Source organism: Roseateles koreensis (assembly GCF_028595305.1).
In the GTDB taxonomy this organism is placed as follows: domain Bacteria; phylum Pseudomonadota; class Gammaproteobacteria; order Burkholderiales; family Burkholderiaceae_C; genus Paucibacter_A; species Paucibacter_A koreensis.
Genome location: NZ_JAQQXS010000005.1, coordinates 225,747 through 282,515, shown reverse-complemented (window position 1 = coordinate 282,515; position 56,769 = coordinate 225,747). Strand labels below are relative to the sequence as shown.

The window sequence follows — 56,769 nt, the reverse complement described above, 5'->3', positions numbered from 1 at the left end:
CGAAACCGGCTCGCCATGAATGGCCGCAATGCGTCCGCCGCTGATGTCAAGACGGCCGCGCACAAAGCCTTGCGGCGTCAGCACATAGCCTTCAACTTGTTGAAAATCCCCCATCCCTGCCCCTATCCCCGCCTAAGCCTCGCGCCGCATTTCGGCCACAAAATCGTAGTAATCGCTGCGGCAATAGGAATGGGTCAGCTCAACGGCATGCCCCGATTCCAGATAGCCCACACGCGTGATGAACAACACCGCCTGCCCCACAGGCACCTCCAGCAAGCCCGCCAATTTCGAATCGGCATTGATGGCGCGGATGTGCTGCAGTGCGCGCACCGGCGCCCCGCCCAGGGCCTGCAAATGTTCGTACAGCGAGGCCTCAACGGCCTCCGGATCGGGCAACACCGCCTCGGGCAACACACTCACCTCGTAAGCCATCACCACGGTGTCGGCCAGGCGCAAACGCTCCAGCCGCGCCACCCGCGAGCCGGTGCTCAAGCCCAGGCTGAGTTGCTCATCCGGCGCGGCCGGCGTGAACGAGCGCGTCAACCACCGCGAGCCCGGCTTGAAGCCGCGCTGCTGCAATTCTTCTGAAAAGCTGGTCAGGCGCGACAGCGGCTGCTCCAGCTTGGGGGCGATGTAATTGCCCGAACCGCGCTTGCGCACGATCATGCCCTGCTCGACCAGCCGGTCGATGGCTTTGCGCGCGGTGACGCGGGAGATTTCCAGCGAATCGGAGAGCACGCGCTCGGAAGGCAAGGCCTCATCGGCCAGAAACTGGCCCTCGCGGATCGCCTGCGCCAGCTTTTGGGCCAGCTGCATGTACAGCGGAGACGCCGCGTCGGGGTCGGGTTTGAATTTGAAAGGCATGGCGTCAAGTTCTCAAACGTTGAAGAGCGCTGCGCACAAGATGCAGCGCACCGTCGGCAGAATCACCCTGGGGCGAAACGCAACGGCCGGCAATGGTGCCTGAGAAATCCGGCGCCAGCCGCAAGGCCACGCTGCCGCACAAAGCCAGGGGCAGATCACCCGCCGGGTCCAAGGCCATGGCCAGCCGCTCCAACTCGATGACCGCCTCCTGCACCAAGGCCGCCGCCATCCCGTCGCCGCCCCGATGCTCAAACACCACCGGCGCCAGGCTGGCATAACCCGCTTGGCCCGCCTGTGCGCACCAGGCCAAAACGGCCTCCCGGTCATGGCCGGCAACAGCCCACACCGCGCGTGCCAGGGTGCCGACCACTGCACGGCCGTCCATGGCCTGCTGCGCATGCCGCATGGCCTTGAGGCCAAGCCATGCGCCGCTGCCTTCGTCGCCGCAAATCCAGCCCCAGCCGCTGATGCAGGCCCGCGAGCCATCGCGCCGCAAGGCCTCGCCGATCGATCCGGTGCCAGCCGCCACGACCGCACCCGCTTGCCCGCCGTGGGCGCCAAGCACCGTGGTGAAGCCGTCACTGTCCAAAGCCAGCAGCGCACAGCCCGGTTGCTGCGCCATGAACGCCTCCACCAGATGCGTGACACTGGAGCCCGACATGCCCAAGCCCACCGCCATCTGCGACCAATCCAGCGCCGGCAACCCGGCATTCAGCGCCGCTTGCTGTGCCGCTTGCTGGATATGCCGCCAAGCTTGCTCGGCGCCTTGGCCCAGCGCTGATGGGCCCGCCTCGCCTTGACCCAGGCATTGGCCTTGCAGATCGCTCAAGCGCACCCGGGTGCCCGTGCCGCCACCATCCACACCGAGCAAAAAGCGCGTCGAGGCCAGGGCAGAGTCAGCACCAAGCGGGCAAAGAGTGGTCGTATTCATATTAATACCAGTCTAGTACCAAAATAGAGCCGCCGTCAACCGGTGTTCTACCCGTATTGAGCATTCAGTTCTCCGACTTGTGATTCAATCGACCCGCGCCTCGAGCCATACCAGTTAAGCACCAAGTGAACTCGCCCGGAATGCGTCCCAGGGCGCGACATCCGGCTATCCTTGCAGCCCTATCCCATGGAGTGCGTTTGACGTGAACTTTCTTGCTGCCGCTGACCCCGGCGCCGATCTGCTGCAACGCCTGGCCCGCATCGCCGAGCGCCACCCACAAAGCGCGCTCTATCGCCTCGAAGCGCTGGAACAACGGTACCGCGCCGCCCATGAGTTGGGTGCCGCGCTGGACGCGCTGTACGCGCGCTTTTATCTGCTGGAACACCGTGGCCGGGCGCTGGAGTTGCAACGGCAATTGGTCCATGCCCGCCGCGATGCCGCCGGCCTGCCCTTGCAAGAGGCGCGCATCAGCGAGGCACTGGGGCGCCTGGCCTACCAGCAAGGCGAGTACGCCGAAGCGGCCGCGCAATGGAACCACGCCATCCACCTGAGCCGCCAAACGGGTGATGTATGGCTGGGCGTGGCGGCGCGCATTGGCCTAGGGCAAATCCATTACGCCATGGCGGCCTGGGATGAGGGGCGCCATGTTCATCGCGAAGCAGCTGAGCTGCTGGGGCCGCAACAAGACACCTATCTGCGCAGCAAATTGGCGCTGAACATCGGCGTCGGTTATTTCGAATGTGCGCGCCTGGACGACGCCGAGCGCCACTTCAGCCACGGCCTGGCCGCCGCCCGCAACGGCCATCACCGCGAGTACGAGGCCGAAGCCCATTGGCATCTCGCCCGCGCAGCGCTGGCACGTGGGCGCCTCGACTGGGCCACCACCGACTGCCGCAACGCCCTCAACATCGCCGGCAAGCTGGGCCACAGCTGGCTGGAGAGCGTGGCCAGCCAGACCTGGACCGACATCGCCCTGGCACGCGGCGACTTTACCGGTGCCGTGCGCAGTGCCGAGCATGGCCTGAACCTCGCCCGGCGCATCCACTCACGCCCGCAAGAAAGCCAGGCCCATCTGCGCCTGGCGCGCCTGCTGGAGCAACAAGGGGACCTCGCAGGTGCCCTGAACCACCTCTGGCAGCACCTGGCCTTGCGCAACGAATTGGAGCGGCTGACCGTGCAGGGCCTCAGTGCGCAAAGCCCAAGCCAGCGGGCCTGAGCTTGAACCTGCTGACGCTTATCCGGTGATGGCCGGATAGCTGCCCGTACCGTCCGGCCAGGGCGTCAGCACCTCGAAGCCTGAGGGCGTCACCGCCACCATATGCTCCCACTGGGCGGAGAGGGAATGGTCGCGGGTCACCACCGTCCAGCCATCGGCCATGTCCTTGATGTCGCGCTTGCCCGCGTTGATCATGGGCTCAATGGTAAAGATCATGCCCTCCTCCAGCCGCACACCTTCGCCGCGCTTGCCGTAATGCAGCACGTGCGGCTCGTCGTGATAGATCGTGCCAATGCCGTGGCCACCGTACTCGCGCACCACACTGAAACCATCGCGGTGGGCCACGCTCTGGATCGCGTGCCCCACATCGCCCAGCGTGGCACCGGGCTTGACCACGCGGATGCCAGCCACCATGGCCTCGTAGCAGGTGTTGACCAAACGCCGCGCCATGGGACTCGGCTCGCCCACCAGGTACATGCGGCTGGTGTCGCCAAACCAGCCATCCTTGATGAGCGCCACGTCCAGATTGACGATGTCGCCCTTCTTCAAGATCTTGGTCGGCGAGGGAATACCGTGGCACACCACATGGTTGACCGAGGTGCACAAAGTCTTGGTGTAGCCGTGATAGCCGATATTGGCCGGCGTCACGCCCAACTCGTTGACGATGTATTCGCGGCAGAGGTCGTCCAGCGCCTCGGTGCTCACGCCCGGCTTGACGAAGGGCGTGATCATGTTCAGCACCTGCGCGGCCAAGTGACCAGCCTCGCGCGCTTTGGCGATTTCTTCGGGGCTGCGGATGGGAATTTTGCGTTGGCTGTTGTTCATTAATTTTTACGCTTGCGCGGCTACCGTCCAGACACGGCGTTTGGAGGAATATAGAAGAATCGGGCGGTCGCTGCCTACGTGCCCAAAGATGGGCCCGCCGGTGCATCCAAAGACGCGCTCAACTCCCAATCCAGCGCCAAGCCCCGCTCCCGCAGCCAAGCTTGCGCTTGCGAGAAATGCCCGCAGCCAATGAAGGGCAGCGGCGGGCGCAAGGCCGAGAGAGGCGAAGGGTGATTGGCTTGCAAAATCAAGTGCGCGCCCTGCCCTGCTGACTGGATCAAGGGCGCTTTGGCCTGGGCATGGGCGCCCCAGAGCATGAAGACCTTGGGCGCGGGGTTCTGCGCCACTGCCTGGATCAAGGCATCGGTGAATGACTCCCAGCCCCCGCCCTTTTGATAAGCGGCGTGGCTGGCGGGCGCGCCGTCTTCCACCGTCAGCACCGTGTTGAGCAAAAGCACGCCGCGCGCAGCCCAGGCCTTGAGCGACCCTTCCATGGGCGGCTGCTGGCCCAGATCGCGCTGCAGCTCCTTGAAGATATTGCGCAAGCTGGGCGGAAACTTCTGCCCCGGTCCGACTGAAAACGCCAGGCCCTCGGCTTGGCCCGCGCCGTGGTACGGGTCTTGCCCCAAGATCACCACCCGGCATTGCGCAAGCGGCGTGAGCCGCAGGGCGAGCAAAGGGTCGGGCGGATAAATCACCGCACCAGCGCGGTAGCGCTCGTCCAAATAACGCGTTAGCGAGACGCCCGCGGGGCTGCTGCGCCAAGCCGCCAACAGCGGCTGCCAGCCGGCGTCCAGCGGTGCGCCCCAGTTCATGACCGACTCATGCATCGAACAAGGCCGCCAAGGCCTCGCCGGGCTCAGGCGCCCGCATAAAGGCCTCGCCGACCAGAAAGGCATGCACCTGGGCGGCGCGCATTTTCTGCACATCGGCGGGGCCGAGAATGCCGCTTTCGGTCACCAGCAGTTTGTCCGGCGGTACGCGGTTCAGCAGGCCCAGCGTGGTGTCCAGCGTCACTTCAAAGGTGCGCAGATTGCGGTTGTTGATGCCCACCAGCGGCGTCTTCAAGCGCAGGGCGCGCTCCAACTCGACACCGTCGTGAACCTCCACCAGCACGTCCATCTTGAGGCCATGGGCAATGGCCTCAAGATCGGCCATCTGCGCGTCGTCCAGGCAGGCGGCGATCAGCAGGATGCAGTCCGCGCCCATGGCCCGCGCTTCGAACACTTGGTACTCGTCAACCATGAAGTCTTTGCGCAGCACCGGCAAGGCGCAGGCGGCACGGGCCTGCTCCAGATAGGCTTGCGCGCCCTGGAAGAACTGTGCATCCGTCAACACGCTCAGGCAGGCAGCACCGTGCGCGGCATAACTGCGAGCGATATCGGCAGGCCGAAAATCTTCCCGTAGCACGCCTTTGCTGGGGCTGGCCTTCTTGATTTCAGCGATGACCGCACTGCGGCCCGCCGCAATCTTGGCGCGCAAGGCCGCTTCAAAGCCCCGCGTATCCAGGCGGGCCTCTGCCTCTTCGCGCTGGCTGGCGAGTGAGCGTGCCTGGCGAGCCGCCTTCATTTCTTCATGTTTGACCGCGACGATGCGGCGGAGGATGTCAGACATCTTGCTTGGCTTCCAGGGTCAGGGTCAGGTTCAGGCGGTGCCGCCCAGCCGCTGCGTGGCGGCCACGAATTCATCCAGCTTGGCGCGTGCAGCGCCATTGGCCACCACAATGCGCGCCATGCTGATGCCGTCGGCGATCGAGTCGGCCACATTGGCGGCGTACAGCGTGGCGCCGGCGTTCAACAGCACGATGTCGCGCGCGGCGCCGGCTTCATTGTTCAGAGCACCAATCAACATGGTGCGGGACTCTTCCGGGCCCGCCACTTTGAGCGAGCGGTTGGACACCATCGCCAAGCCAAAATCTTCTGGATGAATCTCGTACTCGCGCACGGCTCCGTCCTTCAACTCCCCCACCAGGGTCGAGGCGCCCAGCGAGATTTCATCCATACCGTCTTTGCCGTACACCACCACTGCGTGCTCGGCGCCCAGGCGCTGCATCACCCGCACCTGAATGCCCACCAGATCAGGGTGGAACACCCCCATCAAGATGTTGGGCGCACCCGCCGGATTGGTCAGCGGCCCCAGGATGTTAAAGATCGTGCGCACGCCCAACTCCTTGCGCACCGGGGCGATGTTCTTCATCGCCGGGTGGTGATTGGGCGCGAACATGAAACCGATGCCGGTCTCCAGCACGCTTTGCGCCACCTGCGCGGGGCTCAGCATGATGTTGGCGCCCAGGGCTTCCAGCACATCGGCGCTGCCGGTCTTGCTGGAAACGCTGCGGTTGCCGTGCTTGGCGACTTGTGCGCCAGCGGCCGCAGCCACAAACATCGAGCACGTCGAGATATTGAAGGTGTGAGCGCCATCGCCGCCTGTGCCCACCACATCGACCAGATGCTTTGAGGCCGGCACCGGCACCTTGTTCGACAGCTCGCGCATCACCTGCGCAGCGGCCGCGATTTCGCCAATGGTTTCCTTCTTGACGCGCAGGCCAATCAACAAGGCCGAGGCCATCACGGGCGACATCTCGCCCGCCATGATGCGTCGCATCAGCGCCAGCATTTCGTCGTGAAAAATTTCGCGATGTTCGATGACGCGGGTCAGTGCTTCTGCATTGGTGATGGGCATGGGGTTCACTCCAGATTTCCTGCCAAGAATCAGATCAGTAAGGGCCAGCCGCAGCAGCAGGCGCCGCTGCACGACCCGGCTCGGCGAAGAATTCGCGCACGGCGGCCAGGGTACGGGAAATGCCTTCGCGGTCCACGCCCAGGTGGGTCACAAAGCGCAGGCCAATCAAGCCCGTGGCCCAGATACCGCGCGCCTTCAAGTGCGCCAGCAAATCGGCGCCCCGCCCATCCGCCACATCCACAAAAACAATGTTGGTGGCGGCCGAGCGCACGCGCAAGCCCGGGATTTCGCGCAAGCCCTCGGCCAGCTGCGCGGCCAGCGCATGGTCGTCGTGCAAGCGCATCACATGGTGGTCCAGGGCATGGTCGGCTGCGGCAGCCAGCAGGCCCACTTGGCGCATGCCGCCGCCCACCATCTTGCGCACCCGCTGGGCACGCGAAATCAGGTCTTTGGAGCCACACAGCATCGAACCCACCGGCGCGCCCAGCCCCTTGCTGAAGCAGACCGACACGCTGTCGAAATAAGCCGTGATGCGTTGGAGCGCAGCAAATACGTCGCCGCCAGGCCCCGCATCGGCAGCCGCTGCGTTGAACACGCGCGCACCGTCCAGATGGCAGGCTAGGCCGTGCTGGCGCGCCAAGGCCGTGGCTTCGGCCAGATAGGGGTGGGGCATCACCTGGCCGTTCCAGGTGTTTTCCAGGCACAGCAAGCGGGTGCGGGCAAAGTGCGGGTCGTCGGGCTTGATGGCGGCCGCAATATCAGCCAAAGCCATCTGGCCTTGCGCATCCTGCGTCAGCGGTTGGGGCTGGATGCTGCCCAGCACGGCCGCACCGCCCCCTTCGTAGCGATAGGTGTGGGCGAGCTGGCCGACGATGTATTCATCCCCACGCTGGCAATGCGCCAGCATGCCGCACAAATTGCTCTGCGTGCCGGAGGCCATGAAGAGCGCGGCCTCCATGCCCGTCAGCGCTGCAACCCGGGCCTGCAGCGCCAGCACGGTCGGATCGTCGCCAAACACATCGTCACCCACCTCAGCGCGGGCAATCGCCGCGCGCATGACCTCCGTGGGTCGGGTGACAGTGTCGCTGCGGAGATCAACAATCATGCCAGCCCCTCGCTCGCTGGGTACACCGAGCAGTCCCCCGAGGGGATGCGGGCTTGCTTGGGGCGGCCCGGCATAGCGCCCACCTGTGCATTCAAATCGAAGCTCATAGCGCCCCGATGAGGAAGTTCTTCAGCATGGCATGCCCATGCTCTGACAAGATGGACTCGGGGTGAAACTGCACCCCTTCCATTGGGGTTGCCGTGCCCGCCAGCTCACGGTGGCGCACGCCCATGATTTCGCCGTCTTCGCTGCGCGCTGTGATCTCGAATTCCTTCGGGCAAGAGGCTTCCTCAATCACCAGCGAGTGATAGCGGATGACGCTGAATTCACGCGGCAGGCCCTTGAACACCCCCTTCTGGTCGGTCGTGATGGTGCTGGCCTTGCCGTGCATCTGGGTCTTGGCCCGGATGATCTTGCCGCCCAACGCTGCGCCCATGCTTTGATGCCCAAGGCAAACGCCCAGAATCGGCAGCTTGCCCATGAAATGCTGGATCGCCGGCACGCAAATGCCCGCCTCAGCCGGTGAGCAAGGGCCCGGTGAAAGCACCAGCTGGTCGGGCTTGAGCGCCGCAATCTCTTCCAGCGTGATTTCGTCATTGCGGGCCACCTTAACCTCCGCGCCGAGTTCGCCAAAGTACTGCACCAGATTGAAGGTGAAGCTGTCGTAGTTGTCGATCATCAGCAGCATTTAGAAGCCCTCCTCAACGAGTTCAGCGGCACGGATCAAGGCACGCGCCTTGTGCTCGGTTTCGGCCCATTCCATCTCAGGCACTGAATCAGCCACCACGCCGGCAGCGGCTTGCACATACAGCGTCTGATCCTTGACCACGCCGGTGCGGATGGCGATGGCCAGGTCCATATCGCCGGCAAAGCTAAGGTAACCGCAGGCACCGCCATAGATGCCACGCTTGACGGGCTCCAACTCGTCGATGATTTCCATGGCGCGAATTTTGGGGGCGCCGCTGAGCGTGCCAGCCGGGAACGCGGCACGGAACACATCCATGCTCGACAGCCCCTCACGCAGATCACCCTCGACGTTGGAGACGATGTGCATGACGTGCGAGTAACGCTCGACTGCAAAGGCATCACTGAGCTTGACGGAACCCGTCTTAGCGATGCGGCCAATGTCGTTGCGCGCCAAGTCGATGAGCATCAAATGCTCGGCCAACTCCTTGGGATCGGCCTTGAGCTCGGCCTCCAGCGCCACATCCTTCTCGTGCGTGCCGCCGCGTGGCCGCGTACCCGCCAGCGGACGTATCGTCACCTGCGTCCCTTCCGCCGTGCGCTCCTGACGCACCAGAATCTCCGGCGAGGCGCCCACAATCTGGAAGTCCCCCATGTCATAGAAATACATATAGGGGCTGGGATTGAGCGAGCGCAACGCGCGGTACAGGCTCAGTGGCGATTCGGTATAACGCTTGCGCAAGCGCTGGCCAAACACGATCTGCATGGCATCACCCGCAGCAATGTATTCCTTGGCCTTCAACACGCCCTCAAGAAAGTCTGCCTTGGCGAACTCGCGCTCCACAGGATGCGCCTGGCCGCGTTTGACCTGCGGGGCGCTAACGCTATAGGTCAACTGATCCCGGAGGCCGGTCAGCCGCTTTTGCGCGCGGAAGTAACTCTCTGGCTGCGCGGGGTCGGCGTAGACGATGAGATACAGGCGGCCCGAAAGGTTGTCGATCACCGCCAACTCTTCACACTGCAAAAGCATGACATCCGGGGTACCGATATCACCGGGCTTCTCGGTCTTGGCCAGCTTGGGCTCGATATAGCGGACCGCGTCGTAACCGAAGTAGCCCGCCAGCCCGCCGCAAAAACGTGGCATGCCAGGGCGCAACGCCACCTTGAAGCGCTTTTGATACGCCTCGATGAAGGCCAGCGGATCTCCCTCATGACGCTCCACCACCTGCCCCTCATGCAGCACCTCTGTCACACGGCCGGTGCTCTTCAACACAGTGCGGGCCGGCAGGCCGATGAAGGAGTAACGCCCAAACCGCTCGCCCCCCACCACCGACTCCAGCAAAAAGCTGTTTTTGCTGCCTCCGATGCCGCCGACACACAGCTTGAGGTAAAGGGAAAGGGGCGTTTCGAGGTCAGCAAACGCTTCGCTGATCAACGGAATGCGGTTATAGCCCTGAGCGGCCAGGCTTTTGAATTCAATTTCAGTCATCACGAAACCCTTGTACGAGTTACGCGGCCGCCCTGTGAAGGTTTGAAGGGCGCGCCGCTGGATTCAGGGCGCTTGGCTGACAAATTTCTCACGAACCCAACCCCTTTCGACGGGGCCATCAGCTCGGATTTGGCGTCAGGGGCGGCACAGTCTGACCGGCCCCGGACATGCAGCATCAAGCGGCTTCAGCGAATGAAGTCGAGCAGGTGACGACGCCAGGGCCAGGCTCCCCGGTCATGCGACCCTTTGATGTGCTTGCGCGTGATGAACATGTTGCGAGTGTAGCAGCGGCAAATGCCGACGCAGCTTGGCGATATTGCAAGGTTTGCATGACGTTTTGACGAAGGTACGCTGGCTGTTCGCGGCGCCCTTCTTGGCCGATACTGCCAGCCCGAAGCTGGCCAAAAACCCGCCCGCTCGCGAGGAGTTGGCTCTTTGATGAGTTGGAGGATTTGCAATGCGCGTGAACTTGATCGCAGTAGCACTGGCTTTACTGGCACCATGGAGCCCGCTCCTGACACCGGCGGCAGTTGCCCAAACACCGACAAATTCGGCAACACCAGCCAGCATCGAAGTGTCAGGGGTCAAGCTCGATACCCAAGTCGACATCGGCGGCCAGATGGTGCCGCTCAACGGCGCGGGCGTGCGCTACAAGGCCATCTTCAAGGTTTATGTGGCGGCCCTCTACTTGGGCAAGAAAACTGATAACGCTGAAACAGCGTTGACCAGCAACAGTCCCAAGCGCCTGCACATCACCATGCTGCGCGAGGTAGACGCCACCGAGTTGGGCAAGTTGTTCACCAAAGGCATCGAACAAAATGCCACGCGCGAGGAATTCGCCCGGGCGATCAACGGCGTACTGCGTGTGGGTGAGGTTTTCTCCAGCCGCAAAAGCCTCAGCGCTGGCGAACACTTCTGGGTGGACTACATCCCCGGCACCGGTTCGGTGATCTCGCTCAACGGCAAGGTCCAGGGCGCCCCGATCAAGGAGCCCGAGTTCTATGCCGCTTTTCTACGCGTGTGGCTGGGCAAAGCGCCCGCCGACGACTTCCTGAAAGACGCCTTGCTGGGCATCAAACGCTCCAGCCGAGGCGCAGAGCGCTGACGACCTCAGGAATAGTGGATCTGGTCCAGTCGATCCACATATTGCAAGGCCGGTACCGTGCGAATCGGCTCGCCGTGGTTGTAGCCATAACTCACCAAAACCACGGGGCAACCGGCCCCGTTCGCAGCCCGCGCGTCGTTGCTTGAATCGCCCACCATCCAGGTCTGGGCAGGTGCCGACCCCAAGGCCTCGCAGCTTTTCAGCAGCGGCAAGGGGTCGGGCTTGCGCCGCTCAAAGCTGTCTCCGCCGAACACATGTTCAAAGTACCCGGCCAAGCCCTTGCGTTGCAACAAATCCTTGGCAAACGCCACCGGCTTATTGGTCACGCAGGCCATGGGCAGACCCAGAGCGCGGGCATTTTCCAGGCCCTCAACGACGCCCGGAAACACGTCTGAATACTCACCATTGAGCGCCTGGTAGTGCGCCTGGTAACGCGCCCAAGCGTCCGGGTATAGCGCGGGGTCACCCCCCACAGCAGCCAAGGTGCTGCGAATCAGATGCTCGCTGCCCTGCCCCACGGTCAACTCGACAAACGGGCGATCAACCACCGGCAGTCCCAACTCGGTCAACACCTGGCCCAGCACCGCAACAAAGTCGCCCAGGGTGTCGATCAAGGTACCGTCCAAATCGAAGATCAGGGCGCGGGGGGGGAAGGCGGGCAAAGAAATAGGGTCAGTCGTCATGCCAGAAAGTCCGTCACGGTGGGTCATGTTGCAGCACGACAGTCTGCCAGACTGGCGTCATTGAAATCTTGGGCAGCTGCGGCCGCCATTGCGGCCCTGGCGGGTACCGCGGCCACGCTCCGCCGTTAGGATGGCAGTCCACACCCGCTTCGGTCATGACACATGTCTTTCGCCACCCCCTCATTGTTGATCGTGCTCGGCGCTGCTGCTGCGGCTCCCGTCATCGGCATGCGCCTGCGCAAACTGCGCTTGCCGGCCGTCGTGCTGGAGCTGGCCCTGGGGGTGGCGTTGGGCCCGCAGGGGCTGGCTTGGGTCAGCCTGGATGCATCAATCAACGCGCTGGCCGGCATGGGCATGGCGATGCTGTTTTTCCTGGCGGGTTGCGAAATCGATCTGCCGGCCATTCACGGTCAACCCCTGCGCTCGGCGCTGGCCGGGTGGCTGCTGAGCCTTGGCGCCGGGCTGGGACTGGCCTGGCTGGGACTGCAGCAAGGCTGGCTGAGCGGGCGCACGCCGGCCTTGGTGGCGGGTATCGCGTTTTCCACCACCGCGCTGGGGATCCTGGTGCCCATGCTGCGCGACGCCGAGGCGCTGGACACACTTTTTGGCCGGCGGGTGATGGCAGCCGGCGTCGTGGGCGAGCTTGGGCCGATCTTGCTGATGTCAGTGCTGCTGTCAGAGCGGGCAAGCGCCGGCCAGCAAAGCCTTTTAGTGCTGGCCTTTTTGCTGATCGTGTTTCTACTGGCCTGGGCTTTGGCCCGGCGCGTTGCCATACCGCGTTACCTCCACGCACTCCAGCGCACACTCACCCAGGCCAGCCAATTGCCGGTGAGGATCACGATGTTTTTGGTCTGCCTGCTGGCCTGGCTGGCTGAAGAATTTGGCCTTGACCTGGCCCTGGGTACCCTGGCAGCCGGCATGATCATCCGCTTGCTCACGCACGACGCCAAGACCCACCTGTTGCAGGAAAAGCTCGACAGCATCGGCTTCGGTTTTCTGGTGCCGGTGTTCTTCGTTTGCAGCGGCCTCAAACTGGACGTGGCAGCGGTTTTCGGCAGCGCACAGGGGCTGCGTCTGACTGGCCTCTACCTGCTCGGCCTGATGCTCGCGCATCTGCCGATACTGCTGCTGGCACTCTGGCAAATGCGGGGCCGGGAGGCGCTTGGCCTGAGCCTGCTCAGTGCCACCACTCTGTCGCTGATCGTCGCCATGACGGAAATCGCCGATCGCAGCGGGCACATGAAGGCGAGTGAATCCGGTCCGCTGGTGATGGCTGGTGTGCTGTCGGTCGTCTTGCTGCCCCAACTGGCCAAAGTTGCCCTGGCCCCTTGGTTGAAACGGCCGGCCAACTCCGCGCCGAACGCTGCACCCCACGCCTCACCCTACACCGATCAAGACGGGCTCTGAGCACGGCCTTCGCAAGTTCTTGCCGGCTTCACCCACGAGGGGGGGATGCGGTCAGTCGTGGTTCTTCTTGCCGCCTTTTTTCTTGCCTTGGCGCAAATCAGCCTTCGCCTTGCGGACCATGCTGTAGCAGTCCATGTCCGGCAGCGGATTGAGGTCGACCAGATTGGCCTCGGCCTTCAGCAAATGGGCCTGCGCTTTGTTGCGGGCCTCCAGCGTGTAGTTTTCCTTGTGATCCTTGATGGTTTGGCGAGTTTCCTCGATCTCATCTTTGCAGCTCTTGGCCGCGGCGGGCAAGGCGGTCAATGTCGCCGCAGCGGCCAGGGAAATCAGTCCAATGAAATAACGCATTACACAATCTCCAGACAGTCAGAAAATCAACAAAAATCCGCGCCGCCCCGGATCAGAATGGGTGGCCGAAACGCAGATAGAAGCCGCGATTGCCGCTCTTGCCTTGAGCAAATTCGGCGCTGACAAGCATGTTCTCCTTGGGCTTGATGACGTAGAAAACCCCCGCGCCGCCCATCGGGTACAGGTGTTCAGCATCGCAGGACTGCCCATCGCCAAACAAACAGGTGAGCCCAGCAAAAGCTTTGGCGCCCCATTGCGGGCGGAACATGTAGCGGTCTTCAAGCTCGACACTCACCGCATGGCGACCCAGGTACTGGCCCTGCGTATAGCCCCGCATGTCGACTGAGCTTTGTCTGGACCCGGGCGCGTCCCAGGCCAAGCGCACATGGGCATGCACCGCCAGCACCTGCTCCGGCGACATCGGGTGGTAGGTGCGAACGTCGCCACTCACCACGTCGTAGTCGCTGTCACCACCCAGCGAAGCACGATAGGCCAAATTGTGCAACTGCGCCACCATGCCCTGGCGGGGATTGCTGACATTGTCTCGGTCGTCGAACATGACCATCAGGCCCAGACCGGCGGACGTAACGCCCACAATACCTGCCTGGTCCAGCACGTTCTGCGAGTCGGGATCTTCGCCATTGACTTCGTAGTTCGCGCGAATGCCCTGCGCACCCAGATACCAGCCCGGGGCGACCTGATGCATATAGCGCACAAAGGCGCTGTGCAGCTTGTCTTCGCTAACCACCCGCTGGCCACTGCCATTGAAATCCTGGTAGTCGTTGTGCGCATTGCCCATGCCCACGGCGGCAAACAAGCGGTCCCGGTTTTGGTTGAAATACAGCTTGCCGCCCACCCCCAACACCTGCGACTGGGTGTTCGACTTGGTCCCCTGCACGGCCAGCATAGAGGGCGACGAGGCGTCATCCATGCGCGTCACATATCCCGCCAGCACACCGACTGAACTGCCCAGCTTGGGGCTGCTGCTGACCAAGGGCACCAACAACCAGGGCGACTTGGCCTGACGGTCCATGAACCCTTCGTCATCGGCCGCGGGGGCCTCTGTGGGTGGTGCAGCAGGTGCTGTGGCGGCCACCGGTGCCGCAGATATGGCCGCCTGGGCGCCCATCAGCAACGCGCCCGCCAGGGCCTTCGCGGCATATGCCGAGTTTGTATTTGTGAGAATCAACATGGTGTTCCGGATTGTTTGAGTCAGTTTATGCGGCAACCGACCCGTCCCGGCGCGCAGCCTCCCCCCTAACTCCAAGGCCCGCCGGTGCCGGGGCTACTGCCTGACCCACATCAAGCGTCCTGCATCCAATCCCCTCCCGGAAATGCGGGCCAACGCGCCGAGAGGAGAATGCCCACCCAGTTGAACCGATGAGCTGCCACGCCGCCCGACTGAAACCCATGGACTACCTGATCCTCAAAACGATTCATCAAAGTGCCGCCGCCTTGTCGATCACCGGCTTTTTTGCGCGCGGCCTGGGCCACTTCACGGGCGCCGCATGGGTTCACGGGCGCCCGGCAAAAAACCTACCGCACCTGTTGGACACCGCCTTGCTGCTGTCCGCCTTGGCACTGGCATGGACGCTGCGCCTGCACCCTGGCAATGCCCCCTGGCTAACAGCCAAGCTATGCGGTCTGCTCATCTACATCGGCCTGGGCACCGTGGCGCTCAAACCAGGGCGTCCACTGCCACTGCGGTGGCTCGCCTGGGTGGCGGCGCTGGCAACCGTGGGCTGGATGGTTTCGGTAGCCATCCGCAAAAGCCCGTGGGGGTTTTGGGCCTGACCCCCGTGCATCGCCCAATGCCTTTGACCTAGAGGGGGCTGCCTAGACCAATCGTCTTGCGGCACCTGACGGGCAGCTTACGCCGACACTCGCAAGCTCTGCGCGAGCGAACGCCAAGCCGCTTCGCGCCATAAAGTTGCCATTTGCCACACGATAAGGCCGCGTGCACCCGGCCTGCCGGGGCGCCATCAAGTACGCTAACGCCCAAACTCCTCGTTCCATAGGTTTGCTCATGCCGCTTCTTGTTGCACCTCAACCCAGCCGCTACCTGGTGGACAACCCCAATCTCGCGGGGTGGCTGGAAGAATGCGACGACGTGACCCTGGTGTTGGCCACGGCCCCGGCGGGGTTTGGCAAGACCACCGCCATGCTCAATATCTACGGGCAACTCCAGGAGCGCGGCTACGTCACCGCGTGGATTCAGCTCAGCGCGCAAGACAACCACCTGGAGTCCTTCTGCGCCTTGATGCAATCGGCCCTGAGCGCCGGCACCGATGAAGGCGCCGCCCCTCAACCGCTGCCCAATTTGATGGATGCCCGCTACACCGGCTCGCAGCGCGGGCAGGATGTGCTGGACGCGGTGGCCCAGATCGCCAAGCCCACGGCGCTGTTTTTGGACGATTTCGACCATCTGCGCGAGCCCCGCGTCATCGACCTGATGCAGCGCCTGATCGAGCGCCTGCCTGCGCATTGCAAACTCTTCATCACCGCCCGCAGCGCGCCCCTGCTGCGTTTGTACAAACTCAAGGCGCAGGGCCGACTGCTGCAGATCGGCATGACCGAGCTGAGCTTTGATTTTGACCAGGCTGAGCAATTTCTCAACCAGCGCCACCAACTGGCGCTGGACGCCACCAGCGTGCGCCGCCTGGTCAATGCCACCGAAGGCTGGCCCGCCGGCCTGCAACTGGCCGCCCTGGCCTTGAAGGCGCGCGGCGACAAACGCGGCTTCATCGAGAACTTCTGCGAACAAACCGCTGACATCGGCCGTTATCTGTACGAAGAAGTGCTGTGGGACCAGCCGGACGATTTGAAGAACTTTTTGCTGCTAAGCAGCCCCATCAAACAACTCAACCCCGGCATTTGCAACGCCGTGGTGCAGATCAGCAATGCCGCACAGTTGCTGCGTCAGCTGGAACAACAAAGCTTGTTCATCCTGCGCATGGGCGCCGCCGGCAACGAGTACCGGTATCACCCCCTGTTTGCTGAATTCCTGGAGCGCAAGCTGGGTGAAGACATGCCCGAGGCCCTGCCCGGCCTGCATCAACGCGCGGCCAGCTGGTTTTTGCAGACCGGCGACGCCGCCAACGCCATCAATCACGCGCTGCTCGCCGGCAACTACGCGCAGGCTTGCGAGATTCTCAGCGGCCACGCCTGGGGCGCGCTGGCCCGTGGCCACATCAGCAGCTGCCGGCAGTGGCTCAGCAGCGTGCCGCAACACATACTGGCCGACTACCCGCAATTGCTGGTAGTGCTGAGTTGGGCCCACATCTTCCAGTACGACTACGCGCAGGCTGGCCAGATCGCGCGCGAACTGAAGTCCGAGCCCCGTGTGCAGGATTTGCCGGAGTACCGGCTGCTGGAGCCGCTCTCGCTGGTCATGATGGACCGCGTGGCCGAAGGCGAGGCTATTCTCGAAAGCTACGCCAATATTGCGCTCACCGGGCTGAGCGAGGCCGTTTTCACTTGTCTGACCGCCTACGTCGACCTCTGCTCCCATCGCTTCGAGTCCGCGCTGTTGAATGCTGACCGCGCCCGACTGCTGCTCAAGCGCCTTGGTGGGGTGTACGGCACCACCTTCAGCTACGGGATTGCGCAATACACGCTGCTGGCCATGGGACAGGCCCAGCAAGCCATCCAACTGCTGGAGCCCACGGTGGCTGAGCTTGGGCGCAGCGGCGGGCGGCACAGCGTCAGTGCCGCTTACGTAGGCCTTTACCTAGCCGGTGCCTTGTATGAAATCGGCGAGTTCGACCGGGCCGAGAGCCTGGCGCGCGAGTATCTCGACTTGGTGGCCGAACTGGTGTTTCTTGATGCCATCGTGATTGCGCACCGCATCTTGTCCCGCGTTCTGTGCCGGCGTGGCCAGTACGCCGAGGCCAGCGCCTTGATCGTGGCCGGCGCCGAGCTGGGCCGCTCGCTTGGTTTTGCGCGCATCGTGGCCCCCATGCGCATGGAGCAGCAGTACCAGCTGATTCACCAGATGGACCACGGCCATGCCTCGACACCGGTGCGCCTGTCGCTGCATACCCAATGGGACTTCGACGCCGAGCGCATGACGCCCATCAACGATGTAGAAGATCAGGCCGTGGCCGCCCTGCGCCAGGGCCTGCGCGAAGGGCGCGCCGCAGACGTGCTGGAAGCCTGCGCAAGCAAGCGCGTTGAAGCCGGCGCGTTGGGGCGCCAGCGTCGGCACCTGAAGCTGAGCATTCTGCAAGCGCAGGCCTTGCATTTGCTGGGCCGCGACGAAGAGTCCCGCCGCTTGTTGACCGAGTTGCTGCGCAGCCCGCCGGGACAACAACTGCATGCCAGCTTTCTCGAAGAAGGCCCCCAGGTCGTGGCCCTGCTGCGCGCCATTCGTGCCGAGACCATCGACCCCGCCCTGCTGACCTCGCTGGATCACCTGTTGAGCCGGGTTCCAACTGACGTTGTACGGCGCCCCGCCACGGCGCAAAGCAGGGCCAACGGGGGGCCAGACTCGATCGAATCCGCCACATCATCGCCGTCGTCGGGGGCGGCGCCGGTATCGGTGTCAACAGACAGTCCTGCACCTGACGCCCCCCCCATCGAAGGTTTCGAAGCGCTGCCCCTGGAGGGCCGTGACGAACTCGACGGCCCGCATACCACCCCCGCCGGCCTCTCGACCCGCGAGTTGCAGATTCTTCAATGCCTGGCTGCGGGCATGTCCAACAAACAGATCGCCAGCAACCTGCACATTTCCGAGCCAACGGTGAAGTTTCATTTGCGCAACGTCAACCACAAGCTCGATGCCCGCAACCGCACCCATGCGGTGTTTATTGCACGCGAACGGGGCTGGGTGCGCTGATTTTGGGCGTCACGGGGGACAAAACCTATCCTTTCGGATAGGTATGACTAACCCCCGAAACACGCGGTACCTCTCCCTTCGGACGGCGACAGGGCGCAGGCATGCACCTAGAGTGGGCTCCCCCAGACCTGCTTTACCGTCCCATGACTCGCGCACACGCCGCCGCTTTCACCAGCTCCGCACCGACCTTCGCCTCTGGCGCAGTCGGCCGCAGCGTGGGTCACCGCAGCGGCCACCTGGGCGCAGCGGCCAAGCCCGCCGGCAAGGTGAGCCCGGAGGCCAACTGGCGCGACGCAATGACCGAGGCCCTGAACGCACACGACATTTGCCTTGAGCAATTGCTGTGCCAGTTGGGCGTCAAATCGAGCGAAACAGATGCCCGCATGCTCTCCGACGCCTACAACAAGGTGTGGGAGTTGGCGGCCACCCGCAGCAACAATGCAAGCATTGGGTTGACTGAACTGAGCCACCCGATCGTGGCCATGGGTGCCATTTCGCACCTGATTCTTTCCGCCCGCCATCTGGGTGACGCCCTGGCGCATCTGCAGCGTTATTCACTGCTGCTGTCGCCCACCATTCACCTGGAGCTGGTGCACGCCGACGGCCACAGCCGCCTGCGCGCCGAGTACCTCAAGGGCCTGCATCAAGTACCCCTGCAGCGTTATGACTTTCTGGCCAATGTGCTGCTGCAATCGCTGGCCTGGGTGACGGGCAAGGCCGTTCGGCCCGTGGCCATTGAATACCCCTTTGCCGCCCCGGCCGACTTGCGCCCCTGGCAGGAAGCCTTTGCATGCGAGTTGCGCTTCGACGCCAAAGAGTTCTGCATCGTCTTTGACAGCGCCGACCTGCAAACCCCGATCCCCACCGCCAACCCCGGCGTGGCCGCCCTGTGCGTGGCTGAAGCACAGCAACAAATGGCCTCCCACGCCGGCAGCGTGCAACGCCGTGTCCGCCAGGTGCTGTTGGAGCAACTGCCCAAGGGCGACCCCAAACGCGACACCATCGCCACCCTGTTGTGCATGAGTGAACGCACCCTGCAGCGCCGCCTGCTGGAAGAAAGCACCAGCTTCAACAAACTGCTGGACGAAACCCGCCGCGAACAAGCCGAGCGCTTTCTCGCCAAAGGCGGCATCTCCGCCACGGAGATGAGCTTCGCACTTGGCTTTGCCGACCCCAGCAATTTCTACCGCGCCTGCAAGCGCTGGTTCGGCCACTCGCCCAGCCACTTGCGCACGGGCAGCGCAGAGCCCAGCACCGCCGCCAACGCCAACTGAATCAAGGACCGCACGGTCCTTTTTTCTTGCCCCGCCTTGGCAAGCTCAGCCCGAACAGGCGGAGGAGGTGAGAACTTCGGCTCAAACGGCATTTCAGGTCTTGCGAAATTTTTTTTGACGTGTCGGCCCAAAAAATCTCCGCGCCAACCCCGTCTTGATCCCCCCTGAATAAGGGCCATCCAACGAGGCCCAAACCGACCCAGTTGTTGGGGCAATGAAACACCCAACCAGCCCGGTGTCGCCGTGGTGTCGTTTCAGCAGGCCGAAGGCCTCAAAAAGGCTCCGCCGGTCACTCAATTTTCAACACGCATCAGTGCGTTTGATTTCACCTGAAATTCTCAGCTTGTCTTTACAGGTTTAGACAACATTTCAGCACTTCCCCAGGGAAGCCCGACCGGTGGCGCATGAAACCCCTGATTTCAGAGAGAAAAGCGACAGGATTTTGCTGAAATCACAACGGTCAAAACACGCGGTTTTTGGGCCAAAACAGCGTGCAAATTGGCCGCATCAGTGCAAACCCGCTGACCCCCCGCGAATGACCATTGGGGTTCTCACTCCCCACCGAACGGAGGGCCTGCAAGGCCAAGAGCTTGGCTCGCAAAGTCAGAAGAAATCGCCAACTAATGCGCATGATTCGTTCACGCCGCTGACAACTCTGCGCCGAGCCGGATCCCACCAGAACCGGTCTTGTTAAAGAGGTAGGCCGTGACAGTGAACACGGTAAGCGCGTTGAGCAAAAAGAGTTAGTTCAGTTCGTTTCGGTCCTCGTTCAAAACCATATCTGGAGATACACACATGAAATTCTTCCAACTGTCCGCCGTCGCCGCCCTGCTCGCTTCCGCTGCTCTGTCGGCTTCCGCCATGACCGCCATCGATGACAGCGCCCTGTCGCAAGTCAGCGGCCAAGACGGCGTGTCCATCGCCGGTGACCTGAACATCAACATCGGCTCGTTCAAGTACACCGACACCGGCACCGACGGCGGCTCCGTGTCGTTCAACAACATCGGCATCAAGGGCATGTTCGTGATGACCGTGGACATCCTGAACGCAGCCACCTTCAGCGGCGCCGTCGGCACCAGCATGGGCTCGTACTTGGACGCAGCCGCTGTTGGTCGCGTTCTGGGCAACACCACAGCTTTCGCAACGGCACAAGCCGGCTATGACGCAAAGAACGGCGCCGGCGCTTTCGCAGCCCTGACCGCTGGCCAACAAGCTGTGACGGTTGAGTTGACCAACCTGGTCGTCAAGGGTGTGTACGACAACGCCAGCGATGTCGTTCAGTTCGCATTCCCCAACGCCGGTCTGGATTCCAAGCTGGCTCCTTCCGTGACCGTCGGCTCGATCACGATGGGCAACAGCACCAAGTCCTTCGGCTCGGTGGCCATCAACAACATCGACCTGCAAGGCACCAAGGTTTGGATGTGGGCTCACTAAGCTGATCGCTTAGACCTCTGTACTTTTGAAAATTCCACTTCAAGTTAAACAGGAACTCATCATGAAATTCTTCAAGATCTCCGCCGTCGCTGCCCTGCTCGCTTCCGCTGCTCTGTCGGCTTCCGCCATGACCGCCATCGATGACAGCGCCCTGTCGCAAGTCAGCGGCCAAGACGGTGTGTCCATCGCCGGTGACCTGAACATCAACATCGGTTCGTTCAAGTACACCGACACCGGCACCGACGGCGGCTCCGTGTCGTTCAACAACATCGGCATCAAGGGCATGTTCGTGATGACCGTGGACATCCTGAACGCCTCGGCCTTCGCAAGCACCGTCGGCGCTTCGATGGCCTCTTACGGCGCTGACCCGCAAGCCAACCTGAACAACCTGGTCGTCAAGGGTGTGTACGACAACGCCAGCGATGTCGTTCAGTTTGCATTCCCCAACGCCGGTCTGGATTCCAAGCTGGCTCCTTCCGTGACCGTCGGCTCGATCACGATGGGCAACAGCACCAAGTCCTTCGGCTCGGTGGCCATCAACAACATCGACCTGCAAGGCACCAAGATCTGGATGTGGGCTCACTAAGCTCTCGTCTGACTTGATCTCAATGAGTTGAGAGCGAAGAGATGAAAAGGGCCCGGGCTTTGCCCCGGGTCTTTTTTTCCCCGGCGGGCTGTTTGCGCTCAGCACGGGTTTTTACCTAACCACCACGCCCCACGGAGCATCATTCGCATGAGCCGCATCCTGAGCTGTGTCTTCGCTGTGCTGCTGGCCCTCTCGGCCGGTGCCGCGCATGCCATGGCCGCCATGGATGACGAGGATCTTGCCGAGGTGCATGGCCGGGACGGGGTGACGATTAGCGCGGACTTGAGCATCCACATCGGCAACTTCAGCTACAGCACGCAAAGTGCCAGCAACCCCGATGGCGGCTCGATCAGCTTCAACAACATCAGCATTTCGGGTTTGTTTGTGATGACGGTGGACGTGCTCAGCGCAGCCAGCTTCACAAGCACCCTCAGCAACTCCATGGCAGCCTATGGCGCCGATGGCGCTGCCGGCATTGCGCGTTTGGTGAGCAGTGGCCTGTATGACAATCGCAGTGACGTGATCCAGTTGGCAATTCCTAACGCTGGACTTGATCACCGTCTGAGCCCTTCGATTAACGTGGGGTCTGTCACCATGGGCAACAGTGCTGCGTCGTTTGGCAGCATCAGCATCACCAATTTCGACATGCAGGGCTCCAAGATCTGGATATGGGCGCATTGAGTTTTTCTCAGGACGGGCACCACCCCGGTTGCCTGCAAGGCTTGCGCCACCACCTCAATGCCGCCGCTCTGGCCTTGGCTGTGCTGCTCAGTCTGCTGCCGGTACAGGCCGCGCAGGCACAAGGCAAGCCACTGCCCGACGTGGTGCTCTCCGAGGTGTGGGGCCAGGCGATGGTGGAGGTGACCAACACCAGCGTCAACGGCTATGACTTCTCCAAGGTCACGCTCAATGCCGACATCACCTTGAGTGCTAACTTCACCAACATCCGCCTGGGCGAGTACACCAGCACCACGCGCAATGGCACGGGTGCCGACATCGCCATCAGCACGCTGCAGTTTGGCCGCAGCGACCTGGGTGATGCCCAGCGCACGGTGACGCTCAATAACCCGTATATGGAGATGGTGTACTCGGGCAGCGGCAGCACCCGCCAAGTGATTGGCATGCGCTTGGGCTTTGAGGGCATCACGGGCAGTTTGGGAATTTCAGCGCAAAGCATCAGCGGCTCGGTCGCCGTGACCGACAGCCAAGGCCGCACGCTCGACTCCCGCACCGACACGCTCGGCGGCAAACGCTGGGACGGCACCACCTGCGGCAGCGCAGCCTGCCCCTTCAGCCTGGCCGATATCACCGCCATCCAGGCGGGCAACGCCAGCGGGGCGAGCCGGGACTTCTTCATCTCGGTGCTGAAGTCGACCGTGCAATACCCCACCTCCACCGGCATGACAACCGCCTCGGACGCCGCGCAAGCTGGCGTCTGGCTCAATTGGCGTGATCGCTTGGCGGCCACCCTGGGCACCACGATACCGGCCAATGTGGCCAAACCGGGCGGCTGAGGTGTGGCCATGTGGCGCCCCCTTGCATTCCTCAAAAAGTCGCTGGCACACCGGGCGGCTTTTGTCGTTTCAGTTCACATCGCAGCGCTAGGCCTGGCCGTCTTCGCTGCACCGGCGCAGGCCAGTTTGCAGAGCATTTCAGACGATGAACTGGCCACGGTCCACGCCCGCGACGGCTTTGCCTTCAATCTGCAGGGGTTTTCGCTGAACGGCTCGCTCTCCCTGCGCCTGGGCAGCAGCACCGACGCCAGCGGCGTGAGCCTGAACAATATCAGCCTCTCACGCTCGGACGACACGGCCAACACCTACACCGACCCCTACCAACTCACCCTGGTGCAACGCGGCGGGGGGCTGCCGGATAAGGTGGTGCTCAGCGAGCCGCTGAACGCGCAAGGCCTCATCCTCTGGCAATTCGCGGCCGATTTGGAGCTGACCGACGCCAACAGCAACACCTTCAAAGCGGGCGCCTTGCTGCTGCAGAATTTGCGCAGCAGCGGCACCACGCTGGAGATTGCGCCCAATGCCGACGCCGATGTGCAAGGCATTGCCCTGGGGCTCGGGCTGCGGCTGGACCTGGGCGCCCTGACCCTGCGCCCGCGCGGGCGACTCGACACCACCCTGATCGACGACCCCACCACCGCCGAGCAATTCACCCTGCGCGGCTTGCACCTGGGCGCGGCAACGGCAGACGGCCAGCAATTGAGCCCCACAGGCCTGTGGCAATTGAGCTCGTTGAGCAATCAACCGCTCTTGATCAACACCGTGACCGCCGCTGACGGCAGCACCGCCTTGCACCTGAACATTGCCTGGCCCAGCGCCGGGCAGACCGCGCCGGTCGGCAGCGTGCTGATCGACAACATCAGCTTCAAAAGCGACGTCGGCGGCAATGTGGACCTGGGCTCCAGCCGCATTGGCGGCGTACAAATCCAGTACCTGGACATCAAATTGAAGAGCGGGCGCTGAGATGAGAGCCATCACGAAAAAATTGCGCAGCGCCCGGATGCATCAGCAAGTGGCCCGGCTGCTGGGTGCCGCCGGGTTGATGGGCGGCTGCGTTCTCGCCCCGGCTGGCTCCACCAGCTTTGCGGCAACGCCCTTGGACGACGCCGCGTTGTCTGCCGTGACCGGGCGTGACGGCATCGTGCTGAATGCGCATTTGGAGCTGAACACCGCCGCCGACTCCACCAACCGAGTCAGCGTCGGCTTCAAGGTAGCGGGTGCCACCAGCTATCTGGTACTCGACAAAATCAGCGGCACGCTGGACATGCTGGGCCTGGAGGTCAAGGCCATCGCGGGGCCGGGAGGCAGCACCGGCATCAGCGACGTGATCCAGGTGGGGCTGCCCAGCTTTCTCGGTTTCAAGGATTTCGGCATTCGCGCCATCGCGGCACAGGCGGACGCCACGGCGCCCATCACCGCCAGCATGGGCCAAATCCAGCTGAGCGGCAGCGCGCAATTGCAGGGGCAAGTGTTGCTCTGGTCCAAATGAGCCGCTGACAAGCCTCACTAATCAGGCGAATCCACCCCGCTTTGACACTGAACCGCCCCCATAACGCATTACGCTAGCGCGTCCCCCGAGTTCGAGGATTTTCAACCATGCTGATGATTTTGCTGGGCACCCTGGCCATGCTGATCGGTGGCTCCACTTTGGAGACGCTGAAGCCCGCCAAAGACCGCCCGGAGCACCAGTTCGAGCTGCCGATGGCGCAGGTGGGCGGCGGCGTGGTGCCGGCGGCGGTGCAGATTGAGCCTTTGTCGGAGCTGAAATTTCGCAACATCGTGCACCAAGCCTATGACTACAGCTGCGGTTCAGCCGCGCTGGTGACGGTGATCAACAACTACCTGGGCATCCCCGTCACCGAGCAGCAGGCCATGGAAGGCATGCTGGCCTTTGGTGAGCGCGACAAGATCATCGAGCGCCGTGGTTTTTCGCTGTTAGACATGAAGCGCTACGTCAACACCCTGGGCTCGGACAGCGCCGGCTTCAAGGCCGAAATCAAAGACCTGGCCGAGCTTAAAGAGCCCGGCATCGTGCCCATCGACTACGCCGGGTTCAAGCATTTCGTGGTGTTTCGCGGGTTGCGGGCGGGCAAGGTCTACTTGGCCGATCCATCGGTCGGGCATATCGTTTTCTCGGTGGCCGACTTTGAAGAGCTGTGGGATCGTCACACCCTGTTTCTGCTCTATCCCTCGAAAACCCAGGGCAAGGCGGTCAACCTGCTGGCTCTGAACGATCAAGAGCTGGGCGTGATTGACTCCGATCAATTGCGCGCGCAGGCCAACCTCCCCCCGCTCGACACCACCGAGGCGCTGCGCGCTGCGGTACAGGCCAACCTTGGCATTTACACACTTCGACGCTGATCCATGATGACTGCTCTGTTTTCCCGCCCCTCGACTGCTGCAGCCCCGGCCCTGTTGCTCACCCTCTTCATACACGTCGGGCTGGCCCAAGCCCAGACGGCCGCCACCAGCGGCAGTACCAGCACCGATGCCGTGCGCGATGCCCTGGCCAAAAAGGAGGGCGACGTGGATCAGGCTGCCCTGCTCAAGGCCACCCTGACCGCCGCGGACAAGCAGTATTCGTTGATCCGCAAAGGCGCTTTGGCGCTCACCTATGACATGGGCTACGCCTACATCGGCAGTCAGGTCATCAATGCCAAGTTCACCGACTCCACGTTGACGCTGTTCAACATCCAGAACACCCGCTCGCACACCCTCACCAACACCATCTCCACCGACTACGGCCTGATGGACAACCTCACCGGCAACGTCACACTGCCGCTGGTCAGCAAGTACAGCCAGTCCGACTCGTTCTCGGGCATCACCAATGGCATTGGCGACTTGTCCATGGGTGTGCGCTGGCAGCCGCTGGAGTTAAGCCGCGACATGCCCTCGCTCACGACCTCGGCCACCTTCCGCCTGGCCACCGGCCGCAGCCCCTTCAAGACCATCAATGGCCAAGGCCTGGGCACCGGCTCAGGCTACAACGGCCTGACGCTGGGAGCCAACGCCTCCAAGGTGATGGACCCGGTGGCGATCTTCGGCTCGGTGTCGCTGACCCTGGGCATGGCCGCCAGCCACCTGAACCAGACCGTTGGCTCCGCCACCCTGGTGAAGATGAGCCCCGGCCCCAGCCTGGGTTTCGGCATGGGCTTTGCCTACGCGCTGTCGTACAAGGTGTCGACCACCATGTCCTTTCAGGAAACCATCTCTGCCCGCTCACACCTGACCATGCTGGATGGCACGACCAACGCCACGGCCACCCAAACCTCGGGCGTGCTGAGCTTCGGCCTGGGCGTGCGTGCCTCTCCCAAGACGACGATGAACGTTTCGGTCGGCGTGGGCCTGAGCCCCGATTCGCCCAGCTTCACCCTCGGCTTCAACATGCCCTTGAACCTCTGAGGCGGGCATGCATAAGTTCTTCAAAGGCCAGCGCCAGCGCGCGCTGGCTGCGGCCCTGGTGGGCGGCGCCGCTCTGGGCACGGCAGGTAACGCGCAGGCAGCACTGACTGAGAACCTGGCGGTCAGCGTCGTCGGCATGTCGATGGGCAATGCGGTGACTGCCGACCCGCCAGGGCTGGACTCGATCCACTTCAACCCGGCCGGTTTGGCGCGCATCAAGACCAACCGCCGGCAAGATGCTGTGTTCGGTGCCTCGATCAAGCCCTACGCGAGCTTTCACCAGCCCGATGGCTTTGACATCGGGGGGTGGAAGAACGACCCCATCGCCGGCACCTCCACCGGCCCGGTGCGGCAAGCCATCTACCTGCCCATGTACGGCTCACCCAGTTGGAGCCTGCCCGCGGCAGTGGCGGCCGGCCTGGGTTTGGCGTTTCATGAGCCCGACTCCAAATGGACCTTTGGCACCGCCACCTATGTGCCGCAGGGCGTGGGCATTGACCGCACCAAAGATCCCAACGACCCGGCGCGCTTCGACGGCCGCAAGGTCGTGATCCAGCGCTTGGTCTATCTATCACCAACAGCCGCGTACCAAGTCAGCGACACGCTGAGCTTGGGCGTTTCGGTGCCCATTGCGCACCAGGGCTTCATGCTGAACACGGCGATGCGCATGCCCAACGAACTGCTGGGCATCATCGGCAAACTGCAGGACGCCTGGTGCGGCGACAGCGGCAACCCGCTGGACACGCTGGGCTTCGGGCTGTGCGGCGGTGGCAAGGAGGGGCGCCTGCGCCCCTTCAACACCGTGGGCGACATGACCTTCGACATGACCGCCCCCATGGACCCGACGCTGAACATCGGCGTCTTGTGGGAGCCCAAGGACTGGTTTGCCATGGGCGCCGTGTACCAGTTCGGCTCCAGTACCGTGCTGACGGGTCGTTATGACTTCGAAGCCGCGCCGGTGTTGCGCAAATTCGTGCAAGGCTTGTACAGCAGCCTGCAAGGCCCGATCCTGGCGGCCGCCTTCGGCATGCCCACCAGCATCCCGGCCTCGCAGACCGGCAACGCCACGCTGGTGCTGCCATTCCCTGAGCACGTGCAAGCCGGCATCAAGATCAAGCCCTTGTCTTTTCTGCAGTTCAATGTGGACGTGAACTGGACCAACTGGGCGCGCTGGGACAAGATGACCTTCCAGTTCGACCAGCAGATCTCGCTGCTGCAAATGGCCCGTATCTTCGGCCAGGGCGACGCGAGCAAGCTGGTGATCCCGCGTGGCTACAAAAGCCCCATCCACTTCGGCTACGGGGTGGATTTGAGCGTGGGCCAGCACATTCACCTGCGCGGCGGCTACGAGCCGCGCAAGACCTCGGTGCCCTCCTCGGCCATGGACTTGATTGCGCCCCTGCCCGACCTGAAAGTATTCAGCGTGGGCGCAGGCTACCAGGCCGACAGCGGCCTGCGCATTGACGCCACCGCCAGCTACGCGCATGGCCGTTTCAACCTGCCCGCCAACACCAGTTGCAACCTCAACTGCACCAATTTCTCCAATGTGATCTACAACCCCTACGCCGGCCTGGACATCAATGGCGGCATCTACATCCGCTACTTCGGCATCTCGCTCAGCCATCCGTTCTGAGCGGGCCGCCCACCTATTGCCTCCCGTTCCTTCCCCCGCTCCTCCCCCCTGTCCCTCTCCTCGACCCACCTCGTCCATGAAGCTGTCGTTCTCATCTTTCTCTGCCCTGTCCTTCTCCCTCACCCTGCTGAGCGCCGCACTGTGCGGGGCCAACGCGCAAGCGCAAACCTCGCCGCCTGCAGCAGCAGCCCCAGCAGCCTCGGCGGCCCCAGCCCCCGTCACACCGGCACGCCAGGCCTTGGTAGACCGCCTGCTCAGCCTGTGGCATGTGGAAGATGTGGCCGTCGTGATGGTGCAACGCCCGGCGCTCAACGCCATGGAACAAGCCCGCGTGGTGCTGCAAGGCCGCGTCAGCGCTGAAAAGCGCGAGCGCACACTCAAAGACATCAGCACCGATGTGCAAACCTATGTGGACGAAGCCACGCCCTTGGCCAAAGAGAGTGCGCACAAAATGGTGGGCCCCACCATCACGCCCCTGCTGCTGAGCAACTTCAACGACGCCGAATTGCAGCAAATCATTGCCTTGCTGGAGTCCCCGCTGAAAAAGAAATTCGAAAAACTGGTGCCTGAGATGGAGCGTGCCCTGGGCGAAAAAGTTGCGAGCGACAGCGCTGCCGCCATCAACCCCAAGCTGCAGGCGATGACGCAGGCGGTGGGCCTGAAGCTGCGCGCGGCGTCTATCGCGCCTTGATGCGGCGCTGACGCGCTGACCGCGTCTTCTATAGTTCCGCCATGAACACCCAGAAGATGCCAGGGCTTGCCCTGCCGGCCGCTCCAACAAACCTGGGGCCCGATGCCCAGCGCCTGATCGCCTTCAGCCCCGAGGTCGCGGCCGCCCGTGCCGCGGGCAGCCCGGTCGTGGCGCTGGAGTCCACCATCATTTCGCACGGCATGCCTTACCCGCAAAATGTGCAGACCGCCCGGGAGGTGGAAGCCCGGGTGCGCGCCGGCGGTGCGGTGCCCGCCACCATCGCGGTGCTGGACGGAAAAATCCGCATCGGCCTGAGTGACGCTGAGCTGGAATTGCTGGGCCGCTCGCCCGAGGCCCTGAAGGTCAGCCGGCGCGACCTGGCCTATGTGTTGTCCACCGGCAAGATCGGCGCCACCACCGTCGCCGCCACCATGATTTGCGCGGAACTGGCGGGTATTCAAGTCTTCGTCACCGGCGGCATAGGCGGCGTGCACCGGGGGGCGGAGCGTAGTTTTGACATTTCAGCCGACCTGCAGGAGTTGGCGCACAGCTCGGTCGCGGTGGTGTGCGCGGGCGCCAAATCGATTCTGGACATCGGCCTGACGCTGGAATACCTTGAAACCCACGGCGTGCCGGTGTTGGGCCTCGGGCAAGCCAACTTTGCAGCCTTCTACACGCCGGACAGCGGCTTCAAATGCGACTTCTGCATGGACAGCGTGGCCGATGTCGCGCGATTTCTGCACACCAAATGGGCACTCGGCCTGGCCGGTGGCGTGGTGATCAGCAACCCGGTGCCAAGCGCCGATGCGATGCCCAGGATTGAGATCGACGCCATCACCACCCAAGCCCTGCAGGAGGCCGATGCCCAGGGCATTCAAGGCAAGGCAGTCACGCCTTTCATCCTGGCACGCATCAAAGCCTTGAGCAAGGGACGCAGCCTGCTCACCAACATCGCTCTGGTGAAAAACAATGCCGAAAAAGGGGCGGCGCTGGCCGTGGCCTTGGCACAAACTTCGATTTGAGCTCAACGATTCGGATCGCCCGGGTGCTTATGCCGCCCCGACGACTTGACGCATTAACACCGCAGCAACATTTCGTCGCGCCGATCACGTAAGCTCGCCGGTTTATTCCTTGGTGGCCTCGCCTCCAACGGGAGTCTTGTCTTCTGTAGAAAGCCGTTCACATGCGCCGCAAGTCCATTGCCGCGGGTCTGGTTCTGGTCGCCTTGGCGACCGGCGCCTGGTTCCAAATTTCATCGTCCCGCAAGGACAAGGCCCTCACCGCGCAAAATGCCGCGCCGAACGCAAAACCCGGGTCTGCAATGGCCGTGGGCGTGGTCACCGCGCGCCTGCAAGACGTGCCCATCACGCTGGAGGCCACCGGCACCGTCACCGCGCTGAAAACCGTGGACTTGCGCGCTCAGACCACCAATATCGTCACCCAGGTGTTGATCAAAGAGGGCGACGATGTGGCTCGCGGGCAGTTGCTGTTTCGCTTTGATGATCGTACCGACCGGGCCAATCTGGCCAAGGCCCGCGCCCAGCTGGCGCGCGACCGCGCCACACAGGCCGACCTGGAGCGCCAATACCAGCGCGCGCGCGATTTGTTGGCGCAGCATTTTGTGGCCCAAGGTGCAGTCGACACGGCGTTGGCCAATCTGGAGGCCCAGCGCGCATTGGTGGCGTCGGATGCCGCTGCCGTGCAGGCCGCAGAGGTGGCGCTGAGTTTTGATGAAGTCCGCGCGCCGCTGAGCGGGCGTACCGGCATCATCAGCGTGGTGGCGGGTAGCCTGGTTCAAGGCGCGGCCACTGCGCCGGCACTGGTCACCATTTCGCAGATCAGCCCCATCGCCATCAGCTTCACGCTGCCCGAAACCCAGCTGGCCCAGGTGCTGCAAGCGCAAACTCAAGGGCCTCGGCAGGCGCCCGTCGTTGCGACGGTGCCGGGTGCGCAAGCAGTCAGTGAGCGGCTCAACGGGCGACTCAGCTTTGTCGACAATCTGGTCGACAGCAGCACCGGCACGATCCGCCTCAAGGCCGAGTTCGACAACGCGCAACACAAGCTGTGGCCAGGCCAGTATGTGCAGCTGCGCCTGCAACTCCACACGCTGAAGAACGTGGTCACGATTCCGCTGGCGGCCATCATCCAGCGCGGCAATGAGCGCTCGGTCTATATCGCCGAAGGTTCTCCGGCCACGGCCAAACTCGTGCCGGTGACGATTCGCCATGTATTCGGTGAAATCGCGGTAGTGGACGGCCTGGCCGCCAACGCCCAGGTGGTGCTGGACGGCAAACAAAATCTGCGCCCCGGCGTGCCGCTGACCCTGCAAGCGGCGGCCGTGAACCCGGCTGCAGCGGCGGCCTCTGCTGCAGCGTCGGTCGCCACTTCGGGATCCCCGACATGAGATTGACCGAAGCCTTCATCCGGCGGCCGGTGATGACCGTGCTGCTGAACATCGCGCTCATCATTGCCGGCCTGGCCGCCTGGGGCAAGATCCCCGTGGCAGCCCTGCCATCCTTCAATACGCCCATCATCAATGTGCAGGCGGTGCTGCCCGGCGCCTCGCCGGAGACCATGGCCTCATCGGTAGCCCTGCCCTTGGAAAAGCAGTTTTCCACCATCGCTGGGCTGACCACCATTTCCAGCACCAACACGCTGGGCAACACTTCGCTGACGCTGGAGTTTGACCCTTCGCGCAATATCGACGCCGCAGCGGTGGACGTGCAAGCAGCGTTGTTCCGCTCGCTGCGGGCCCTGCCCGTGGAGATGACCACGCCGCCGTCCTACCGCAAGGTGAACCCGGCTGACGCACCCGTCTTGCTGGTGGCGCTGACCTCGCCCTCCATCAACCTCTCTGACCTCAATGACTTTGCGGAGAACCTGATCACCCCCTCGCTGTCCACCATCGACGGGGTGGCTCAGGTGTCGATCTACGGGCAGAAGCGCTTTGCCGTGCGGGTTCGCGTGCGCAGTGACTTGCTGAATCAGCGCAACATCACGCTGGAGGAATTGCAAACCGCCATCAAGGGCGCCAACGCCAACACCCCCGTGGGCGTGCTGGACGGCAGCCGCCAGACACTGACGATCCAGGCCAACAAGCAGCTGCGCAACGCCCAAGAATTCGGCAACATCGTGGTGGCCGCACGCAACGGAGCGCCGGTTTATCTGCGCGATGTGGCGGAGGTGCAAGACAGCTTCGAGACGGTCAAGTCCTTCTCCAACTTCAACGGCGAGCGCTCCATCGTGCTGGCCGTGCAGCGCCAGCCGGACGCCAACACCGTGGCCGTGGTGGACGCTGTCAAGGGCATGTTGCCGCGCTTTGCCGCGCAGTTGCCCGGCTCGGTGCAGATGACAACGCTGAACGACCGCTCGCTCTCCATCCGCGAATCGCTGCATGACGTCTACTTCACCCTCGGCCTGACGGTGGCCCTGGTGGTGCTGGTGATCTACTTGTTTTTGCGGCGGGTGGCGGCCACGGTGATTCCGGCGCTGTCGCTGCCAGTCTCTTTGATCGGTGCGCTGACCCTGCTGTTCGCCCTGGGTTACAGCCTGGACAACATCTCGCTGCTGGGCCTGACCCTGGCTGTGGGCCTGGTGGTGGACGACGCCATCGTGATGCTGGAAAACATCCACCGGCATATCGAAGACGGTGTGCCGCCCTTCGAGGCCGCCGTGCGCGGCGCGCGGGAGATGTCCTTCACCATTCTCTCGATCTCGGTGTCGCTGGTGGCAGTGCTGATCCCCATCTTCTTCATGCCCGGCGTGATCGGCCTGCTATTCCATGAATTCGCGGTGGTGGTGTCACTCTCCATCATGGTGTCGGCGGGTGTCTCGCTGACCCTGGTGCCAATGTTGTGCAGCCGCTTCCTCAAGCCGCACGACCACGTTGAAGAGGGCGCGTTGGGCCAACTTTTCGAGCGCGGTTTCAACGCCGTGCTGGGCGCCTACAGTCGCTCGCTCGACCTGGCGCTACGCCACCGTGCCTGGGTGCTGGGCGTGGCGGTGCTGAGCTTTGCGGCCACCGCCTGGTTCTACGTGGTCATCCCCAAAGGCTTTTTCCCAGAAGAAGACATTGGCCAGATTCGCGCCAGCACCGAAGCGTCGGAAGACATCTCCTTCGCCGCCATGACGGTGCTGCAAGAGCGCGCAGCCGCACTGGTCAAAGCCAACCCCACCGTGGCCAGTGTGGCCACCGCCGTGGGCGGCAACGGCAGCGCCGTCAACACCGGCCGCATGTTTATCAACCTGAAGCCTCGCAGCGAACGAGCGCCCATGGCCAAGGTGATGGAGAGCCTGCGCAAGACGATGAAGACCCTGCCCGGCATCGCGGTCTACCTGCAGCCGGTGCAAAACCTGCAACTGGGCGGCCGGCAAAGCAAGAGCCGCTATCAGTACACCCTGCAATCGGTGGCCGCGGGAGAACTCAACTCATGGGCGTCGAAATTGCAGGAGAAGCTCACCGCCGATCCGCTGTTTCGTGACGTCACCAGCGACTCGCAGCTGCGCGGCCTGCAGGCCAATCTGGTGATCGACCGCGACCGCGCCACGCTGCTGGGCGTACAGATGCAAGACCTTCGCAACGCGCTGTACGACGCCTTTGGCGAGCGCCAGGTGTCAAGCATCTACGCCGAGAGCAACACCTACCAGGTGATCATGGAAGCGAGCGACGGCGACCGGCAAAGTGAAGACGCCTTCAACAAAATTTACTTGCGCGGCCGCAATAACGCACTGGTGCCACTGACCGCCTTTGCCTCGGTGAAACGCGAGCTGGGCCCCACGGCGGTGAATCACCAGGGCCAATTGCAGGCCATCACCCTGAGCTTCAACCTCGCCCCCGAAGTACCCCTGGGTGAAGCCACTGCCAAACTAGACCGTTATGCCAGCGACATGAAGATGCCCGCCACCATCATCACCAGCTACGGCGGCGACGCAGCGGTGTTCAAAGACTCGCAAGGCGGCCAGCTGCTGCTGATTGGCCTGGCGCTGGCGGTGATCTATGTACTGCTGGGCGTACTGTATGAAAGCTATATCCACCCGCTGACCATTCTGGCCGGCCTGCCCTCGGCGGCGGTGGGCGCACTGATCACGCTGCAGCTCTTTGGCATGGAGCTGACGCTGATCGCCACCATCGGCATCCTGATGCTTATCGGCATCGTGAAGAAGAATGCCATCATGATGATCGACTTCGCACTCGACGCCCAGCGCAACGGCGGCATGACACCACAGCAGGCCATCCGCGAGGCCTGCATCCTGCGTTTCAGGCCCATCATGATGACCACCCTGGCTGCACTGATGGGCGCCCTGCCCATCGCTCTGGGCCTGGGCGCCGGCGCTGAACTGCGCCAGCCCCTGGGCCTGGCCGTGGTCGGCGGCCTGATCCTCTCGCAAGCCGTCACGCTGTACATCACACCGGTGATCTATCTGGCGCTGGACCGCTTCAGCGGCCAGGGCCCGGACATGCGCGAAGTGACCGATGTGCGCAAAACCGCGCACGGCGCGGCTGCGCCGACAAGCGTGCAGACATGACGATGACACGCGGCCAGCGCCTCCTGCTGGTCGCCGGCCTGCTGGCCTTGCTGTGGGTCGGCATGCGGCTCAGCGGGCTGGACACGCAATTCAGCCTGGCTCATCTGCGGGCCTTGTTCGGCCTGCACACGGGCGTGGGCCTGCTGGTGTTTTGCCTGGCGTTCATGGCGGGCAATCTGCTGCAGATTCCGGGCGGGCTGTTTCTGGCGGCCGCGGTGCTCACGCTGGGGCCCCTCTGGGGCGGGTTGAGCACCTATGTGGCGGCCTGCTTGTCCTGTGTGGGCACCTTTGCGGTGATACGCGGCCTGGGCGGCGATGCGCTGCGCGGCTGGCAGCAAGGCCCCGCGCGGCAACGCTTGTTTGCCAGCCTGGCCAGCCTGTTTACGCGGCTGTATACACGCTTGCTCGCACGGCTGGACTCACATCCCGTACAGAGCGTGGCGCTGCTGCGCCTGCTGTTTCAAACCGTGCCGGCGCTGAACTATGCGCTGGCCCTCTCGGGGGTCCGGTTCCGCAGCTACCTGCTGGGCACCCTGATCGGCCTGCCCTTGCCGATCGCCCTGTATTGCATTTTCTTCAAGCAATTGGCACTGTGGCTGAAGCTACCGGTCTGAGGCTTTTGCAGTGAGTGCAGTGAGCACGCCAACATAACGCGTTACATCAGTTGGCTCACCTCTTTCACCAAAGCCCTGCTCGACAAACTCAAATGCGTGGGCACGCAAACGCAGCACCGCGCTGGAGCGCGTGCCGTAGCCCGGCGTGGCGATGAAAATGGCCGACAGCGCCCGCTCAATCTCGATCGGAACGCCCGTAGCCGGCAGATCGCCATCAGCGGCCTGATCGGCATCGCGCAGCAGCGCCAGCAGGTTGTCCACCTCGCCGGGTGCATCGCCGGACACATCGGCCAGGGCTTGCCTGAGCTTGCGCAGCTTCGGCCAGGGCGTGTTGAAGTCGGCATTGGACACGGCGCCCAAGCCCGCTTGCAGCGTGACGATGCGACTCTGCCGGCCCTCAAAACCCAACAACTGCACACCATCAAACAGCAGCAGATTGAAAGGGTTGTAGCGCGTGGCGCGTGCGGCCAATGCGGCCAGAAAATCCGCAGCGCTGGCCTGCCCCTGCAAGAACTCGCTGACCAACTCGCCTCGGGAGCGGGCCTGCGCATCAAGCAAGCGCGGGGCGCGGTGATTGGTCAGTGCCGCCACACGCCCGCGGCCTTCATGCACGGCCATGCCGAGCCAGGTGCCGCCGGCTTGCAGGTCACGCCCGGCCAACAAGGCAGCGTCGCCCCACCGGTGCAAGGGCGCGGTCGGGCGGGCGTAGAACTCGTCGCGGTTGGCAATCAGCGTCAGCGGCGTGGCGCTGCCGGGTTGCCAGTTCCAGGCGATCAAGCACATGGTGAACGAGGCAGCGCTCGCCGCTTCAAACCGGCAGGCGGCCGGCCATCCAGGCCTGTGCCAGCCCTTGCACGCCCTGATCCAGCAGACCCATCACATGATCAAACCCGGCAGCAGGCCCGAAGTAGGGGTCCGGCACCTCCTGCCCTTGCAAGCCCGGCGCGAAGTCCAAAAACAGGTGCAGGCGGGATTGAAGTTGCGGCGGGCACAGCTGCCGGAGTTCGCGCAAATTGTCGGCGTCCATGGCCAGAATCAACTCAAAACGCTCGAAGTCCTGCGCAGCCACGCGGCGCGAGCGCCATTTGCGCAGCGGTTTGAGCCCCGCCCGCTGCGCGGCGGCGGCGGCCCGCGCATCCATCGCCTCGGCCTGCGGCGCGGCGCGCGTGCCAGCCGACTCAATGCGCTGAAATGCGGCGTCAGCCCCCGGCCCGAAGTGCGTGCGGCGGGCTTTGAGCAACAACTCCGCCATCGGTGAGCGACACAGATTGGCCGCACAGACCAGCAAGATCGCCGGCACGGTCAGCGCGCCAGTTCCTGGCGCATGGCATCGATCACAGCCTTGTAATCGGGCTTGCCGAAAATGGCGGAGCCGGCCACAAAGGTGTCGGCCCCAGCATCGGCAATCTGGCGGATGTTGTCGATCTTGACGCCGCCGTCAATCTCCAAGCGGATGTCGCGGCCGCTGGCTTCGATGATGCGGCGGGCGGCTTCCAGCTTTTTCAAGGCGCTGGGCAAAAAGCTCTGGCCGCCAAAGCCGGGGTTGACGCTCATGATGAGCACCAGATCCACCTTGTCGATCACCCACTCCAGCACGTCCAGCGGTTCGGCGGGGTTGAACACCAGGCCCGCTTGCTTGCCCTCGGCCTTGATCAATTGCAGCGTGCGGTCCACGTGCTTGGAGGCGTCGGGGTGAAAGCTGACCAAGTCAGCGCCCGCCTTGGCAAAGGCCACGGCCAGCGCGTCCACGGGCTCCACCATCAGGTGCACGTCGATCGGGCAAGGCGTGCCGTCGGGCTTGACCGAGTGCTTGCGCAAGGCCTCGCAGACCATCGGCCCGAAGGTGAGGTTGGGCACGTAGTGGTTGTCCATCACGTCGAAGTGGACCCAATCGGCGCCAGCGGCCAGCACATTGCGCACCTCCTCACCAAGGCGGGCAAAGTCGGCCGAAAGAATGCTGGGGGCGATGCGGAAAGTCTTGCTCATGGCGCGGGCCTTGAAGGAGAAAGGAAATACGGATGAAGGGGCGGACAGCGCCAAGGAGGCGGGTAGCCCGAATTTTAAGGCCGCTTGAATGTCGCCCGTGCTGCCTCGCAGACGGCCCGCGTCACGCACCGTGGGTCATGGTCATTGATCAAGCCCATAGATTGGATGAAGGCGTACATGGTGGTCGGCCCCACGAACTTCCAGCCGCGCTTTTTCAGGTCTTTGGACAGCGCCCGTGAGGCTTCGGATTCGGTGGCATGCTGGGGAGTGGCCAGCGCAGCCGGCTCGAAAGACCAGATGTAATGCGCCAGCGAGCCCTGCTCCGCCACCAGGTCAATACAACGCTGCGCGTTGTTGATCACGGCCTCGATCTTGCCGCGGTGGCGCACGATGCCGGCGTCCAGCACCAAGCGCTCAACATCAGCGTTGTCAAATTGGGCGATGCGCGCAACGTCAAAGCCCTGAAACGCTGCCCGAAAGGCCTCGCGTTTGGCCAGGATGGTGCGCCAACTCAAACCGGACTGAAAGCCCTCCAGGCTGATTTTTTCGAACAGCCGCCTGTCCTCCGCCACGGGGAAGCCCCATTCGGTGTCGTGATAGCGCTGATAGGCCGGAAAGTCCGGTGCCGCGCACCAGGCACAGCGATGGCCACCGTCAGCGGCCTGAAACAGGGGGAGTGCGCTCATTGTCAGATCTCATCACAAGGGTGCCGCGATCCTACCCGCCCCACACGCCGCCCGTCACAACAGCCCCTCGCAGTTCGAAAGGCCTAAACTAAGGCCATGGCAAACCCTCAATTCAAATGCAGCGCGAAGGTCGAAGTTTTGGCCGAGCAGACCCAGGCCGATCAGGGCGTCTACGCGTTCAGCTACACGATCACGATTGAAAATGTCGGCGATATCACCGCGCAATTGATCGGCCGCCACTGGACCATCGTCGATGCCCGCGGCCATGAGCAAGAGGTGCACGGCCTGGCCGTCGTCGGGCACCAGCCGCTGCTGGCACCGGGGCAGAGTTTTCAGTACAGCTCCTGGGCGCAGATCGCAACGCCGCAGGGCAGTATGCGCGGGCGCTTCCTGTGCGTGACGGAAGCCGCCGAGGTGTTCGACGCCGAGGTTCCTGAATTCATGCTCGCCGGCAGCGGCGCCCTGCATTGATGGCTTTTTTGCGCACCGCCAGAACCTGGGATCTCACCGCGCTGCTGAATGCCGCCGACCCGCGCGCCGAGTTGGCGATGCGCAATCTCTGGCTGGCCCGCTTGCTGGAATGGTTGCGGCACCCGGCAGAGCGTGAAGAACGGCCTGGGACTGAGGCGTTCCCCGCCGAGGCCGCCCCGCAAACCGCCCTGCCGCTGCTGCGCCTCAAGCACCTGCTGAATGTGCTGGACCGCCACCCCGAACATGCCCGCAGCATTTCGGAGTTATTGAACTCGATCTGGCGCGATATGGACGCCGTGGGCCTGTTCGCCGATGTGGGCTTTGCACCCCGGGTGGATCTGTGGAGCGAGTTTGCCCACCGCCTGCGCCAGCACCTGCTGCCAAGCACAGCCAACACCACCGATCTGGGCGAGCTTTTCAATCTGCTGTTCCCCGAGGAAAGCGACGAGCTGTGGCTGGCCGCCCTCGACGATGGCTTGCTGCTGCGCATGCGGAGTCTGCTGGCCTTGGCGCATGGCCGGCCACCCGGCGCACCAACCAAGCCCTGGACCGATCCGATGCTGACCGGCTTGTCTGCCTTGATCAGCAACGTGCGTTCCGCCGGATTGACCGGAGCCCTGCGGCGGCGCATGAGCCACGAACTCTTGCTGAACAACCCCTTCGAGCAACTCGCCCGCGCCAACGACAGCCTGATCATGGCCCTGCGTGCGGGCGAGCAGGAAACCGCCTTGCAAGCACTGCAATTCCTGCGGGCCCTGCTGGACGCCTGCAGCCGTGCGGCGGCCAGCGTGCCGGAACATCTCGAACAATTCGGGGTCTCGGTCGATATCATGTTCGCGGTCGAGCAACTGCAGGCCCGCATCCTGCGCATCGAAGCGCTGCTGGACTGCCTGGCCGGCAGCCACCCCCAGCGCGAACTTGCTCGCCTGCTGGCCAGCCTGGTGCGCGTGGGTCATGAGCGGCGCAGCATCCGTACCCTGTTCAGCCGCCATTACTCGCTGCTGGCCCGCAAGGTAGCCGAGCGTAGCGCCGAAACAGGCGAACACTACATCACTCGGGATCGCAGCGATTACCGCATGATGTTGCGCCACGCCGCGGGCGGCGGCGCCATCATTGCCCTCACCACCTTTGTCAAATTCCTGGTCATGGTGCTGGGCCTGGGCGCGTTATGGAGTGGCTTCTGGGCGGGCGCCAACTATGCGCTGAGTTTCGTCGTTATTCATCTGCTGCACTGGACGGTTGCGACCAAGCAGCCTGCGATGACCGCACCGGCGATGGCGCAGAAGCTGCAACACATCGAATCAGAAGCTGGGCTGGAAGCCTTCGTCGACGAGGTGGCCAACCTGCTGCGCTCGCAGATCGCCGGCATCCTGGGCAATCTGGCCGTGGTGGCACCGCTCGTGCTGGGTGTGCAACTGGTGTGCAAAGCACTGTTCGGCGTGCCGCTGGTGGGCGCTGAACAAGCCCATTACGTGCTGCATAGCCTGACCTTGCTGGGCCCGTCGCTGCTGTTTGCGGCCTTCACCGGCATCTTGTTGTTCGCCAGCAGCCTGGTGGCGGGCTGGGCGGAGAACTGGTTCGTGCTGCACCGCATCGAAAACGCCATCGCCTGGAACCCCGGCATCATCGCCCGCCTCGGCGCTGCGCGTGCCGCGCGCTGGGCCGCCTGGTGGCATGGCAATATCAGCGGCATTGCAGCCAATGTGTCTTTGGGCTTCATGCTGGGCCTTGTGCCGCCGGTACTGGCCTTCATCGGCCTGCCGCTGGAGGTGCGCCATGTGACGCTGTCGACCGGCCAACTCGCCGCCGCCATCGGTGCCTTGGGCACACAGATTTTCAGGCTGCCAGAGTTTTGGTGGTGCGTGGCGGGCATCGCCGGAACTGGTCTGCTGAATCTAGGCGTCAGCTTTATTTTGGCGCTGAAGGTGGCGCTGCGTTCACGCGGCATTCGCCTGGCGGATCGCTCGCGCGTGGGCGGCGCAATCTGGCGCCGCATGCGCCGCGAGCCCCGCAGCTTCCTGCTGCCACCGGCCTGAGTGGCGGGGTGCGGCGATGCGCTCAGGGCTGATCACGATCCGGTTTGCGCTCACCGCCCTTGCGGCCTGAAAACATGGTCCACCACACGATGAACACCAACAGCGCCAAGGCGGTCAAGGCTTCCAGCAAGATCACTTCCATTTTGGGCTCGATTTCAAAAAAAGGGCAACGGCTGGGTGCCTGCGCAGCGATTCTAGGGCTGCTGGCGGCCTGCAGCTCAACGCCGCTGCCCCCGATGGCACCGCCCAGGCCCGACCTTGGCACCGAAGGCCGCCCCTCTGACAGTGCAAATAACGCATCACGCCAGCGCAACACACTGCTGCGCGAACATTCGCGCTGGGTGGCTGCGGACTGGAGTGAATTGCCCGGATGGGGTGAAGACCGCGCCGCTGAACTATGGCCCGCCCTGCTGCAAGGCTGCGTCCGCCCGGCCCCTGGATGGAGCGAACTCTGCGTCCGCGCTCGCCAAGACGCACCGCAAGACGACCTCGCCGCCAGCCTGTGGTTGATGCAGCACCTGCGCCCCTACCGCATCGAAAGCCTGGACGGCAGCGCACAAGGCTTGCTGACCGGCTATTTTGAACCGCAGCTGGAGGCCACGCGGCGCCCGCAGGGCAACTACAAGGTACCCGTGTTGGCGGTGCCGCCCGATCTGCAGCAACGCCGCCCCTATTTCACGCGCCAGCAAATTGACTCCGATCCGCAGGCCCGCGCGCGGCTGCGCGACCGTGAGCTGGTTTATCTGGAAGACCCGTTGGACCTGCTGGTGCTGCAAATTCAGGGCTCAGGCCGGCTGCGTTTGAGCGATGCCGACGGCAACCCCCAATGGGTGCGCATGGCCTTTGCTGGCCATAACGACCACCCTTATCAGTCCATCGGCAAGACGCTGATCGAGCGCGGCGAGTTGCGCCCCGGCGAAGCCTCTTGGCCGCAGATCCGGGACTGGCTGCGGCGCAACCCCGGGCGCGTCAACGAACTGCTGTGGAGCAATCCGCGCTATGTGTTCTTCCGTGAAGAGCCGTTGCTCGACATCAATCTGGGGCCACGCGGCGCACAGGGCGTGCCGCTCACGCCGGGCCGCTCCATCGCGGTGGACCGGGCCAGCATCCCCTACGGCACCCCCGTTTGGCTGGACGCCGGGGAGCCCCTCACCGGCCCCGCCTTGCGCCGCCTGGTGATGGCGCAGGACACCGGCAGCGCGATCAATGGCGCGGTGCGGGCCGACTATTTCTGGGGCTGGGGCCGCGAAGCCGAAGCCCAGGCCGGTCGCATGAAACAACCACTGCGGCTGTGGGCGCTGTGGCCGCAAGGCTCATCGCTGTGAGCCCTATTCAACGATCTGCACGCCTTTCCAGAACGCATAACGGCCTTTGATCTCGGCAGCTGCCTCGGTGGGCTCGGGGTAGAACCAGACGGCATCAGGATTCATCTCACCGTTCACGAACAGGCTCAGGTACTGCGCCTGCCCCTTCCAGGCGCAGCCCGTGCGGTGGTTGCTGAAGCTGGTGTACTCCCGCTTGAGCGACTCGGCGGGAAAGTAATGGTTACCTTCCAGCACGACGGTATCGGGGCTCTCGGCGATGACCACGCCGTTCCAGACTGCTTTCATTGTCAAATTCCTTGGTTGAGCGGGAGACTATAGCCATCCAAACGCCGACAATGAGCGGGTGAAACGCTATTACTCCCACCAAGGCAAAGACATTTTCATCACCGCCGGCTCCGCCCGGGAACTGGCGCCCGGCAGCTTCGGCGTCTGTGCCATCGGCGGCGGCGCGGAGGGCTGGTCCGTCGTGCACATCGGCCCCGAAGGCGATGTGGCGGACCTGGGAGGCGAGTACTACTTTGCCACGCCGGAAGAGGCGCTGGAGTTCGTCAAGGAGTTGATCGATCTGATGGTGACTTGAGGCCCAGCAGGTCAGCTGCCAGGGCCTCGGCCACCTCGATGCCATCGACACCGGCCGACATGATGCCGCCGGCGTAACCTGCACCTTCACCGGCCGGGTACAAGCCCTTCACATTGACGCTTTGATAGTCTCGGCCACGTGTGATGCGCAGCGGCGAAGAGGTGCGTGTTTCGACCCCCGTCAACACCGCGTCGGGCATGGAGAAGCCCTTGATCTGGCGCTCAAAGGCCGGCAGGGCCTCGCGGATCGCGTCCAGGGCATAGTCAGGCAAGCTGCCACGGCCCTTTTGTTGCAGATCCGTCAGCGTCACGCCGGGCTTGTACGAGGGCTCCACATTGCCCAGCACTTTGCTGCGCTGGCGCTTGATGAAGTCACCCACCAGCGCGGCCGGGGCCTGGTAGCCGCCCTCACCGAGCTCGTAGGCCCGTGACTCCCAGATGCGCTGAAAAGCCATGCCGTCCAGCGGATTGACTGGGCCGTCGTGCCGGCCGTCCTGGCGGTAGTCTTGCGGATTGATGCCCACCACGATGCCGGCGTTGGCATTGCGTTCATTGCGCGAATATTGGCTCATGCCGTTGGTGACCACGCGCATCGGCTCGCTCGTCGCGGCCACCACGGTGCCTCCGGGGCACATGCAAAAGCTGTAGACCGAGCGTCCGTTGGCGGCGTGGTGCACCAGCTTGTAATCAGCCGCGCCAAGAAGGGCGTTGCCCGCGTTCGGGCCGAAGCGCGCACGGTCGATCAGGCTTTGCGGATGCTCGATGCGATAGCCGATGGAAAAGGGCTTGGCCTCCATGTACACCCCCCGCCCATGCAACATGGTGAAGGTGTCGCGCGCGCTGTGGCCCAGCGCCAGCACCACGTGATCGCTACGGATCTGCTCACCGCTCTCCAGCGTCACGCCCCGAACATGCCCCTTCTCAATCAATACATCCGCCACCTTTTGCTCAAAACGGATCTCCCCGCCCAGGGCCTCAATGTCGGCGCGCATCTTGATCACCATGCTGACGAGGCGGAAGGTGCCGATATGCGGCTTGCTCACGTAGAGAATTTCGTCCGGCGCGCCCGCCTTGACGAACTCAGTCAACACCTTGCGCGTGAGGTGGCGCGGGTCGGAAATCTGGCTCCACAACTTGCCGTCGGAGAAGGTGCCCGCCCCGCCTTCGCCGAACTGCACATTCGACTCCGGATTCAACTCGCTCTGGCGCCACAGTCCCCAAGTGTCTTTGGTGCGCTCACGCACCGGCTTGCCGCGCTCCAGCACGATGGGCCGCAAACCCATCTGCGCCAGAATCAGCGCCGCAAAGATGCCACACGGGCCAAAGCCGATAACCACGGGCCGCGGGCGAGCCTGCCCGCCATGTTCGGCATAAAAATCCGCCGGCGCATGGCCGACAAATTGGTAACGGGTATCGGGCGAAGGCTTGACGTGCGGGTCGCCGGCATAACGCGTGAGCAACGCAGCCTCTTGACCCTCAGCCATCTCGCAGTCCACCGTGTAGATCAGCTGGATCGCGCTTTTCTTGCGCGCGTCATAACTGCGTTTGAAGACGGTGAAGTTCAGCAGCTCCGCGCGGCCATCACCCCGCAGACCCAGGCGTTGCGCAATGGCGGGACGCAAAGCGTCCTCGGCATGGTCAAGCGGCAGGCGGAGTTCGGTGATGCGAAGCATGGTGATGGCTCTTCAATCGATTCGAAAGCACAAAAAAACACAGGCCCTGCCGAATGGTAGGGCCTGTTGTTCACAGCTGCAGCCACGTTGCACAACAACGCGGCCCGAGCCGTGCGGGGATCAACCGCCGTTGGAAGGACGCTTGCCCGGGTTCTTCTTGCTGCGGGTGTGCGAGCCGCGCTCGAGGCTGATCTTCTGGCCACGGGGGGCGGTGAAGGTCACACCGTTGGGCGCTGCGGGACGGGGAGTAGCGCGACGTGCGGCTTCGGTAACGATTTTGTTGCCCATGAATGGCTCCGGTACAAGGGATTGGATGCAAAAAGCAAGAGATCACCAACCCGCTGCCGCAGCCCCGATTCAGACTCTGAACCTCGGGAGTTCCGGACCCTGCACCCGGGCGCCTGTGCAAGCACAAACCCGAACGCTTCATCAAGACCCCCCGGGTCAATCACCCGAAAGCAAAGCCAAACCCGGCGCGACTGAGTTGGAATGAACCGCGCATTTTACGGTGTTCTTGCGCATTTTTGGATTTCAGGTGCTGCGCTGGGCTGGCAGGACTGCAAATTCCAGACAATCGCGCCACACCTTGCCCCCGATCAACGCCCTGAATCGGGGCGTTCGCCTTCAAAAAAATCGACTCTGACCCCAATTAAAGAGTTAAGGCGCTGAGTTGGGTGAGCAGCAGGCGTGCACTGGCGACGTTGGTGGCGCATGGGATGTCGTGCACGTCGCAGGCGCGCACCAGGGCGTTGATGTCGGGTTCGTGCGGTTGCGGCGTCATGGGGTCGCGCAGAAAGATCACCACGTCCACCGCGCCCATGGCCAGGCGGGCGCCAATTTGCAGGTCACCACCCATCGGGCCGCTGAGCAGGCGCTCCACAGTCAGGCCACATTCGGCCTGCAAGCGCCCTCCCGTGGTGCCAGTGGCCAGCAGCGTGGAGCGCTCCAGCAAAGGTTTGAAGGCGCTGGCCAGGGCCACCATGTCGTTCTTTTTGCCGTCGTGGGCGATCAGGGCGATGTTCATGCGCCAGATCTTAGGGCGGGAACGGTTACGGGGCAGCGTCAAGTCAGTCTACGCGTAGAGGTAACACGTTAGGACCTCACGTTGAAGCCATGCCGCAATAGTGGCCAATGAGTGTCCAATGATTGGCCAATGCGCGCAAAAGCGATGGCAGCGCAGGAAATGGCCTGCGACAGCACTCGCACGACACGCTGAGCCTTTACGATAGCGTCCGTCATGCCAAGCAAAACCCCAAGCCCCCATCGCGCGCCCCGCGTGCCCGCCCCCCCGCCCGAGGCGGAAGACAACACCATCAGCCCACAAGAAAAAGTAGCGGCCGCCTCGCGCAGCACCTGGGTCAGCGTGGTGGTAAACGTCGTGCTGACAGCCGTGCAGATCACCGTGGGCACGCTCGCCAAATCGCAGGCCCTGGTGGCGGACGGCATTCACTCCCTGTCGGACCTGGTGTCGGATTTCGTGGTGCTGTTTGCCTCCCATCACAGCCGCAAGGATGCCGATGAGGACCACCCATATGGCCACCACCGGTTTGAAACTGCAGCCTCTTTGGCCCTGGGCCTGATCTTGCTCGGCGTTGGCGCGGGCATGTTGTGGTCGGCCGCGCAGAAGTTGCAAAACCCCGATGCCATTCCCAAGGTGCATGGCACGGCGCTGTGGGTGGCCGGCATCGCCCTGATCGCGAAAGAGAGCCTCTTCCGCTACATGATTGCGGTGGCCAAGCGGGTCAAGTCCAGCATGCTGGTGGCCAATGCCTGGCACGCCCGCTCCGACGCGGCCTCATCGCTGGTGGTGGGCGCGGGCATTGTCGGCAATCTGGCCGGCTACCCGCTGCTGGACCCGGTGGCGGCACTGGTTGTTGGCCTGATGATCGGCAAGATGGGCTGGACCTTCGGCTGGGACGCCCTGCACGACCTGATGGACCGGGCGGTCGATGAAGTCGAGGTGGCCGCTATCAAGAGGACGCTGCTGGAAACACCCGGCGTGCGTAACGTCCACGATGTGCGGACCCGCAAGATGGGCGACATGATCATCGTGGACGCCCACCTGGAGGTGGACGCGCAGATCACCGTTGAAGCCGGCCACGACATCACGGTGCTGGCCCGCCAGCGCGTGCTGCAGCACCACCGGGTGCTTGATCTGATGACGCACCTGGACCCCTGGCATCGCCCCGATCTGGACCACGACCGGGCGCCTGCGCAAGCGGCCTGATCCGGCACTTGGGTCCATGCCTGAGGCAACTCAAGGTTGCTGCAACAAGTTGCCCACGCCGAAGTTCATTGCATTCAAGATGTCACCGTTGTCCTGGCTCAACTCCCACCCGAAGACACCCGCCAGGCCATTCTTGAGCGCATAACGACCCTTGGCGATCACCGCCCGGGGGTCGTCATAGCCGATGAACAGGTGCTGGGTGGGCTGCACCAGATTCCAGGCCTGGGTGGTAGCGTCGAAGCGCGCCTGCCAACCGCGCAGCCCGTGACCCTGCGGGCCGAGGTAGCGGCTGGCAATCTGCCGATAGGGCAAAGCCCCTTCAACCCCAGGGAAGCCGCCCGCCTTGGCTGCACCCGTGCGCGCCTGGGTCACGCCGCTGAAGCCACGCCCATACAGCCCCACGCCCGCCACCAGTTTTGCGGCCGGCATGCCGGCTTGCATCAAATTGCGCACCGAGCGCGCCAGGCTGTCATCGGCCTCGGGCGCGCTGCTGAACAGCGTGGTGTGGTTGCCAATGCCGTCTGACCATGCGCCGTAAAAGTCGTATGTCATCATGAACACAAGGTCCAGCGCAGGCTCTGCACGCTTGAAATCAATGCGGTTGATGATGGGGCTGGTGGTGTTGACGGCCATGCTCACCAGGTAGGGACGGCCGGTCTCCGCGCTCAAGGTGGTGAGCGCCGCGCGCAGGTCTACCAACAAGTCGGCATAACGCTGGCCATCAGCGTCGCTGCCCAATTGCACCCCATTGGCCGCGCCGTTGTTGCCGGGGTGCTCCCAGTCGATGTCGATGCCGTCGAAGGCCGGATGCTCACGCAAGAATCGGGCGGCCGAGCCTGCAAATGCGGCGCGGTTGGCCGCATCCCCATTCATCAAAAAGAAAGGATCCGACCCGCCCCAGCCTCCGACCGAGGCGATCACCTTGACGTGCGGCGCGCGCTGCTTGAGGCGCTGAAAAGCGGCGTCGAAGGTGGTTTCCGCCGCGCCCGTGGTCAATTCGAACGCCTGCTTGCCCTGGCACCGTGCGGCATCTGCCGGCAATTGCCCTGGCCCGCACAGGCGCAAAAAGGCGTACAGCACATGCGTCACGCTTTCACCTTGCAGGGCATCCACCAAGGCCACCGGCTCCCACATCGGCACATACATGCCCACCACTTTGGCGCTGGTGCGCTCCACCGCCAAAGGCTTGCCGCCGAACACCGGGTAAGGGTGGCCCTCTGGCACTGGGCCGGCCGCCTGCGCGCCCCCTGAGAACAAGCTGACAACGGCCAAGGTCAGCGCAGCGGCAAGGCGGCCTGGCGCAAGGCAAGAACGTGAGTGAAATGAGCGCATGGTCAGCAATGGGCGAGCGTTAGGACAGACATTGGGACGGCGCAAGCGTAGCAGAACAATGAGGCCAATCAAATACCAATTAAACCCACACTGAGCCTTTCATCCATACCGAATGAAGATCAAGGTGCCAGATCAACCCGCAGTTGCAATTCGCGCACCTGACGCACCTCGGCATCGGTGCTGCTGAGGGTGCCGCGCTCGCTGGCGCGCAGCGCATCACCACTGCGCGCCACCGTCAACCATGTGCCGAGCGGCACGCTGACCGTGCTGTCCACCCGCGTCTGCAAGTTGCCATTGCTGCCACCATTGCCAGCGCCCTGCACTTGCAACTCGACGGTCACCGGCTGTTGACCACCCGGCCAGCGCGGCGTCATGCGGAATTCGCTGACCTTGTCGACCGTGCCGCTGCGCGGTGCCGCAAACACCTTGGCGCCTGCCATGCCGCCAGGGCTCGCGTTGTTGCGGCCGCTCACGGCGGAAGCGGCTCCTGCTGCGTCCATCTCCACGCCGTAGTCCACCCACTGAATGGGCACTTGCTCGGTCAGCTGCAAGCGCGCCGTGTTGCCGTTGAGCACCAGCAAGCGCTGCGTCTGATGTCGTGTAGCGTCGTCTTCATGCCGCTGGGTGCTCCAGCTGATCTGGCCGCGCGGGGATACCGAGCCCGCCGTCCCCACCACCACGCCACCGTCGCGCGTGCCTGCCAAAACCGCGCCGCTCAGGCTGCTGTTCACCCAACGGATTTCAATCCACAGGTTTTGCCGTGGCCCCCGCTCGGCGGCGGGAGCGCCCTGCACGCCAAGCGCCAAGCTGGCCACACCCAGCCCGGCGCGCCACAAAAAGCGCAAGGCCTGGCGACGATGGGGCATAGCGAAACAGGGCAAGGCACGCATGCCACAAGCATAAGCGCCAGGCGGGCTGACGGCCAGCCTCAGCGCATGCGCTTAGAACTCCGCATGAAAACGCAAGGCAGCCAGGGTCACAGGGCCCCGGTCGGCGTTGTAGGCGGGGTTGCGAATGTGCTGCAGATCCAGGCTGAGCTTGCAGGCTTCGCTCAAGCTCCAGCTGTAATAGGCCTCGACAATGGTTTCGTCACGGTAGTTGAGCTTGCCGTCGCCGATGAAAAACCCATAGCCACCGCCCGCCAGGTAGTCGCGATGTGCGCTGGACAAGGTGTTGGCGATGTAGAGCAGCCCCACCGTATCGGCCTCGCGCCCCCAGCGCAGGCCCTTGAGGCTCAGGCCGATCTGGCGGCTGCCATCCACCTCCTCGAAGGAGTAGCTCTCGGTACGGCCGTCGCCCTCGCTCCAACGCACAAAGCCGCCGAGATCGGCGGTCAGGGCTTGTTCCAGGTGCAGGCCCCAGCCGGATTTGGTCTGCGGGCGGCGTACCGCTGAGACTTGGGGTTCGCCCACGCCGGCAACTTGCAGAGCATCGCGGTAGGCCCCCATGTTTTCACGGTTGCGCCAGAGCAGCAGGCGTGCGGTTCCCGGCAACCCCGCCCAGTGGTGGCTGTGCTCCAGCTCGAATTGGTCGCCATGAAAGTTGGCAAGGGCACCGTTGAGCCGTTCGCCATTCGACTCCAGCGGCACCATGAACCGGCCGACCCGCAGAGCCCAATCGCCTTGCATCCACTCCAGCGCGGCCCCCAAGGTGTAACCCTGCGCATCAGCGGCAAAGTCGTAGGACCCCTGCGCCAGCGAGGCCCAGTTGAGGAACTGGGTGCGCGAGTCATGGCTGTAGCCATTGGCGTCGAAGATATCGGTGATGGCGAACTTGCCCACGGTCAGGCGGACACGGTCCGTGGCCACCTTGCCGGCCAACTGATTTTGCCCAGCAGCCTGCGCCACCTGCTCATCACCCAAGGCCCAGTCCCGACGCAGAAACAGGCGCGGCATGTAGAGCTTGGGCGAGGTGCCCGCCACTTTTTGCATCTCACCGTTGCTGAAAGCACCCAAGCCCACCAAACCCGACAGCGGCCGGCCCTGAATCACCTCAGGGTTGAGGTAGACCTCGCCCAGCACCGGCACGCGCAGCCCCAGGTAGGCGGTGGCGGAGATGGAGTACGAGGCCTCATGCTCAGCGCCCAGGCTGTTGCGCCCGACATAGGGCGAAGTGAAGTGTTCTTTGCTTTGCCCGATGTAGGTGAACTGGCCCGTGGCAACCCAGGGCTGCGGGGCGGCCGCGGCCGCCTCCGTTGCCGCTTCTGCAGCCCCCGCCGGGGCGCACAACGCACAGGACATCAGCAGACCCGCGAGGGTGGGCGTCACACGAAAGGAAGCAGGCAAGATAGTTGGGCGCATGGGAGCAGAGAGGCAATGCATCCGCCGGCGGGATGCGCAAGACAAGACGCGGCGCCGCGATTGTCCCTGAACCCTGTGGCAGAAGGACGACACCCCGGCCACCACGCGAGCTCACGTCACACCCTCACGTCACAGCCTCAAATTACGGCAGGAAAAATCACCGAGGCCCGCAGGCCCCGCCCGTCAACCCCCGACTCCAGCACCAGCCGGGCATTCATCAACTCGGCATAGCGCGTCACGATAGAGAGGCCCAGGCCTGCGCCCTGCCCCAGTTTGGCGGCCCAACTGCCTTGCCGCCAGCGCCCGCTCAGCAAGGCGCGTTGCTCGGGCTCAATGCCCGGCCCGCAGTCGCTCACCGACAAGGCCAAAAACTGCCCCTGGCGCGCCAGGCTCAGGCTGATGACGCCGTGGCCCTGTGCATCGCGGCCATAGCGCATGGCGTTGTCGAGCAAGTTGCCCAGCAGCCCTTCCAGCAAGCCGCGATCGGCCATCACCATCACGGGCGCATCCAGGCCGCTGGCCTCTAACTCCACACCTGCGCGGTCAGCCAGAGGCAGGGTTTGCAGCAGCACATCACGGGCGCATTCGTCCAGGCGCACGGGCTGCAGGCGGATGGCTCGGCTGGCTTCATCCGCCAAGGCCAGGGCCAACAGCTGATCCACCAAATGGCTGGCACGCTGCTGGCTTTGCAGCACCGCCAACAATTGCTCGCGCCACAGCTGCGGGTCGCGCTGGGCCAGGCCATATTCAGCCGCTGCGCGCAGGCCCGCCAGGGGGGTTTTGAGCTCATGCGCCACATTGCCGGCGAACTCGCGTTGCGCGCTGATGCCGTTTTCAAGGCGTTCGAACAAGGCATTCACCGCCGCGGCGAGATCGTGTACCTCGCGTGAGCCCGCTTGCAGGCTGACGGCTGCCGGCAAGGGCGCCAGATCGGCTGCATCACGTTGCGTCAGCTCCTGCTGCAGATTGGCCAGGGGCAGCAAGTCGCGATTGATGACCCGGCGCAACCAAACCGCCAGGATCAGCAGCAAACCCACTTGCGGCACGATGGAGAACAAGAACAGGCGGCGCAGCAATTCACTGCGGCTGCGCGTGGTCAAGGCGACCACCACGCGCGCTGAAATGGGATGGTCGCGCGTCAGCACCACGGCGCGCACATCCTGCTCACGAAAGCGCAGGTCCAAAAACTCGGCCGAACCTTCGGCGCTAGGCGTATGACCGGCGGGCGGCTGCAGCCCGGCGTGGCCGGCGATCAGTTTTCCACTGGGGTCCAGCACCGCGAAATATTCGGACTCACTCTGGTCGAACAGCACGGTGTTGAGGTCGGCCGTGCTGATGTTGAGCGTGGGAACGCCGTCGCGCATTTCCAGGCGGGAGGCGAGCAGCAGGGCGTCGTCCAGCATGGCACGGTCAAACGCCCGTTGGGTGAAAAACGAGGCCACGCCCAAGGCCACCGCACTGCCCAACGCCCAGGTCAGCAGCAGCGGCAACATCACATGGCGCAGCAAGCGCAAGCGCAGGGAGGGGCGCCGCCCAGCCTGCGGGGTGCTGGGCACGGCGGGCGGCAGTTTGCTCACGGCTTGCTCACGGCTTGCTCACGGCTTGCGCCCGGTTTCGTTCAACGTTGGGGCGGCGGGGAGCGCCTCCTCTGTCTCCATCAAATAGCCCAGGCCGCGCAGGGTGCGGATGCCGGCGCCGCTGCCAAGCAGCTTCTTGCGCAGCCGCGAAACAAAGGCTTCCAGGGCATTGGCGCCCAGCGCATCGTCAAAGCCCGACAGCTTGTCCGACAAGATGGCCTTGCTCACCACCCGCCCCGGGGGCGTCATCAATTCCCACAGCACCTCGAACTCACGGGCTGGCAAATCCAGCGTATCGCCGTCGAGAAATACCCGCCGGGCCCGGCGGTCCAGCAACAAGCGGCCTACGCGGGCCTGGTCGTGCAGGTCAAGCCGGCGCCGCACCAGCGCGCGCAGGCGGGCCTCCACCTCGGCCAGCTCGAAGGGCTTGCCCAGGTAGTCGTCAGCGCCTGCGTCCAGCCCGGCGATGCGCTCTTCAGTGCGGTTGCGGGCGGTCAGGACCAACACCGGCGTGCCATCGCCCCGCGCCCGCGCTTCACGCAGCACGTTCAGGCCATGGCCATCCGGCAGGCTAAGGTCCAACAGCACAGCGTCCAACTCAAGAATGCGCCAGAGATAATTCGCTTGCTCAGCGGTACCGGCCAGATCCACATGGTGGCCCGCATCCGCCAGGCTGCGCTGCATGATCTGACTGAGTGTGGGATCGTCTTCAACGACAAGAATTCGCATGGCGAGACTTTAAGGCAAGGTTCGGAGCAAGACTCACGCGAAAACGCCACACAGGGGTCAGGCTCCGGTCAGGGGTTTTGAGGGATAACCCTTGGATGCGATTTCGACCCCTTCCTGCGCTCCTGCTGCTAAGCCTTCTGTCCACCGCCACAGTTAGCGCCCAAACCCTGCCGCCCGACGGACACCTCACCCTCGCCCAAGCCCTGCAACTGGCCGCCGAGAACCGCGACGTGGCCATGGCCCGCTCAGCCCTGGACGCCGCCCGTGGCGACATCCGCAGCGCCGACCATGCGCCCCTGCCTACGCTGACGCTCAAGTCCAGCCAGATGGATTTGGAGCACGGCATTGGCGGCGGGAACATCATCACCGACAAACGCATCGACAAATCGCTGGGCCTGGATTGGACCTGGGAGCGCGGCGACAAGCGCGGCCTGCGCACGCAAGCCGCGCAAGCCCTGGCCGAAGCCGCCCGCGCCGACTTGAACGAAACCCGCCTGCAGCAGCAAACACAGGCCCTGCAGGCCTACCACGAGCTGCACGCGGCACAAGCTCGTGAGCAAGAGGTGGCCGCCATTGCCGACAGCGCACGCACGATGACGCAAACGCTGCGCAAGCGCTTTTCTCTCGGCGACCTGGCGGGCCAGGACCTGAGCCGCGCCGAGATCGAAGCCGAGCGCGCCCGCCTCGACAGCGTGGGCGCCCAGTTAGACCATCAACGTGCGCAATGGGCTTTGCGTGACCTGCTGGGCCTCGGGGGCCGCAAGTCGGCAAGCGGCCAGCCTGTTGCATCTGCGGCGTCGGCGGCGTCGTCAGCCCCTGCACTGCAGGCGCAAGACCCCTGGCCCGCCCTGGATGTGGCGCAATGGGCGCAAGCACCCGAAGCCCGTTTCATGGATATCCTGAGCCGACGCAGCGATGTGCAGGCTGCCGAGCAACGGGTGCAGGCCGCACAGGCCTTGGTCGACGGCGCACTGGCACAACGCAAATCGGATATCACCTGGGGCGTGTCGCTCGACCACTACCCCGGCACCTCCACGCGCCAAGTTGAATTGCGCCTGCAGATGCCGCTGCAACTGGGCTATGGCCAGGAGGGTGAAATCGCCCGCGCCCGCGCCCAATTGCAGCAAGCCCAAGATGCGCTGAGCAAGATTGAAGACCGGGGCCTCAGCGAGCTACGCCGGCTCTGGCAAGAAGCGCGCAGCGCGGCGCTCAAGGCCGACAGCCAGGAGCGTGAAATCCTGCCTCGCGCCCGCCAAGTGCTGGCCCAGGCCGAACTGGCCTACGCCAAAGGCGCCTCGCCCCTGACCGATCTGCTGGACGCCCGCCGCACGCTGCGCGCCAGCGTGATCGACGCGGTGAACGCCCGCGCGGATCACGCCAAGGCCCTGGGTGCCTGGACGCTGCGCATCGCGGCTGAAGACGCTGCGGCGCCCCATTAAGGCCACGACTGGCTCCGTTTTTGATGTCTCTCCCGATCCCCTTTTCGATTGGCAAGCCTGTGAACTTTCAAGCCCTGAACTTCCGCGCCACCGCCGTTTGCCTCGCGGTGGCCGCCACCTGCCTGCTGACGCTGTCGGCCTGCAAAGACAATGCGGCCGCCCCACCTGAGCCCACCGAAGCGATTCTGCAGGGCGATCAACTGATGTTCCCGCAAGGCCACCCGCAGTTGCGCCTGATCAAGCTGGCCAAGGCCGTGCCCACTGAGGCCGTAGACCTGCCCATGAGCGCCAAGCTGAGTTGGGATGAAGCGCGCACGCAGCGCATCTACCCCGCCTTTGCCGGCCGAGTGGAGCGCATCAGCGCCGACCTGGGGCAAAAGGTCAGTGCCGGCGCGGTGCTGGCTGAAATTGCCTCGCCCGATTTCGGACAAGCTCAGGCGGACGCGGCGCGCGCGCATGCCGACGCCACCCTGGCCCGCAAGCAATTGAATCGCCAGAAAGAGTTGCTGGACGCTGGCCTTGTCGCCCGCCGCGACTTCGAGCAAAACGAATCCGACGCCGCGCGCGCCGAGGCCGAGTTAGCCCGGGCCGAGGCCCGCGTCAAGCTCTACGGCGGCAACGCCAACGTCAATCAGCGCCTGAGCCTGCGTGCGTCAGTCAGCGGCGTGGTGGTCGACCGCAACATCAATCCAGGCCAGGAACTGCGTCCCGACCAAAGCGGGCCGGGCGTGCCGCCGGTGTTCGTCATCAGCGACCCGACCCGCCTGTGGGTACTGCTGGACGAGCGCGAGGCCGACGCCGGCGTGCTGCACGTGGGCGCCCGCTTCAGCCTGGAATTGCCGGCCTGGCCCGGCCGCCGCTTCGAAGGCCGCGTGACAGCCCTGGCCGACACCATCGACCCGGGCAGCCGCACCATCAAGGTTCGCGGTGAAATCGACAACCACGACCGCCTGCTGAAAGCCGAGATGCTGGCCACCGCACATGTGCAGCGCAGCCTGGGCGGCGGCGTCACCGTGCCGGCGCAAGCCATCGTGCTGCGCGGCGAAAGGCACTGGGTCTATGTGCAGACCCAGGCCAACGCCTTTGCGGCGCGCGAGGTCAAGCTCAGCTACAACGGCCCGCACGTGGCCGTGGTGGCGCAAGGACTGAAGGCCGGCGACATGGTGGTGAGTGAAAACGCCCTGCTGCTCGCCAGCCAGTTCCGCATGGCGCAAGACGAGGCCAAGCCAGAGGCCGCACCGCCCACCTCCGCAGGTTCGGCCACGGAGGCCAAGCGTCCATGAAACGCCTGATCCAGTTCGCCCTGCACCAGCCGGTGCTGATCGTCCTTGCGCTGATCCTGTTCATCGGCTCGGGGCTGATCGCCTTCCAGAACTTGTCGGTGGAGGCATTTCCGGATGTCACCGACACCCAAGTCACGGTGATCGCGCTGTTCCCTGGTCACGCCGCTGAGGAGGTTGAGAAGCAGGTGACCCTGCCGATCGAGGTGGCCTTGTCTGGCCTGCCGAATTCGATCCGCGTGTTCTCGCACACCCAGTTCGGCCTCTCCTACACCGTCATCACGTATGACGACAACACCTCGGTACAACGGGTGCGCCAAGAGGTCAACGAGCGCCTGGGCGGCGTCGACCTGCCCCCCGGCGTGCAAGCCAATATTGCGCCCAATGCGACGCCGGTCGGCGAGATCATGCGTTACCGCCTGCGCGGTGACGGCAAGAGCAGCACCGATCTGCGCTCCATCGAAGACTGGGTGGTCGAGCGCGCGCTGCGCCAGGTGCCCGGCGTGGCCGATGTGGTGGCCATGGGGGGCTTCATCAAGCAATACGAGGTGCAACCTGACCTTGACAAGCTGCGCGCTTACGGCCTGACCTTCCAGAACCTGCTGGACGCGCTGGGCCGTGGCAACTCCAACGCGGGTGGCAGTTATGTGGCGCAGGGATCGCAGCAGTACGCGATCCGCGGCATTGGCCTGCTGCGCAGCGCGGACGACATCAGCAGCATCGTCGTCACCGCCCGCAATGGCACGCCGGTGCTGGTTCGCGACATCGCCCAGGTGGCCGTGGGCGCGGTACCGCGCCTGGGCGTGGTCGGGCAAGACGACGACGACGACGCGGTCACCGGCATCGTGGTGATGCGCAAGGGCGAAAACGCCAGCGAGGTGCTCAAAGGCGTGAAGGCAAAGATCGCCACGCTCAACGCCCGCGGCCTGCCGCAGGGTGTCAGCATCGTCCCCTTCTACGACCGTACCTGGTTGATGGGCAAGACCTTGTCCACCGTGTTCCGCAACCTTGTCGAGGGCGCGCTGCTGGTGTCGCTAGTGCTGTACATCTTCTTGTCGAACCTGCGCGCCAGCCTTGCCGTGGTGGTGGTGATTCCACTCGCGCTGCTGGCCACCTTTCTGGGTTTGAAGATCATGGGCGTACCGGCAAACTTGCTGTCGCTGGGCGCCATGGACTTCGGCATCATCGTGGACGGCGCGGTAATCGTGATCGAAAACATCATGCACCGCCTGGCAGAACGCGGCGAAGACCTGGACGACCGCAAGCGCCTCAAACTGATCGCCGATGCCACTGATGAAGTCGGCCGGCCCACGCTGTTCTCGATGCTGATCATCATCGCGGCCCACATCCCGATCTTTGCGCTGCAGCGCCACGAAGGCCGTATTTTCCAGCCGATGGCGCTGTCCGTTAGCACAGCGCTGGTGGGCTCGCTGATTTTCTCGCTCACGCTGGTGCCGCTGCTGGCCTACTGGATGTTGCGCCGCGGCCTGCCGCATGGCGACAACCGCGTGGTGCTGACCGCCAAGAAAATCTACGCCCCGGTGCTGGACTGGGCCACGCGCCGCCGCAGCCTGGTGTTTGTCATCGCCGGCCTGGCCTTTGCAGGCGCGCTGGGCCTGGCGAGCCGGCTGGGCTCAGAGTTTTTACCTGAGCTGGACGAAGGCACTTTCTGGGTGAACTGGGACATGCCCTCCAGCCTGTCGCAACAAGAAGCAGTGCACATCCTGCGGTTGGCACGGCAGGCTCTGCGCACGGTGCCCGAGGTGCGCACCGTGGTCTCCAAAGCCGGCCAGCCGGAAGACGGCACCGACCCCAAGACGCTCAGCATGGCCGAGGTGTTTGTCGACGTGAAGCCGCAAGAAGAATGGCGCCCCGGCATGAACCACGAGCGTTTGGTGGAAGAAATGGCCGCCAAGCTGAGCGTGATCCCTGGCATCGACCCTGCCTTTTCCCAGCCCATTCGCGACAACGTGTTGGAGTCGATCTCGCAGATCAAGGGCCAAATCGTCATCAAGGTATCGGGCGACGATCTGGGCGAATTGCAGCGCATCGTCGAGCAGATGCAGCGCGAGTTCAAACAGGTGGCGGGCATCCAACGCGCTGAGGTAGACCGTTTGGGCGCCCTGCCCCAGGTGCTGGTGGACATCGACCGCGACCGGGCCGCGCGCCTGGGCCTGAATGTGGGCGACGTGCAAGACGTGATTGAGGCCGCGCTGGCCGGCAAGGCCACCACTTATCTGTGGGAGGGCGAGCGCAAATTCGCCGTGACGGTGCGCTTG

54 protein-coding genes (2 of these 54 running past the window's edge) are annotated in these 56,769 nt (G+C 63.9%); 28 read left to right on the top strand and 26 right to left on the bottom strand.

Features of this window, described 5'->3' with window-relative positions; genetic code table 11:
• The 3 genes in view from nagA to PRZ01_RS07600 are tightly spaced (at most 18 nt apart) and all read right to left on the bottom strand, a layout consistent with a single transcriptional unit that may run on beyond the window.
• Positions 1–114, bottom strand: partial view of an N-acetylglucosamine-6-phosphate deacetylase gene (nagA, locus tag PRZ01_RS07610; protein WP_273596172.1) — the 5' end (the start) only. Its footprint begins 1,017 nt before the window's first position; the window shows 114 of its 1,131 coding nt (coding positions 1–114); it begins with the start codon at positions 112–114; its stop codon lies off the left edge, out of view.
• An 18-nt stretch (positions 115–132) separates the two neighbouring features.
• A complete protein-coding gene (locus PRZ01_RS07605) occupies positions 133–864 on the bottom strand; it encodes a GntR family transcriptional regulator (RefSeq protein WP_273596170.1) in 732 nt (243 codons plus the stop codon).
• Positions 865–868: 4 nt separating this feature from the next.
• Positions 869–1,795 (bottom strand): glucosamine kinase nucleotide-binding domain-containing protein, encoded by a 927-nt coding sequence (locus PRZ01_RS07600; RefSeq protein WP_273596169.1) that lies wholly within the window; start codon positions 1,793–1,795, stop codon positions 869–871.
• A gap of 202 nt (positions 1,796–1,997) precedes the next feature.
• Between PRZ01_RS07600 and PRZ01_RS07595 the strand changes: the two genes are divergently transcribed.
• Complete coding sequence (locus PRZ01_RS07595) at positions 1,998–3,011, top strand: tetratricopeptide repeat protein (protein ID WP_273596168.1); 1,014 nt, start codon at positions 1,998–2,000, stop codon at positions 3,009–3,011.
• Between the two features lie 18 nt (positions 3,012–3,029).
• On the opposite strand, the gene map is transcribed toward PRZ01_RS07595, so the two are convergent.
• From map to trpE, 7 genes are all read right to left on the bottom strand, one after another.
• Positions 3,030–3,836, bottom strand: coding sequence for a type I methionyl aminopeptidase (gene map, locus PRZ01_RS07590; protein ID WP_273596167.1), 807 nt, complete (start codon positions 3,834–3,836; stop codon positions 3,030–3,032).
• A gap of 74 nt (positions 3,837–3,910) precedes the next feature.
• Positions 3,911–4,651: a uracil-DNA glycosylase gene (locus tag PRZ01_RS07585; RefSeq protein ID WP_273596166.1), complete on the bottom strand. Its 741-nt coding sequence runs from the start codon at positions 4,649–4,651 to the stop codon at positions 3,911–3,913.
• Positions 4,652–4,658: 7 nt separating this feature from the next.
• Positions 4,659–5,450, bottom strand: coding sequence for an indole-3-glycerol phosphate synthase TrpC (gene trpC / locus PRZ01_RS07580; RefSeq protein WP_273596165.1), 792 nt, complete (start codon positions 5,448–5,450; stop codon positions 4,659–4,661).
• A 30-nt stretch (positions 5,451–5,480) separates the two neighbouring features.
• Positions 5,481–6,518 carry an anthranilate phosphoribosyltransferase gene (trpD, locus tag PRZ01_RS07575; protein WP_273596164.1) on the bottom strand — a complete coding sequence of 346 codons (1,038 nt, stop codon included), beginning with the start codon at positions 6,516–6,518 and terminating at the stop codon, positions 5,481–5,483.
• A 34-nt stretch (positions 6,519–6,552) separates the two neighbouring features.
• Positions 6,553–7,623, bottom strand: a complete 1,071-nt coding sequence (gene ltaE, locus PRZ01_RS07570) for a low-specificity L-threonine aldolase (RefSeq protein WP_273596163.1) — start codon at positions 7,621–7,623, stop codon at positions 6,553–6,555.
• A 103-nt stretch (positions 7,624–7,726) separates the two neighbouring features.
• Positions 7,727–8,311, bottom strand: coding sequence for an aminodeoxychorismate/anthranilate synthase component II (locus PRZ01_RS07565; protein WP_273596162.1), 585 nt, complete (start codon positions 8,309–8,311; stop codon positions 7,727–7,729).
• On the bottom strand, positions 8,312–9,799 hold the full coding sequence (gene trpE, locus PRZ01_RS07560; RefSeq protein ID WP_273596161.1) for an anthranilate synthase component I: 1,488 nt from the start codon (positions 9,797–9,799) through the stop codon (positions 8,312–8,314).
• A 454-nt stretch (positions 9,800–10,253) separates the two neighbouring features.
• Here trpE and PRZ01_RS07555 point away from each other — a divergent pair, with 454 nt between their 5' ends.
• A complete protein-coding gene (locus PRZ01_RS07555; protein ID WP_273596160.1) occupies positions 10,254–10,901 on the top strand; it encodes a chalcone isomerase family protein in 648 nt (215 codons plus the stop codon).
• 5 nt (positions 10,902–10,906) lie between these two features.
• Here PRZ01_RS07555 and gph read toward each other — a convergent pair whose 3' ends face one another.
• Positions 10,907–11,584: a phosphoglycolate phosphatase gene (gene gph / locus PRZ01_RS07550; protein WP_273596159.1), complete on the bottom strand. Its 678-nt coding sequence runs from the start codon at positions 11,582–11,584 to the stop codon at positions 10,907–10,909.
• 162 nt (positions 11,585–11,746) lie between these two features.
• Between gph and PRZ01_RS07545 the strand changes: the two genes are divergently transcribed.
• On the top strand, positions 11,747–12,991 hold the full coding sequence (locus PRZ01_RS07545; protein ID WP_273596158.1) for a cation:proton antiporter: 1,245 nt from the start codon (positions 11,747–11,749) through the stop codon (positions 12,989–12,991).
• Between the two features lie 51 nt (positions 12,992–13,042).
• Here the strand turns inward: PRZ01_RS07545 and PRZ01_RS07540 are convergent, their stop codons facing one another.
• Positions 13,043–13,339 carry a hypothetical protein gene (locus PRZ01_RS07540; RefSeq protein WP_273596157.1) on the bottom strand — a complete coding sequence of 99 codons (297 nt, stop codon included), beginning with the start codon at positions 13,337–13,339 and terminating at the stop codon, positions 13,043–13,045.
• A gap of 52 nt (positions 13,340–13,391) precedes the next feature.
• Positions 13,392–14,531 carry a BamA/TamA family outer membrane protein gene (locus PRZ01_RS07535; protein WP_273596156.1) on the bottom strand — a complete coding sequence of 380 codons (1,140 nt, stop codon included), beginning with the start codon at positions 14,529–14,531 and terminating at the stop codon, positions 13,392–13,394.
• A gap of 188 nt (positions 14,532–14,719) precedes the next feature.
• Here PRZ01_RS07535 and PRZ01_RS07530 point away from each other — a divergent pair, with 188 nt between their 5' ends.
• The 17 genes from PRZ01_RS07530 (at position 14,720) to PRZ01_RS07450 (ending at position 34,850) form a co-directional block, all read left to right on the top strand.
• Entirely contained in the window at positions 14,720–15,133 is a 414-nt protein-coding gene (locus tag PRZ01_RS07530) for a SirB2 family protein (protein WP_273596155.1), read from the top strand.
• Between the two features lie 232 nt (positions 15,134–15,365).
• Positions 15,366–18,176 carry a helix-turn-helix transcriptional regulator gene (locus PRZ01_RS07525; RefSeq protein ID WP_273596154.1) on the top strand — a complete coding sequence of 937 codons (2,811 nt, stop codon included), beginning with the start codon at positions 15,366–15,368 and terminating at the stop codon, positions 18,174–18,176.
• A 143-nt stretch (positions 18,177–18,319) separates the two neighbouring features.
• On the top strand, positions 18,320–19,450 hold the full coding sequence (locus PRZ01_RS07520) for an AraC family transcriptional regulator (RefSeq protein WP_273596153.1): 1,131 nt from the start codon (positions 18,320–18,322) through the stop codon (positions 19,448–19,450).
• A gap of 795 nt (positions 19,451–20,245) precedes the next feature.
• A complete protein-coding gene (locus PRZ01_RS07515) occupies positions 20,246–20,884 on the top strand; it encodes a DUF6160 family protein (protein WP_273596152.1) in 639 nt (212 codons plus the stop codon).
• 61 nt (positions 20,885–20,945) lie between these two features.
• Positions 20,946–21,470 carry a DUF6160 family protein gene (locus PRZ01_RS07510; RefSeq protein ID WP_273596151.1) on the top strand — a complete coding sequence of 175 codons (525 nt, stop codon included), beginning with the start codon at positions 20,946–20,948 and terminating at the stop codon, positions 21,468–21,470.
• Positions 21,471–21,617: 147 nt separating this feature from the next.
• Positions 21,618–22,151 carry a DUF6160 family protein gene (locus PRZ01_RS07505; RefSeq protein WP_273596150.1) on the top strand — a complete coding sequence of 178 codons (534 nt, stop codon included), beginning with the start codon at positions 21,618–21,620 and terminating at the stop codon, positions 22,149–22,151.
• Positions 22,148–22,984: a hypothetical protein gene (locus tag PRZ01_RS07500; RefSeq protein ID WP_273596149.1), complete on the top strand. Its 837-nt coding sequence runs from the start codon at positions 22,148–22,150 to the stop codon at positions 22,982–22,984. Before PRZ01_RS07505 ends, PRZ01_RS07500 begins: the two co-directional genes overlap by 4 nt.
• Positions 22,985–22,993: 9 nt before the next feature.
• Positions 22,994–23,947: a hypothetical protein gene (locus PRZ01_RS07495; RefSeq protein ID WP_273596148.1), complete on the top strand. Its 954-nt coding sequence runs from the start codon at positions 22,994–22,996 to the stop codon at positions 23,945–23,947.
• Position 23,948: 1 nt separating this feature from the next.
• Complete coding sequence (locus PRZ01_RS07490) at positions 23,949–24,473, top strand: hypothetical protein (RefSeq protein ID WP_273596147.1); 525 nt, start codon at positions 23,949–23,951, stop codon at positions 24,471–24,473.
• 107 nt (positions 24,474–24,580) lie between these two features.
• Entirely contained in the window at positions 24,581–25,345 is a 765-nt protein-coding gene (locus PRZ01_RS07485) for a C39 family peptidase (protein ID WP_273596146.1), read from the top strand.
• 3 nt (positions 25,346–25,348) lie between these two features.
• Entirely contained in the window at positions 25,349–26,386 is a 1,038-nt protein-coding gene (locus PRZ01_RS07480; protein WP_273596145.1) for a transporter, read from the top strand.
• 7 nt (positions 26,387–26,393) lie between these two features.
• A complete protein-coding gene (locus PRZ01_RS07475) occupies positions 26,394–28,019 on the top strand; it encodes an OmpP1/FadL family transporter (RefSeq protein ID WP_273596144.1) in 1,626 nt (541 codons plus the stop codon).
• Between the two features lie 76 nt (positions 28,020–28,095).
• The gene (locus PRZ01_RS07470; protein ID WP_273596143.1) at positions 28,096–28,710 is read left to right on the top strand and encodes a DUF2059 domain-containing protein; all 615 of its coding nucleotides are present in this window, start codon (positions 28,096–28,098) and stop codon (positions 28,708–28,710) included.
• 56 nt (positions 28,711–28,766) lie between these two features.
• On the top strand, positions 28,767–29,732 hold the full coding sequence (locus PRZ01_RS07465; protein WP_273596187.1) for a pseudouridine-5'-phosphate glycosidase: 966 nt from the start codon (positions 28,767–28,769) through the stop codon (positions 29,730–29,732).
• Positions 29,733–29,893: 161 nt separating this feature from the next.
• Positions 29,894–31,114 (top strand): efflux RND transporter periplasmic adaptor subunit, encoded by a 1,221-nt coding sequence (locus PRZ01_RS07460; RefSeq protein WP_273596142.1) that lies wholly within the window; start codon positions 29,894–29,896, stop codon positions 31,112–31,114.
• A complete protein-coding gene (locus PRZ01_RS07455; RefSeq protein WP_273596141.1) occupies positions 31,111–34,236 on the top strand; it encodes an efflux RND transporter permease subunit in 3,126 nt (1,041 codons plus the stop codon). Before PRZ01_RS07460 ends, PRZ01_RS07455 begins: the two co-directional genes overlap by 4 nt.
• Positions 34,233–34,850 (top strand): VTT domain-containing protein, encoded by a 618-nt coding sequence (locus PRZ01_RS07450; protein WP_273596140.1) that lies wholly within the window; start codon positions 34,233–34,235, stop codon positions 34,848–34,850. The genes PRZ01_RS07455 and PRZ01_RS07450 overlap by 4 nt, the downstream gene beginning before the upstream one ends.
• Here the strand turns inward: PRZ01_RS07450 and PRZ01_RS07445 are convergent.
• The 4 genes from PRZ01_RS07445 to PRZ01_RS07430 form a co-directional block, all read right to left on the bottom strand.
• Positions 34,839–35,633: an NRDE family protein gene (locus PRZ01_RS07445; protein WP_273596139.1), complete on the bottom strand. Its 795-nt coding sequence runs from the start codon at positions 35,631–35,633 to the stop codon at positions 34,839–34,841. The two genes, PRZ01_RS07450 and PRZ01_RS07445, sit on opposite strands and share 12 nt — an antisense overlap.
• 25 nt (positions 35,634–35,658) lie before the next feature.
• Positions 35,659–36,150, bottom strand: a complete 492-nt coding sequence (locus tag PRZ01_RS07440; protein WP_273596138.1) for a low molecular weight protein-tyrosine-phosphatase — start codon at positions 36,148–36,150, stop codon at positions 35,659–35,661.
• A gap of 2 nt (positions 36,151–36,152) precedes the next feature.
• Positions 36,153–36,836, bottom strand: a complete 684-nt coding sequence (rpe, locus tag PRZ01_RS07435) for a ribulose-phosphate 3-epimerase (RefSeq protein ID WP_273596137.1) — start codon at positions 36,834–36,836, stop codon at positions 36,153–36,155.
• Positions 36,837–36,910: 74 nt separating this feature from the next.
• Complete coding sequence (locus PRZ01_RS07430; protein ID WP_273596136.1) at positions 36,911–37,522, bottom strand: DNA-3-methyladenine glycosylase I; 612 nt, start codon at positions 37,520–37,522, stop codon at positions 36,911–36,913.
• A gap of 96 nt (positions 37,523–37,618) precedes the next feature.
• On the opposite strand from PRZ01_RS07430, the gene apaG reads away from it, so the two are divergent.
• The 3 genes from apaG to mltA all read left to right on the top strand — a co-directional run bounded on the left by apaG (position 37,619) and on the right by mltA (position 41,354).
• Positions 37,619–37,993: a Co2+/Mg2+ efflux protein ApaG gene (apaG, locus tag PRZ01_RS07425; RefSeq protein ID WP_273596135.1), complete on the top strand. Its 375-nt coding sequence runs from the start codon at positions 37,619–37,621 to the stop codon at positions 37,991–37,993.
• Positions 37,993–40,029: a site-specific recombinase gene (locus PRZ01_RS07420; protein WP_273596134.1), complete on the top strand. Its 2,037-nt coding sequence runs from the start codon at positions 37,993–37,995 to the stop codon at positions 40,027–40,029. Before apaG ends, PRZ01_RS07420 begins: the two co-directional genes overlap by 1 nt.
• Before the next feature lie 236 nt (positions 40,030–40,265).
• Positions 40,266–41,354, top strand: coding sequence for a murein transglycosylase A (mltA, locus tag PRZ01_RS07415; RefSeq protein WP_273596133.1), 1,089 nt, complete (start codon positions 40,266–40,268; stop codon positions 41,352–41,354).
• A 3-nt stretch (positions 41,355–41,357) separates the two neighbouring features.
• Here mltA and PRZ01_RS07410 read toward each other — a convergent pair whose 3' ends face one another.
• A complete protein-coding gene (locus PRZ01_RS07410; protein ID WP_273596132.1) occupies positions 41,358–41,639 on the bottom strand; it encodes a DUF427 domain-containing protein in 282 nt (93 codons plus the stop codon).
• Positions 41,640–41,697: 58 nt separating this feature from the next.
• Here PRZ01_RS07410 and PRZ01_RS07405 point away from each other — a divergent pair, with 58 nt between their 5' ends.
• A complete protein-coding gene (locus PRZ01_RS07405) occupies positions 41,698–41,934 on the top strand; it encodes a hypothetical protein (RefSeq protein WP_273596131.1) in 237 nt (78 codons plus the stop codon).
• Here the strand turns inward: PRZ01_RS07405 and PRZ01_RS07400 are convergent.
• From PRZ01_RS07400 to PRZ01_RS07390, 3 genes are all read right to left on the bottom strand, one after another.
• Positions 41,903–43,606 carry an NAD(P)/FAD-dependent oxidoreductase gene (locus PRZ01_RS07400; protein WP_273596130.1) on the bottom strand — a complete coding sequence of 568 codons (1,704 nt, stop codon included), beginning with the start codon at positions 43,604–43,606 and terminating at the stop codon, positions 41,903–41,905. The two genes, PRZ01_RS07405 and PRZ01_RS07400, sit on opposite strands and share 32 nt — an antisense overlap.
• Before the next feature lie 120 nt (positions 43,607–43,726).
• The gene (locus tag PRZ01_RS07395) at positions 43,727–43,894 is read right to left on the bottom strand and encodes a hypothetical protein (protein WP_273596129.1); all 168 of its coding nucleotides are present in this window, start codon (positions 43,892–43,894) and stop codon (positions 43,727–43,729) included.
• Between the two features lie 361 nt (positions 43,895–44,255).
• Positions 44,256–44,630, bottom strand: coding sequence for a methylglyoxal synthase (locus PRZ01_RS07390; RefSeq protein ID WP_273596128.1), 375 nt, complete (start codon positions 44,628–44,630; stop codon positions 44,256–44,258).
• A 252-nt stretch (positions 44,631–44,882) separates the two neighbouring features.
• On the opposite strand from PRZ01_RS07390, the gene PRZ01_RS07385 reads away from it, so the two are divergent.
• Positions 44,883–45,833: a cation diffusion facilitator family transporter gene (locus tag PRZ01_RS07385; RefSeq protein ID WP_273596127.1), complete on the top strand. Its 951-nt coding sequence runs from the start codon at positions 44,883–44,885 to the stop codon at positions 45,831–45,833.
• Positions 45,834–45,863: 30 nt separating this feature from the next.
• On the opposite strand, the gene PRZ01_RS07380 is transcribed toward PRZ01_RS07385, so the two are convergent.
• The 5 genes from PRZ01_RS07380 to PRZ01_RS07360 all read right to left on the bottom strand — a co-directional run bounded on the left by PRZ01_RS07380 (position 45,864) and on the right by PRZ01_RS07360 (position 51,771).
• Positions 45,864–47,165: a glycoside hydrolase family 18 protein gene (locus PRZ01_RS07380; protein WP_273596126.1), complete on the bottom strand. Its 1,302-nt coding sequence runs from the start codon at positions 47,163–47,165 to the stop codon at positions 45,864–45,866.
• A gap of 119 nt (positions 47,166–47,284) precedes the next feature.
• Positions 47,285–48,031, bottom strand: a complete 747-nt coding sequence (locus PRZ01_RS07375) for a hypothetical protein (protein ID WP_273596125.1) — start codon at positions 48,029–48,031, stop codon at positions 47,285–47,287.
• Between the two features lie 75 nt (positions 48,032–48,106).
• Complete coding sequence (locus PRZ01_RS07370; protein WP_273596124.1) at positions 48,107–49,450, bottom strand: carbohydrate porin; 1,344 nt, start codon at positions 49,448–49,450, stop codon at positions 48,107–48,109.
• A 152-nt stretch (positions 49,451–49,602) separates the two neighbouring features.
• On the bottom strand, positions 49,603–51,042 hold the full coding sequence (locus PRZ01_RS07365) for a sensor histidine kinase (protein WP_273596123.1): 1,440 nt from the start codon (positions 51,040–51,042) through the stop codon (positions 49,603–49,605).
• Between the two features lie 18 nt (positions 51,043–51,060).
• The gene (locus tag PRZ01_RS07360; RefSeq protein WP_273596122.1) at positions 51,061–51,771 is read right to left on the bottom strand and encodes a response regulator transcription factor; all 711 of its coding nucleotides are present in this window, start codon (positions 51,769–51,771) and stop codon (positions 51,061–51,063) included.
• 95 nt (positions 51,772–51,866) lie between these two features.
• On the opposite strand from PRZ01_RS07360, the gene PRZ01_RS07355 reads away from it, so the two are divergent.
• The 3 genes in view from PRZ01_RS07355 to PRZ01_RS07345 are tightly spaced (at most 23 nt apart) and all read left to right on the top strand, a layout consistent with a single transcriptional unit that may run on beyond the window.
• Positions 51,867–53,210: a TolC family protein gene (locus PRZ01_RS07355; RefSeq protein ID WP_273596121.1), complete on the top strand. Its 1,344-nt coding sequence runs from the start codon at positions 51,867–51,869 to the stop codon at positions 53,208–53,210.
• 23 nt (positions 53,211–53,233) lie between these two features.
• Positions 53,234–54,493, top strand: coding sequence for an efflux RND transporter periplasmic adaptor subunit (locus tag PRZ01_RS07350; RefSeq protein WP_273596120.1), 1,260 nt, complete (start codon positions 53,234–53,236; stop codon positions 54,491–54,493).
• Positions 54,490–56,769 carry the 5' portion of an efflux RND transporter permease subunit gene (locus tag PRZ01_RS07345; protein WP_273596119.1) on the top strand. It continues 813 nt past the right edge of the window, so the window shows 2,280 of its 3,093 coding nt (coding positions 1–2,280); the start codon lies at positions 54,490–54,492; its stop codon lies off the right edge, out of view. Before PRZ01_RS07350 ends, PRZ01_RS07345 begins: the two co-directional genes overlap by 4 nt.

Coding starts and splice junctions, on each gene's coding strand:
- PRZ01_RS07515 (WP_273596152.1), top strand. CDS start 20,246: ATGAAATTCTTCCAACTGTCCGCCGTCGCCGCCCTGCTCGCTTCCGCT.
- PRZ01_RS07530 (WP_273596155.1), top strand. CDS start 14,720: ATGAGCTGCCACGCCGCCCGACTGAAACCCATGGACTACCTGATCCTC.
- PRZ01_RS07355 (WP_273596121.1), top strand. CDS start 51,867: ATGCGATTTCGACCCCTTCCTGCGCTCCTGCTGCTAAGCCTTCTGTCC.
- PRZ01_RS07470 (WP_273596143.1), top strand. CDS start 28,096: ATGAAGCTGTCGTTCTCATCTTTCTCTGCCCTGTCCTTCTCCCTCACC.
- PRZ01_RS07605 (WP_273596170.1), bottom strand. CDS start 864: ATGCCTTTCAAATTCAAACCCGACCCCGACGCGGCGTCTCCGCTGTAC.
- PRZ01_RS07455 (WP_273596141.1), top strand. CDS start 31,111: ATGAGATTGACCGAAGCCTTCATCCGGCGGCCGGTGATGACCGTGCTG.
- PRZ01_RS07395 (WP_273596129.1), bottom strand. CDS start 43,894: ATGGGCAACAAAATCGTTACCGAAGCCGCACGTCGCGCTACTCCCCGT.
- PRZ01_RS07485 (WP_273596146.1), top strand. CDS start 24,581: ATGCTGATGATTTTGCTGGGCACCCTGGCCATGCTGATCGGTGGCTCC.
- PRZ01_RS07465 (WP_273596187.1), top strand. CDS start 28,767: ATGCCAGGGCTTGCCCTGCCGGCCGCTCCAACAAACCTGGGGCCCGAT.
- PRZ01_RS07495 (WP_273596148.1), top strand. CDS start 22,994: ATGTGGCGCCCCCTTGCATTCCTCAAAAAGTCGCTGGCACACCGGGCG.
- PRZ01_RS07410 (WP_273596132.1), bottom strand. CDS start 41,639: ATGAAAGCAGTCTGGAACGGCGTGGTCATCGCCGAGAGCCCCGATACC.
- PRZ01_RS07450 (WP_273596140.1), top strand. CDS start 34,233: ATGACGATGACACGCGGCCAGCGCCTCCTGCTGGTCGCCGGCCTGCTG.
- PRZ01_RS07350 (WP_273596120.1), top strand. CDS start 53,234: ATGTCTCTCCCGATCCCCTTTTCGATTGGCAAGCCTGTGAACTTTCAA.
- map (WP_273596167.1), bottom strand. CDS start 3,836: ATGAACAACAGCCAACGCAAAATTCCCATCCGCAGCCCCGAAGAAATC.
- rpe (WP_273596137.1), bottom strand. CDS start 36,836: ATGAGCAAGACTTTCCGCATCGCCCCCAGCATTCTTTCGGCCGACTTT.
- mltA (WP_273596133.1), top strand. CDS start 40,266: ATGGCACCGCCCAGGCCCGACCTTGGCACCGAAGGCCGCCCCTCTGAC.
- PRZ01_RS07545 (WP_273596158.1), top strand. CDS start 11,747: ATGTCTTTCGCCACCCCCTCATTGTTGATCGTGCTCGGCGCTGCTGCT.
- PRZ01_RS07525 (WP_273596154.1), top strand. CDS start 15,366: ATGCCGCTTCTTGTTGCACCTCAACCCAGCCGCTACCTGGTGGACAAC.
- gph (WP_273596159.1), bottom strand. CDS start 11,584: ATGACGACTGACCCTATTTCTTTGCCCGCCTTCCCCCCCCGCGCCCTG.
- PRZ01_RS07480 (WP_273596145.1), top strand. CDS start 25,349: ATGATGACTGCTCTGTTTTCCCGCCCCTCGACTGCTGCAGCCCCGGCC.
- ltaE (WP_273596163.1), bottom strand. CDS start 7,623: ATGATTGTTGATCTCCGCAGCGACACTGTCACCCGACCCACGGAGGTC.
- PRZ01_RS07490 (WP_273596147.1), top strand. CDS start 23,949: ATGAGAGCCATCACGAAAAAATTGCGCAGCGCCCGGATGCATCAGCAA.
- PRZ01_RS07505 (WP_273596150.1), top strand. CDS start 21,618: ATGAGCCGCATCCTGAGCTGTGTCTTCGCTGTGCTGCTGGCCCTCTCG.
- PRZ01_RS07420 (WP_273596134.1), top strand. CDS start 37,993: ATGGCTTTTTTGCGCACCGCCAGAACCTGGGATCTCACCGCGCTGCTG.
- PRZ01_RS07400 (WP_273596130.1), bottom strand. CDS start 43,606: ATGCTTCGCATCACCGAACTCCGCCTGCCGCTTGACCATGCCGAGGAC.
- PRZ01_RS07475 (WP_273596144.1), top strand. CDS start 26,394: ATGCATAAGTTCTTCAAAGGCCAGCGCCAGCGCGCGCTGGCTGCGGCC.
- PRZ01_RS07565 (WP_273596162.1), bottom strand. CDS start 8,311: ATGCTGCTGATGATCGACAACTACGACAGCTTCACCTTCAATCTGGTG.
- PRZ01_RS07445 (WP_273596139.1), bottom strand. CDS start 35,633: ATGTGCTTGATCGCCTGGAACTGGCAACCCGGCAGCGCCACGCCGCTG.
- PRZ01_RS07600 (WP_273596169.1), bottom strand. CDS start 1,795: ATGAATACGACCACTCTTTGCCCGCTTGGTGCTGACTCTGCCCTGGCC.
- PRZ01_RS07585 (WP_273596166.1), bottom strand. CDS start 4,651: ATGAACTGGGGCGCACCGCTGGACGCCGGCTGGCAGCCGCTGTTGGCG.
- PRZ01_RS07380 (WP_273596126.1), bottom strand. CDS start 47,165: ATGCGCTCATTTCACTCACGTTCTTGCCTTGCGCCAGGCCGCCTTGCC.
- PRZ01_RS07460 (WP_273596142.1), top strand. CDS start 29,894: ATGCGCCGCAAGTCCATTGCCGCGGGTCTGGTTCTGGTCGCCTTGGCG.
- PRZ01_RS07375 (WP_273596125.1), bottom strand. CDS start 48,031: ATGCCCCATCGTCGCCAGGCCTTGCGCTTTTTGTGGCGCGCCGGGCTG.
- trpD (WP_273596164.1), bottom strand. CDS start 6,518: ATGCCCATCACCAATGCAGAAGCACTGACCCGCGTCATCGAACATCGC.
- apaG (WP_273596135.1), top strand. CDS start 37,619: ATGGCAAACCCTCAATTCAAATGCAGCGCGAAGGTCGAAGTTTTGGCC.
- PRZ01_RS07430 (WP_273596136.1), bottom strand. CDS start 37,522: ATGAGCGCACTCCCCCTGTTTCAGGCCGCTGACGGTGGCCATCGCTGT.
- PRZ01_RS07535 (WP_273596156.1), bottom strand. CDS start 14,531: ATGTTGATTCTCACAAATACAAACTCGGCATATGCCGCGAAGGCCCTG.
- PRZ01_RS07510 (WP_273596151.1), top strand. CDS start 20,946: ATGAAATTCTTCAAGATCTCCGCCGTCGCTGCCCTGCTCGCTTCCGCT.
- PRZ01_RS07360 (WP_273596122.1), bottom strand. CDS start 51,771: ATGCGAATTCTTGTCGTTGAAGACGATCCCACACTCAGTCAGATCATG.
- PRZ01_RS07540 (WP_273596157.1), bottom strand. CDS start 13,339: ATGCGTTATTTCATTGGACTGATTTCCCTGGCCGCTGCGGCGACATTG.
- PRZ01_RS07520 (WP_273596153.1), top strand. CDS start 18,320: ATGACTCGCGCACACGCCGCCGCTTTCACCAGCTCCGCACCGACCTTC.
- PRZ01_RS07555 (WP_273596160.1), top strand. CDS start 10,254: ATGCGCGTGAACTTGATCGCAGTAGCACTGGCTTTACTGGCACCATGG.
- trpC (WP_273596165.1), bottom strand. CDS start 5,450: ATGTCTGACATCCTCCGCCGCATCGTCGCGGTCAAACATGAAGAAATG.
- PRZ01_RS07390 (WP_273596128.1), bottom strand. CDS start 44,630: ATGAACATCGCCCTGATCGCCCACGACGGCAAAAAGAACGACATGGTG.